Below are 56,322 nucleotides of genomic sequence, written 5' to 3'. Positions count from 1 at the left end.
AGCAGCGGCGCGGCGTCGGCCTCGCGCAGCGTGATGGCCTCGACGAACGCCCGCTCCCCCGCGTTCTGGACCCGCTCGGCCAGCCCGGCGGCGTCGACGCCGACCACCTCGGCCAGCGCGGTGGCGGACTCCGGCGCGAGCGCGGCGTCGACGCGGGTCTTGTCGATGCCGACCCGGTAGACCGGCCGCTCGGTGACGATGACCTCGCCGCCGGCGCCCAGGATGTCCGCCCGCTGCGCCTGTGTCCGCGACAGCCGCAGGGCGGCGCCGTCGGTGAGCTGCGGGTGCAGGAGCGACGGCGACCAGTCGACGGTCCAGCCGGCCTCGGTGTCCTCGGCGACTCGCATGGTCGCGGTGGTCTGGTAGGTCCAGTCCGGCGTGTCGGGCGTGCCGCTCGCGGCCGAGGTGGCCGACGCCGTGGGCGTGGCTGTGCCGGTGGCGGTCTCCGTGCCGGGCGCGGCCGCCGCGCCGGAGCCGTCGAGATCCCAGCCGACGTCGAGGGTGACCTCCCGGGTGTCCTCGTCATCGGTCTGCTCGATGTCGGCGACGGTGACCGTGCGGGTGGCCGCGCCCATGCCCTCGACCATCGCCTCGACGGCGGCCGTGGCGTCCTCGGCGCTGGTGCCGCCGAGCGGGACGCCGGCTAAGTCGCCGGAGGCCACCGCCTGAGCCAACTGCTCGGCGACGGGCGCCGCGTCGGGCGGGTCGTTGCTGCAGCCCGCCGCCGTCGCCATCAGTAAGCCCGCGGCCACCGCCGCGAGGGTCCGCCGCGGCGCGTTCTTCCTGATCATCGCTCCCCGTTCCTGCGCGTCGTTCCCGCACACCCTAGCGCCAATGCAGTACCGCGCCGTCAGCCGAGTCGCCGCGCCACCAGCCGCGCCACGTCGGCCAGCGCGGCGTCGACGCGTTCGGCGTCCCGTTCCGCACGGCGGCTCATGGCAACGATGACGATCGGCTCGCCGGCCGGGTTCCATGCGACGCCGGCGTCGTTGTTGGTGCCGTAGTCGCCGGCGCCGGTCTTGTCGGCCAGCCGCCAGCCGTCCGGCAGCCCGGCCCGGAACCGCGTCCCGGACGTCGTGTTGGCCAACATCCAGTTCAGCAGCCGGCGCCGGTCCGCCGGTCGCAGCAGGTCGCCGGTGAGCAGTCCGGCGAATGTCCGGGCCAGCGCCGCGGGCGTCGACGTGTCGCGCTCGTCGCCCGGCTCGGCGGAGTTCAGCTCGATCTCCCAGCGGTCCAGCCGGGTGGCGCCGTCGCCGATGGAGCGGGCGAACGCGGTCAGCCCGCGCGGCCCGCCGATCTCGCGCAGGAGCAGGTTCCCGGCGGCGTTGTCGCTGTACCGGATCGCGGCGTCGCACAGTTCGGCGACGGTCATGCCGGTGTCGAGGTGCTCGGCCGTCACCGCCGAGTTCAGCAGGATGTCGGCCGGAGGGTACCAGACCCGGTGGTCCAGGCGCGTCTCGTCGAGGTCGCGCAGCACGGCGGCCGCCGCGATGGACTTGAACACCGACAGGATCGGGAACCGGCCGCCGGCCCGGTGCGCGAGCCACGCCCCGGTCGCGAGGTTGCGCGCGCTGACGCCGAGCGTGACGTCGTGGGCGCGCTCCAGCTCGCGGACCGCCGGATCCAGGGCCCGGCTCGTGGCGCCTGCGGCGCCGCTGCCGAGCACGCCGGCCGACGCGGCCAGCGGGACGGCCAGGCCGAGGCGTAGCAGGGTGCGGCGGCTGGGCTGCGGACGGTCCATCGGGTTCCTCCTCGGGTCGCACGGACGAGCCCGCTCACCGTCGCAAGGCGGCCGCGCCGATGTCCAAGACGCAACCGCCACCGATCCATGCCGAATGGGTATCGTTACTGCCCGTGGACCTGCTGCGGCACCTCGAGGCGTTCGTCGCGGTGGCCGAGGCGCGCAGCTTCACCCGCGGCGCCGACCTCTGCGGCACGCCGCAGCCGGTGGTCAGCCGGCGCGTCGCGGCGCTGGAGCGCGACCTCGGCACCACGCTGCTGCGCCGCACGTCCCGGCAGGTCGAGCTCACCGACGCCGGCCGCACGCTGCTCCCCCACGCCGCCGACCTCGTCGCCCGGGCCGGGCACTTCCGCGAGCTGGCCGCCGCCGCGCGCGCCGCGGGCCTCAGTGCCGGCATCCCGGCCGGCCCGGACCCGCGCGCGTTGGTCGCGGCCCGCCGCGCGGCCGCCGCGGCCGGCATCACGCTGACCTTCGCCGAGCACCCGGCCGCCGAGCGGGCCGCCCTCGTCCGCCGCGGCCGGCTCGACGTCGCGCTGCTGCCCTGTCCACCGGACGAGGAGGAGGCCGGCGCGGAGCTCGGCGCGGCCACCACCACCGACGACCTGCGCGGCCGCCGGTTGCACCTGGACCAGTTGCGCCGCTCCGGCGGCGACGACGGCCGGCCGCGGGCACTGCACCTCGCCGCCGAGGACGACGTGCCCTGGGTCCGCGACCCGGTCCGCCGCGCGGCCCGGCTGGCCGGCCTGCTGGACGGCCAGCTGCGCGTCGGCACGTCCGACACCGAGGCGCTGACCTGCGCCCTCGAATACGGCGACGCGATCCTGTGCACGCCCGCGTGGGCGGCGGCGCACCGGCTGCGCTGGCGACCGTTCGGCGACGTCGCGCTGCGCCGCACGTACGCCGTCGCCGGCCGGCCGCGGGTCGCGCGCGAGCTGGTCGACGCTGTGCTGCCGGCGCTGGCCCGGGCGGCCGGGCTGGTCACCGACCCGGAGGAGCCGCGATGACCACGTCCGACGCGTTCGGCTTCTCCGGCGAGGCGGTGCGCACGGCGCACGACATCCGCTCCGACTGGGCCCGCACCGGGTTGCGGGGCGGGCTGTACGCCCGCAATGTCGACACCGGCGAGGACCTCGGCTTCGACGTGCACGTCCCGTACGCGCTGGCGTCGGTGAGCAAGCTGCCACTCGCGCTCGTCGTGCTCGACCTCATCGCCGCCGGTGAGCTGGACCCGGCACAGCCGGTCGCCCTCGTCCCCGGGACGACCACGCCAGGGCCGACCGGCGCCGCGCTGTTCCGGCACCCGAGCCGCATCGCGCTGGAGGACCTGCTGCTGCTCATGCTGTCCGTCAGCGACAACGCCGCCGCGGACGCCGTCTTCGCGCTGGTCCCGCCGGAGCGGGTGACGGCCACCCTGCAGGGCTGGGGGTGTGAGGGGATCGTCGTGCGGCACCCGATGCGCCTGCTCTACGAGGCCGCGGCGGCGGTCGCGCCGGACGACCCGGTGCTGGCGCTGGAACTGGCCGTGCGCGCCACCACCGACGGCGGCGGGCACGTGCTGCCGACGCTGGACGTCGCGGCGGCCACCAGTGGCACCGCCGCCGGCCTGGTGTCACTGGTCGAACGGATCTGGACCGACGACGTCAGCGTGCCGGCCGCGACGGCACGGCTACGCGAGCTGCTGGGCTACCAGGTCAACCGCAACCGGATGACGTCGGAGCTGGCCGCCGACTCCGTCGCCGTCAGCACCAAGACCGGCACGTTCCTCAATCTGCGCCACGAGGCCGGCATGGTGACGACGTCGACGGGCGACCGCATCGCCGTCGCGGCACTCACCGCGTCGACCGTCGCCGCCCGGTCGCAGCCGGAGGCCGACCGCGCGATCGGCCGGGCCGCCCGCGCCGCCGTCGACGTGCTGCGGCTCTAGCCCGGGCGGACGACGACGAGGCCGCCGCAGGAGCACCTCGCGTAGCCGACGAAGCCGTCACCGGTGCGGTGCCATGACGTCACGTGGTCCGGCCGCACGGCGGCACCGCACCGGCCGCAGGCCCGGACCACTTCGAGGAGTCGCTCGCTCATGACTCCACCGTGCTGTAATGGCATTGTGCATTTCAACCATTACAGCGACGAGGGCGCGCTACTGGCCGCGGCGGTGGTGAACGCCCGCATCGACTCCCCCGCCGACGTCGCCCGGCTGGCCGCCGAGCACGACGTGCTGCTGGAGCGGCCACCGACCGCGGAGGACGCGGCCGGGCTGCGGCGCTGGCGGACCGCGCTGGCCGGCGTGGTCGACGCGCCGACCGTCGGCGAGCGGATCGAGGCGCTGAACCGGCTGCTCGCCCGCGGCACGTCGCACCCGCGGATCAGCCTGCACAACGGCCCGCCGCACGTGCACTTCCGCCCCGACGACGTCCCACCGGAGCGGCAGTTCGCGGCGATCACGGCGTTCGGGCTGGCGTGGTTCCTCACCCAGCGCGGGCTGCACCGGCTGGCCCGCTGCGCCGCCGACGACTGCACGATCGCCTTCGCCGACGTCACCCGCAACGGGCGGCAGCGCTACTGCTCGACCCGGTGCGCCAACCGCCAGGCCGTCCGCCGCCACCGCGCCCGCCCGGGAAGCACCTCACCCGCCGGAGGACCGCACCTCCGCCCGGCACCGGCGGCATCCGGCACCGCTGGCGAGTGAGGAGCGACAAGCGCGCCGCGACCACGGTCAGCGGGACAGGCGGTCCGGGCGCAGGTTCAGCCGGCGCAGCAGCTGGGCGTTGGCCGCGACGATGATCGTCGACGCTGTCATCGCGACCGCCGCGGCCGCCGGCGGGAGGACGAACCCGATCGGCGCGAGCACGCCGGCCGCGAGCGGCACGGACAGCAGGTTGTACCCCGTCGCCCACACCAGGTTCTGCACCATCTTCCGGTAGCTGGCCGAGGACAGCCGCCGGGCCGAGACCACGCCGCGCGGGTCGTCGGAGGCCAGCACGACGCCGGCGGACTCGACCGCGACGTCGGTGCCGGCGCCGATCGCGACGCCGACGTCGGCGCGGGCCAGCGCGGGCGCGTCGTTGACGCCGTCGCCGACCATCGCGACCGACAGACCGCGCTCCTGCAGCGACGTGACCGCGGCGTCCTTGTCCTCCGGCAGCACCTCGGCGAAGACCTCGTCGATGCCGACCTTCGCTGCCACCGACTCGGCGACGTTGCGGGCGTCGCCGGTGATCATCACCGTGTGCACGTTCTGGGCCCGCAGCAGCCCGACCGCCTCGCGCGACTCCGGCCGGATCTCGTCGGCCAGCGAGAGCGCGCCCAGCACGGCGCCGTCGCGGACGACGTAGAGGACGGTCGAGCCGGCGCCGGCCCACTCGCCGACCGCCGACGCGATCTCCGCCGGCGCCTCCACGCCGAGGTCGCGCAGCAGGCCGGGCCCGCCGACCGCGACCTGGGCGCCGTCGACGACCGCGCGCACGCCCTTGCCGGTGAGCGAGCGGAACTCCGTCGCCGCCGGGACCGGCCCGCGCGACGACGCCGCAGCGACGACGGCCGTGGCCAGCGGGTGCTCGGAGTCGCGCTCGGCCGCCGCGGCCAGCGCCACCAGCTCGTCCTCGGTGAGCGACCCGGCCGGGGCGACGCCCGCCACCGCGGGCCGGCCCACGGTCAGCGTGCCGGTCTTGTCGAACAGGACGGCGTCGACCTGCCGCATGCGCTCCAGCGCCAGCCGGTCCTTGACCAGGATGCCGGCCCGCGCCGACATCGCCGTCGAGATCGCGATCACCAGCGGGATGGCCAGCCCGAGGGCGTGGGGGCAGGCGATGACCAGCACCGTCACGGTCCGTTCGACCGCCGCCGAGGCCTCGCCGAGCAGCACCCAGACCACGAACGTCAGCGCGCCGACGCCGAGCGCGAACCAGAACAGCCACGCGGCGGCGCGGTCGGCCAGCGCCTGCGCCCGTGAGCTGGACGCCTGTGCGTCGGCCACCAGCCGCTGGATGCCGGCCAGCGCGGTGTCCTCGCCGACGGCCGTGACCTCGATCCGGATCGCGGTGTCGGTGGCGACGGTGCCGGCGACCACGCGGTCGCCCGGCCCGCGGCTGACGGTCTTCGACTCACCGGTGACGGTGGACTCGTCGACCTCCGCGGTGCCCTCGGCGACGACGCCGTCGGCCGGGACCCGCCCGCCGGAGCGCACCAAGACGACATCGCCGACCGCCAGCTCGGCCAGCGGCACCTCGGTGACCGACCCGTCCGGGCCGACCCGTTCGGCGGTGTCCGGCAGCAGCTCGGCCAGCGCCTGCAGGGCGCCCGACGCCTGCCCGAGCGCCCGCATCTCCAGCCAGTGGCCGAGCAGCATGACGACGATCAGGAGCGCCAGCTCCCACCAGAAGTCCAGGTCCAGGCCGCCGATCTCGAGCGAGGTCAGCCCGCTCGCGACGAACGCCACGGTGATGGCCAGCGAGATCAGCGTCATCATGCCGGGCAGCCGGTCGGCCAGCTCCGCCTTCGCGCCGGCGAGGAACGGCCAGCCGCCGTAGAAGAACAGGAACGTGCCGACGACCGGCGGGATCCACGTCCCCCAGTCCGGCACCTCGTAGCCGATCAGGTCGGCGAACATCGTGCTGAACCCGACCACCGGGATTGCCAGGACCAGGCTCACCCAGAACTTGTCCCGGAACATGCTGCCGTCGCCGTGCCCGGCGTGCTTGTCGTGCCCGGCATGGGCCACCTCGTGTCCGGCAGCATGTCCCGGTCCGTGCGCCACGCCGTGCGCGGCGTGGTCAGCCGCCGCGTGCTGATGCTCCGTCGCGACGGCGTGATCGTGCTGGTCCATGGTCACTCACCTCTCGTCGGGTCAGACCATGCCAACACGATACCCCCTGGGGGTATTCCGTCAAGTCGTCGGGATCTCCGGGACTTCCGGACCCGACGGCGTCGGCGGTGCTTCGGGCGGCGCCGGCGTCTCCAGGTCCGCCGGCGACGGCGGCGCCTGCGGCGCGGGCGGCTCGACGGCGCCGGGCAGCGCGGTGCCCGCCGGCAGCAGCGCTTCGCACGCATCGAGGGCGGCCAGGTACTCGGCCGAGAACGGATCCACCCAGCCGGTGCCGTCGAGCCGCACCGTCCCATCCTCGGACAGGTACGCGTCGGGGAAGTCCTCCAGCCCACGCTCGCGCATGCACTGGCTGAACTCCGTCGCCGACTCGTCGGCCGAGCCGAACGCCGTCGCCGCGGCCGGTCCGGTCGGTAGGATCGCAGCCACAGCGGCGGCTGCGATGATCGATGTTCGTTTCATGTCGTCCTCCAGACGATCGTGGTGTGCACTGACGACACCAGCCTCGCGAGCGGACGGTTGCGGGAGCGGAACAGCCGCTGTCACCTCGCTGTAACCCCGTTCCGGGCACCCTGGACGCCGGAGCTGCCGATGCGTGTACTGATCGTCGAAGACCACCGAGATCTCGCCGAGACCGTCGCCACGGGACTGCGGCGGGAGGGCATGGCCGTCGACCTCGCCCTGGACGGCGACGAGGCGCTGTACCGCACGTCCGTCCACGGGTACGACGTCGTGGTGCTCGACCGCGATCTGCCCGGCGTTCGCGGCGACGAGGTGTGCCGGTCGCTGGCCGGGCGCGGCTACCCCGGCCGGGTCCTGATGTTGACGGCGGCCGGCTCAGTGGCCGACCGGGTCGCCGGGTTCGAGCACGGCGCCGACGACTACCTGCCCAAGCCGTTCGCGTTCGACGAGCTGGTGATGCGGATCCGGGCGCTGGCCCGGCGGCCGGCGACGGCGATCCCACCGGCCTTGGTGCACGGCGGGCTGCGACTGGACCCGGCCCGGCGCACCGCGTCGCGGGACGGGCGCCGGCTCGATCTCACACCCAAGGAGCTGGCCGTCCTGGAGATCCTGCTCGCCGCCGGCGGCACCGTCGTCTCGGCCGAACAGCTGCTGGAGCGCGCCTGGGACGAGGCGGCCGACCCGTTCACTCAGACGGTGAAGGTGACCATCAGCCGGCTGCGGCGGAAGCTGGGCGACCCGCCGCTGATCGAGACCGTGCCGCAGGCCGGCTACCGGATCGCGGCGCCGTCGTGACCGGGCGGCGACCGGCCTGGCGGCGGCCGACCGTCCGGCTGCGGCTGACACTGCTCTACGCCGGACTGTTCCTGGCGACTGGGGCGGCGCTGATCGGGCTCGTGTACGTGCTGGTCGCGCAAGGTCCGCTGCTCGGCTCGCCACCGGAGCCCGACCCACCGGCGGCCGATGGGCTCACGGGCGGGGCCGTCCCACCGCCGGAACTCGCCGGCGAGCTGCGCGAGCAGGCGGAGCGGCAGCGCGCCGCGGACCTGCGCCGGTTGCTCACGGCGTCATCGATCGCCCTGACGGCGCTGACCGGCGGCTCGCTGCTGCTCGGCTGGGTCGTCGCCGGCCGGGTGCTGCGTCCGCTGGGTGCCATGACCGCGAAGGTGCGCCGCATCTCCGCCGACGCGCTCGACCAGCGGCTGGCCGCCACGGGGCCGGACGACGAGCTCACCGAGCTGGCCGGCACGTTCGACGACCTGCTCGCCCGGCTGGAGTCGGCGTTCGCCGCCCAGCGCCGGTTCGTCGCGCACGCCTCACACGAGCTGCGCACTCCGCTCACGCTTCAGCGCGCCGTCGTGGACGTCACCCTGGCCGACCCGGATGCGTCCGCCACGACGCTGCGGGCCGCACTGGACCGGGTGCGGGCCGCCGGGCAGCGGCAGGAGCGCATCATCGACGCGCTGCTGACCCTCGCCCGCAGCCAGCCGGGGCTGCTCGACCAGCAGCCGCTCGACCTCGCGGTGCCGGTCCGCGCGGTCGTTCGCGAGCTGACGGCGGAGGCGGCGGCCCGCGGGGTGGAGATCGACGCCGCGCTCGACCCGGCGCCGGCCTCGGGCGACGCCGAACTGGCCGAACGCCTGGTCCGCAACCTCCTGGACAACGCCGTGCGGCACAACGTGCCCGGCGGCTGGGTCCGGGCGTCGACGGCGGCCTCCGCGGACGGCGCGACGCTGCGGGTGGTCAACAGCGGTCCGGTCGTCCGGGCCGACGCGGTGCCGGCGCTCTACGAACCGTTCCAGCGGCTCGGCGGCGACCGCGGTGCCGACGACGGCCTCGGCCTGGGGCTGTCCATCGCCGCGGCCGTGGTCGAGGCACACGGCGGCGAGCTCACCACGGTGGCGCGCGTGGAGGGCGGCCTGGACCTCACCGTGCGGCTGCCGCGTCCGTAGCCGCTCAGCCCAGGGTGACGGTGACCCCGTCGGCGGCGTCGTCCGGCTCGACGTCCAGAACGGCGACCCGGCCGGCCGCCCGCACGTCGTCCAACAGCACTCCGGCCGCCGCGGCGGCGTCCGGGCGAACCCGCGCGACCGCCCGCGCCACGTCGGTCCGCAGCGACAGCTGCGCCTCCGTCTTGGCCTTGCGCACCGCCCCGATCAGCGCCGACGCCGTCGCGAACAGCTCCGCCTCGGCCGCGGCCACGCCCTCCGCCCCCGGCCACGGCGCCAGGTGCACGGACCCGTCGCGCCACCAGGACCAGACCTCCTCGGTGACGAACGGCAGGAACGGCGCGAACAGCCGCAGCTGCACCGACAGCGCCCGCCTCAGCGCCGCCCGGGCCGACGCCGCGCCCGCGTCGTCGCCGGCGTCGCCGTAGGCGCGGGCCTTCACCAGTTCGACATAGTCGTCGCAGAAGTCCCAGAAGAACCGCTCGGCGACCTCGAGCGCGCGGGTGTGGTCGTAGTCGTCCAGCGCGCGGGTCGCGGCGGCGACGGTCTGGTCGAGCGCCGCCAGGACGGCGCGGTCGAGCGGCGCGGTGACCTCGGCGTCGTCGGCCACCGGCCCCGAACCCAGGACGAACCGGCTGACGTTGAGGATCTTCATCGCCAGCCGGCGGCCGATCTTCATCTGGCCGGGGTCGAACGCGGTGTCGGCGCCGGGCCGCCCGCTCGCGGCCCAGTAGCGGACGCCGTCGGACCCGTACTGCTCGAGCAGGTCCAGCGGCGTGACGACGTTGCCGGCCGACTTGGACATCTTCTTGCGGTCGGGGTCGAGGATCCAGCCGGAGATGGCCGCGTGCCGCCACGGCAGCACGCCGTGCTCCAAGTGCGCGCGGACGACGCTGGCGAACAGCCAGGTGCGGATGATCTCGTGCGCCTGCGGCCGCAGGTCCATCGGGAACACCCGCGCGAACAGGTCGTCGTCGCTCCCCCAGCCGCCGGCGATCTGCGGCGTGAGCGACGACGTCGCCCAGGTGTCCATGACGTCGGGGTCGCCGGCGAAGCCGCCGGGCGCGCCGCGCTGCGCCTCGTTGTATCCAGGCGGGGCCTCGGACGACGGGTCCACCGGCAGCGCGGCCTCGTCCGGGACGATCGGCGTGTCGTACACCGGCGCCCCGGCCTCGTCCAGCGGATACCAGAGCGGGATCGGCACGCCGAAGAACCGCTGGCGGCTGATCAGCCAGTCGCCGTTGAGCCCGCCGACCCAGTTCTCGTACCGGACCCGCATGTGCTCCGGATGCCACTGGAGCTCGCGGCCGCGCTCGAGCAGCGCCGCCCGCAGCTCCTCGTCGCGCCCGCCGTTGCGGACGTACCACTGCCGCGTGGTGACGATCTCGAGCGGGCGGTCGCCCTTCTCGTAGAACTTCACCGGGTGGGTGATGGGCCGCGGCTCGCCGGCCAGGTCGCCGGACTCGCGCAGCAGCTCGGTCACCCGCTGCCGGGCGGTGTGCACCGTCGCGCCGGCCAGCTGCCCGTACGCCGCCCGGCCCGCGGGGTCGTCCAGCCACGGCGGCACGTCGCGCAGCAGCCGGCCGTCGCGGCCGACCACCGGGCGGGTGGGCAGCGTCAGCTCGCGCCACCAGGTGACGTCTGTGGTATCGCCGAACGTGCAGATCATCGCCGCGCCGGTGCCCTTCTCGGGGTCGGCGAGGCAGTGCGCGACCACCGGGACGTCCACGCCGAACAGCGGCGTGCGGACGCTCGACCCGACGAGTGCGGCGTACCGCGGGTCGTCGGGGTGCACGACGACGGCGACGCAGGCCGGCAGCAGCTCCGGCCGGGTGGTCGAGATGAGCAGCGGTTCGCCGCCGTCGACCCGCGAGAACACCAGGTCGTGGTAGGCACCCGGCCGCTCGCGGTCCTCCAGCTCCGCCTGGGCGACCGCCGTCCGGAACGTGACGTCCCACAGCGTGGGCGCCTCGGCCAGATACGCCTCACCGCGGGCGAGGTTGCGCAGGAACGCCCGCTGCGACACCCGCCGGGCCGTCGTGTCGATGGTCTGGTAGCCGTGCGACCAGTCGACCGACAGGCCGAGCCGGCGCCACAGCTCCTCGAACGCGCGCTCGTCCTCGGCCGTCAGCCGCTCGCACAGCTCGATGAAGTTGCGCCGCGACACCGGCAGCTGGTCCTTGGCGGAGCGGCCGCCGGCCGGCGGCTCGAAGCTCGAGTCGTACGGCAGTGACGGGTCGCAGCGCACGCCGAAGTGGTTCTGCACCCGCCGCTCGGTGGGCAGGCCGTTGTCGTCCCAGCCCATCGGGTAGAAGACGGCCTTGCCGCGCATGCGCTGGTACCGCGCGACGACGTCGGTGTGCGTGTAGGAGAAGACGTGCCCGACGTGCAGCGAGCCGCTCACCGTCGGCGGCGGGGTGTCGATGGAGTACACCTCTGCGCGCGGGCGGGAGCGGTCGAACCGGTAGACACCGTCGCGCTCCCAGCGCGTCACCCATACCTCGTCCAGCCCGTCGACGGTGGGCCGGGCCGGGATCGCGGGATGGGTGCGGGAGGTGTCGGTCACCTCGCCGAGCCTAGCTTCGACACCCGGGCGCCATCCGTGGATTCTCCGCAGGGGTTCGGCGCGACACGCCCGGCATGGCGGCAATTCATGACATCCTTCTCCTGCCGGTCGAGTCGGCATACCGACCCGTCCGGCCCAAACCACGCCGCTGACCTGCCCGAACAGAGCGGCGATGGTGCGTGATCCGGCCCTGCGTGGCACTGATCGGCAGGGGCCTCCGGGGGTCGAGAACGCGTTAGACGCGATTCATACCCTGTTGGTTCCCGCAGGTCCGCGCCTCGTGTAGCATTCCCAGCATTTCGGGCCCTCCTGCGTCCACGGGCACGCGTGGTAGCGGGGGGCTCGATGCTGAACTGACATTCATGTGAATTGGAGACAGTGTGACTACCTTCCGCGCGCGCGTCCGCGCTGCGGGCGCGCTGGCCGTGGCCCTGGTAACGGGTGCCACGCTCATCAGCGCCGCCGGCACCGCAGCCGCGGCCGAGGAGATTCCGCAGGAGTCCCTCATCATCCAGAGCTCTCCGGCCGACTTCGAAACCAAGATCGTCGGCGGTGCGCCGGCCCCCGAGGGCGAGTACCCGTTCGTCACCTACCTCGTCATCGACGAGAAGTTCGCCTGTGGCGGCTCGCTGTACGCGCCCGACCTGATCCTCACCGCAGCCCACTGCGTCAACGGCACCGGCCCGACGGACGGCATCGTGGCGCACTTCGGGTCCGTCGACCTGAACAGCCCCGACCTTCAGACCTTCACCTCCGAGTACGTGTACTCGGGCAACATCTCCGGCATCCCGAACGACTGGGCGCTGGTCAAGCTGAGCGAGCCGGTTCCGGCCGAGGTCGCGACCCCGGTCGACGTCGTTACCGACGACTCGTTCGACGCGTCGGAGACCTTCCGGGTCATCGGCTGGGGCGCCACCGCCGAGGGCGGCGAGGCGAGCGACGTCCTGCTCGAGGTGGACGTGCCGGGCGTCAGCGACGAGGACTGCGTCGCCGCCTACGAGGCCATCGATATCCAGACCAGCCCCGACGTCGAGCTGTGCGCCGGCGACCTCGAGCAGGGTGGCGTCGACTCCTGCCAGGGCGACTCCGGCGGCCCGCTGCTCGTCGAGGAGAACGGCGAGTACCTCCAGGTCGGCGTCGTGAGCTGGGGCGAGGGCTGCGCCCGTCCGGGCATCCCGGGTGTCTACACCCAGCTGAGCGCCGTCAGCGACAGCATCGCGGCGGTCGCCTCCGGTGAGAACACGCCGGCCGAGGTCGCCGACGTCCAGATCGAGACCACCGCCGGCGAGCCGGTCGAGATCACGCTGACGGCCGACGACGCCGAGGGCGACGAGGTGTCGTTCAAGGTGAGCCAGCCCGAGGTCGGCACGCTGACCACCGACGACGAGACCCTCACCACGCTGGTCTACACCCCGGCCGAGGGCTTCACCGGTGAGGACACCTTCCTGTACCTCGCCAACGACGGCAGCACCGACGGCATCCCGGCCACCGTGACCATCACGGTCAACGAGGCCGAGGAGCCGACCCCGACCCCGACGCCGACCGAGGAGCCCACCTCGGAGCCGACCCCGACGCCCACCGAGGACCCGGGCGACGACGACGGCGACGGCGAGGAGCTGCCCGACACCGGTTCGAACACCACCACCATGATCGGCCTGGCCCTGCTGCTGGCCGCCGGTGGCGCCGGTGCGGCCTTCGCGGCGCGCCGCCGGGTGACCGGCTCGAACCTCTGAGCCGATATCTGAGTAAGTAGCACACGTTCCACCGTTCGGCGGTGGCGCATCTCACGGATGCGCCACCGCCGAACGTGTTTCGGGTCGTCAGCTGCGGGTAGAGGTCCGCAGAAGGCGCGCCGGCGGTACCGGTTCGCCGCGACCGGCAGCCAAAGGGTGGGTAGGCTCGAAACACATGTGCGGTCTCACCGGAGAATTCAGGTTCGACAACCGCCCCGCCGACCTCTCCTCGGTCGGCCTCATGTGCGACGCGATGGTGGCTCGGGGGCCTGACGACTCCGGTGCCTACGCGCACGGGTCGCTGGCGCTGGGCCACCGCCGGCTGTCCATCATCGACCTCTCACCACACGGCCACCAGCCGATGGTCGACGCCGAGCTGGGCCTGGCCGTCGTCTTCAACGGCTGCATCTACAACTACCGCGAGCTGCGCGACGAGCTCAGCGGGTACGGCTACCGGTTCTTCTCCACGTCCGACACCGAGGTCATCGCCAAGGGGTACCACCGCTGGGGCGAGGACTTCGTCGACCACCTCGTCGGCATGTTCGCGCTGGCGATCCACGAGCGCGACACCGGCCGGCTGGTGCTGGCCCGCGACCGCCTCGGCATCAAGCCGCTGTACCTCGCCGAGACGCCGGACCGGCTGCGGTTCGCCAGCACGCTGCCGGCGCTGGTCCGGGGCGGCGGCGTCGACACCTCCATCGACCCGGTCGCGCTGCACCACTACCTGACCTGGCACGCCGTCGTCCCTGCACCGCACACGATCCTCGCCGGCGTGCGCAAGCTGCCGCCGGCCACCGTCCGGGTCGTCGAGCCCGACGGCACCAGCCGCGAGCGCGTCTACTGGGACCCGTCGTTCACCCGCGACCCGGCGAAGGCCGGCTGGTCGGCCACCGACTGGGAGGAGGCGATCCTCGAGTCGCTGCGGGTGGCCGTGCGCCGGCGGCTGGTCGCCGACGTCCCGGTGGGCGTGCTGCTCTCCGGCGGCCTCGACTCCAGCCTGGTCGTCGGGCTGCTCGCCCAGGAGGGTCAGACCGGCCTCAACACGTTCAGCATCGGATTCGACGCGGTCGGCGGCGAGGAGGGCGACGAGTTCAAGTACTCCGACGTCATCGCCCGCGAGTTCGGCACCGACCACCACCGCATCCGGGTCGGCGCCGACCTGCTGCCGTCGCTGCGCGACGCCGTCGCCGCGATGAGCGAGCCGATGGTCAGTCACGACGCCGTCGGCTTCTACCTCCTCAGTAAGGAGGTCAGCCGGCACGTCAAGGTCGTGCAGTCCGGGCAGGGCGCCGACGAGGTGTTCGCCGGCTACCACTGGTACCCGCCGCTGGCCGGCGTCGGCCGCGCCGACGCCGTCGCCACCTACGCGAAGGCGTTCTTCGACCGCGACCACGCCGCGATGGCCGAGGTCGTCGCGCCTGCCCACCTGACCGACGGCGCCGTCAGCCTCGACTTCGTCCGCGACCACTTCACCAAGGACGGCGCCGAGACGGCGGTCGACGCGGCGCTGCGGCTGGACACCCAGATCATGCTGACCGACGACCCGGTCAAGCGGGTCGACAACATGACGATGGCGTGGGGACTGGAAGCGCGCGTGCCGTTCCTCGACCACAAGCTGGTCGAGCTGGCCGCCCAGTGCCCGCCGGAGCTGAAGCTGGCCCAGGAGGGCAAGGGCGTGCTCAAGGAGGCCGCCCGCCGGGTCATCCCGCACGAGGTGATCGACCGGCCGAAGGGCTATTTCCCGGTGCCGGCGCTGAAGTACCTGCAGGGCCCGTACCTCGAGCTGGTCGAGGACGCGCTGCACTCCGCCGCCGCGCGGGACCGCGGACTGTTCCGGCCCGAGTACGTCGACCGGCTGCGCTCGGATCCCAACGCCGACCTCACTCCCCTGCGCGGGAACCGGCTCTGGCAGCTCGGTCTGCTGGAGCTGTGGCTGCAGACGCAGCTGCCCGGAGAGGGCACGGTACGGTGAGCGACGCCCGCCGCGGCAGGGGTGGCGGCCAGTCGCTGTGGAGCCGGCCGTGGAAGGAGGCTCCGGAGCACCTCGTCCGGGACATGAAGCGCGACGTCGTCGTCGACCTCGCCTGGGGCCGGCTGGTGTTCGCGCAGACCTTCGACGAGCCGCGGCACGTCATCGACCTGCTACGGGCCGAGGAGGAGGGCCGCCGCGACATCGCCATGTACGTCGCCGACCCGCACGTGCTGGTGTCGCACGCGCCCGGCGAGCTGTTCATCGACCCGTCGCTGACCTACCGGCTGGAGCTGCACCGCTACCGGCCGCGACGCAACCCGGTCGCCGGCGTGTTCGTCCGCAAGGTGAGCGAGCTGGCCGACGCCGAGGAGATCAACCGGCTGTACGCGGCGCGCGGCATGGTCACCGGCGACACCGAGCTGATGTGGGCCAACCAGCGCACGCCGACGTTCACCTACCTGGTCGCGCAGGACGAGCGCTCCGGCGCGATCGTCGGCACCGTCACGGGCGTCGACCACGTCCGCGCGTTCGATGACCCCGACAACGGCGCCAGCCTGTGGAGCCTCGCCGTCGACCCGCAGTGCACCATCCCCGGCGTCGGCGAGGCGCTGGTCCGGATGCTGGCCGAGCGGTACATCGGCCGCGGCCGCGACCACCTCGACCTGTCCGTCCTGCACGACAACGACCCGGCGATCCGGCTGTACACCAAGCTCGGGTTCCAGCGGGTGCCGGTGTTCGCGGTGAAGCGGAAGAACCCGATCAACGAGCCGCTTTACGTCGCCGGCCCGGCGGAGTCCACCGAACTGAACCCGTACGCGAAGATCATCGCCGACGAGGCGCGGCGGCGCGGCATCCTGGTCGAGATCACCGACGCCGAGAGCGGCGAGCTGCGCCTGTCGCACGGCGGGCGGCGCATCGTCACCCGCGAGTCGCTGTCCGAGCTGACGACGGCGGTCGCGCTGAGCCGCTGCGACGACAAGCAGCACACCCGGCGGATCTTCCAGCGGGCCGGGCTGTCGGTGCCGCGCGGCGTGGCGGCTTCGACGCCGGAGGCCGACGCGGCGTTCCTGGGCGAGGTCGGCGAGGTGGTCGTCAAGCCGGTCCGCGGCGAGCAGGGGCGCGGCATCACCGTCGGGGTGTCGTCGCCGGAGGCGTTGGAGGCGGCGGTGACGCTGGCCCGCACGTTCTGCCCCGACGTCCTCATCGAGGAGTGCGTCGAGGGCGAGGACCTGCGCATCGTCGTCATCGGCCACGAGGTCGTCGCCGCTGCCGTCCGCCGCCCGGCCACGGTGTACGGCAACGGCCGGCAAACCGTCGCCGAGCTGATCGACGCGCACAGCCGCCGCCGCGCCGCCGCGACCGGGGGCGAGTCCCGGGTGCCGATGGACGACACCACGGTCGAGACCGTCCGGGCCGCCGGGTGGGAGATGGACGACGTGCTGCCCGACGGCGACGCGCTGCGGGTCCGGCGCACCGCCAACCTGCACACCGGCGGGACGATCCACGACGTGACGGCGTCGCTGCACCCGGCGCTCGCGGCGGCCGCGGTGACGGCCAGCGAGGCGATCGACATCCCGGTGACCGGGTTGGATCTGATCGTCCCGAGTCCGGCGGAGGAGCAGTACGTGCTGATCGAGGCGAACGAGCGCCCCGGGCTGGCCAACCACGAGCCGCAGCCCACCGCCGCGAGGTTCGTCGATCTGTTGTTCCCCGCGACCCGCACCACGCCGCAGGCCTGGCAGCCGCCGTCCGCGCCGCAGTGACCCCAAATGGGTCAGGCTGGTCGACCCGTTTCGGAGGCCATCACCAGGATTACCCGAGCCTCAACACGCCTGCGATCGTGTTGGTGCACCAGAAAACCTCATGATGGCCCCCGAAACGCCGCCAAATTTCACCAGGTGGACACCAGCGAACGGTGCACCCGGCGGGCTGTGCCCGCACTTCCCCGCAGCGCGTCGGCGTGGAACCGGCGCAGGTCGAACGCCGCGCCCGCCCGCGCCGACGCCGCCGAACGGGCCTCGCGCCACAGCCGTGCGCCCACCCGGAACGCCAGCGCCTGACCGGGCCAGCCGAGATAGCGATCGACCTCGAACGCGGCCGTCTGCGGGTCCACGCGCGCGACGTCGGCCAGCATCCGGGCGCCCAGCGCCGGCGTCCACCGGTCGGCGTCGACCAACCCATGCCCGTGCGGGATCGGCAGGTCCAGGTGCAGCCCGAGGTCGACGACGACGCGCACGGCGCGCCAGAGCTGCGCGAAGATCATCCCGAGCCGCTCCCCCGGCGTCCGGACCAGCCCCAGCTCGTCGGCCAGCTCCTCGGCGTAGTGCGCCCAGCCCTCGGCGTACCCGTGGACGTGGCACAGCGAGCGCTGCCACGGGTGCAGCCCCGTCAGCCCCAGCGTCACGGCGTGCTGCAGGTGGTGACCGGGCGCGCCCTCGTGGTGCAGAGTCGACACCTCCCGCCAGACGTGCGCGCGCGTGACGCCGTCGGGCAGTGTCCACCAGACCCGTCCCGGCCGGGTCAGCCCGGGATCGGCCGGCACGTAGTACATGACGCCAGACGCGGATGGCGTCACGCGGCACTCCACGCGGCGGGTGCGGTCGGGGACGTCGAAGTGGGTGCCGGCGACGGCCTCCACGGTTTCGTCGACCCGCCGCTGCAGCCACGCCTCCAGTGCCGGGACGCCGTCGATCGCGCCGGCCGCGTCGGCGTCCAGCGCCCGCACCGCGTCGTCGACGCCGCCGGACGGGACGATCTCCGCCGCGACCGCCCGCGCCCGCGCCATCAGCGCGGCCAGCTCGTCCCAGCCCCAGGCGTAGGTCTCCTCGACGTCGATGGGCGCGCCCAGGAACGCCGCCGACGTCACCTCGTACACCTCGCGGCCGACGCCGTCCCGCTCGCCCGCGCGCGGCAGCAACTCCTCGCGCAGGAAGGTCGCGAACGCCGCGGTCGCCTCTGCCGCCGCTCCGGCTAGACCGGCCAGCGACGGCGACCCGGCCGGCTCGACCAGCGCCGGGTAGAACCGGTCCGCCACCCAGCCGTCGCACTGGGCGGCGACGGCGAGCACCTGCCGCCGGGCGACCACCTGCCCGCGATCCGCCGACGCCGTCAGCGTCGCCGCGTACTCCCGCAGCGCCGCCGGCACCCGCGCCAGTTCCCGGCCGATGACCGCCCAATCATCCGCCGTCGCCGCCGGCAGGTCGTCGAACGTGCGCCGGACCCAATGCACCGGTGTGGCCAGCGGTGCCAGCAACGCCGTCGTGAAGCCGGCCTCGTACAGCGCGACGTCGCTGGCCAGCCGCTCGGACAGCGCGACGTACAGCACCCGGGCGCGGAACCCGGCCGGCTCCGGTCCGACCGCGGCCAGTCGCGCCGCCGCCCGCGCCGTCACCGCGTGCCGCCGCGCGAACGCGTCCGGCGACAGGTCTTGGATCAGCGCCGACGGCGTCCGGCCCAGGGCCTGCGCGGCGTCCGGATCGAGGTCCGCGAGGTCGCGGAGGTAGTCGTCGGCCACCTGGGTCACGTCGTTCGCGGGCACTCCGGCAGGCTACCGGCGCGGCATGTCAGGGTAGAGGCATGAAGAGCGTGCCGATCGACGAGGAGTACCTGCGTGACGTCCTGCTCGAGCTGCTGCGCACGCCGAGTCCGTCCGGCCGCACCGACGCCGTCATGCAGATCGTCGGCGACCGCCTGACCGAGCTGGGCGTACGGATCCGGCTGACCCGGCGCGGCGTTCTGCGGGCCACGCTCCCCGGCGAGGGGGCGCCCGGCGGGGCGAGCCGGGCGATCGTCGTGCACGCCGACACCATCGGCTGCATGGTGAAAAGGCTCAAGGAGAACGGCCGGCTCGAGGTCGTCCCGGTCGGCACGCACAGCGCCCGGTTCGCCGAGGGCGCGCACGTCACCGTCTTCACCGACGACCTCAGCCGGCTGCACACCGGCACCGTGCTGCCGCTGATGTCCAGCGGGCACAACTTCGGCGACGCCGTCGACACCCAGGGCGTCGGCTGGCACCAGGTCGAGGTGCGGCTGGACGAGCCGGTCGAGAGCCGGCAGGACCTCCTCGACCTCGGTATCTCGATCGGCGACTTCGTGGCGCTCGACGCCGCGCCGCAGATCACCCCGAACGGCTACGTGAAGTCGCGGCACCTGGACGACAAGGCCGGCGTCGCGGCCTGCCTGGCCGCCGTCAAGGCCCTGGTCGACGACGGCCGCAGCCGCCCGGTCACGACGCACCTGCTGGTGACCATCGGCGAGGAGGTCGGCGTCGGCGCCACCCACGGGCTGGACGAGTACGTGGCCGAGCTGGTCGCTGTCGACAACGCCGTCGTCAGCGAGGGGCAGGAGTCGCGGGAGGACACCGTCAACATCGGCATGCTCGACTCCACCGGCCCGTTCGACTACCACCTGACCCGGCGGCTCATCGGCCTGTGCGAGAGCAACGAACTGCCGTTCCGCCGCGACGTGTACCGCTTTTACCGGTCCGACGCCGCGCCCGCCGTGGAGTCCGGGCTGGAGTGCCGGACGGCGCTCATCGGCTTCGGCGTCGACTCCAGCCATGGGCACGAGCGGACCCACCTCGACGGCATCCGGCGCACGGCCGAACTGCTGACCGCGTACCTCTCCAGCCCGCTGACGTTCAGCGAGTGGGACGACCGCCCGACCGGCTCGCTCGAGGACTTCCCCAGCCACAGCGTGCAGCCGGCCGAGCCGGAGCCCGACCGCTACCCGGGCCGGCACTGACGGCCGTCAGCCGTCCTTGGGCTCGGCGGCCTTCGCCTTCACCGACGCCGCGTAGACGTCGACGTACTCCTGGCCGGACAGCTCCATGAGCGCGTACATGATCTCGTCGGTGACCGACCGCAGCACGTGGCGGTCGGTCTCCATGCCGTAGTAGCGGCTGAAGTCGAGCGGAGCGCCGAACCGGATGCCGGGCCGCATCAGCTTCGGGATGATCCGCCCGGCCGGCTGCATCTCCGCCGTGCCGATCATCGCTACCGGGACGACAGGGACGCGGGCCTCCAGCGCCATGCGGGCGACGCCGGTCTTGCCGCGGTAGAGCCGGCCGTCCGGCGAGCGCGTGCCCTCGGGGTAGATGCCGAGCAGATCGCCGGTCTCGAGGATCTGCACGGCCGTACGCAGCGCCGCCTCGCTGGCCCGGCCGCCGGAGCGGTCGACCGGCACATTGCCCGTCCCGCCGAAGAAGACGCGCTTCAACCAACCTTTGACACCACGCTGGGTGAAATAGTCGCTCTTGGCGAGGAAACTGACCTTACGGTCGAGAACGAGCGGCATGAAGAAGGAGTCGACGACGGTGAGGTGGTTGCCCGCGAGGATCGCGCCGCCCTTGGCGGGGACGTGCTCCACACCCTCGGCCCAGGGCCGATAGATCAACCGCAGGATCGGCCCGAGGAAGACGCTCTTCATCAGCCAATAGAACACGTCGGAACACTACCGCCAATGAGCGCCGCCGACGCAGCGGACGACGGGCCTCGCCCGCGCGGACGGATCGGGCGCATGCGACCATGCTGGTGCGAGTGCCGGCGCGGGAACGGGAGGGGACGCGATGCTCTCAGAGGGCGAGGCGGTCGACTCGATCGAACCGTACCGGTACGACGGCGGCCCCGTCGGGGTGCTGCTCTGCCACGGCTTCACCGGCTCGCCGGCCTCCTTGCGTCCCTGGGCCGAGCACCTGGCCGGCCGCGGGTACAGCGTCGAGCTGCCGCGACTGCCCGGGCACGGCACCACCTGGCAGGACCTCAACGTCACCGGCTGGCCCGACTGGTACCGCCGGGTCGAGCGGTCGCTGCTCGACCTCGCCGAGCGGTGCCAGCAGGTGGTCGTCGCCGGCCTCTCGATGGGCGGCTGCCTGGCGCTGCGGCTGGCCCAGGAGCACGGCCCGCTCGTACAGGGCCTGGTGCTCGTCAACCCGGTCGTCACCAGCGCCGACAAGCGGCTGCTGGCGCTTCCGGTGCTGCGGCTGCTGCGCCCGTCGGCGGCCGGGCTGTCCGGCGACATCGCGCTGCCCGGCCAGGACGAGCGCGCCTACGACCGCACCCCGCTGCGGGCGCTGTGGTCGCAGACCAAGTTGTGGCAGCTGGTCCGCCGCGACCTCGCCATGATCACTCAGCCGCTGCTGCTCTATCGCAGCGCGAGCGACCACGTCGTCGACGCGACCAGCGCACCGGTCATCCTCTCCGGCGTCTCCTCCCCTGACGCCGCTGAGGTCGTTCTGCGGCGCAGCTACCACGTCGCCACCCTCGACTACGACGCCCCGGAAATCTTCTCGGGCTCCACGGCGTTCGTCGAACGAGTCACCACGAAGAGGAACCGAGGCCTGCCGCGATGAGCCGAGACGACGACCAGACCTGGGCCGAGCTGATCGACTCGTTCCACGCCGCCCCCTCCGACGGCGACCAGCCCTGGCCCGCGGCCGAGGAGCTCGGGCCGGACGACGGCCTCGAGGAGGGCGTCCGTCCCGACGACTTCCGCGACGCCTCGGTGACGCTGGGGTCGCTGACGGAGCGCGGCGCCGCCCCCGACCCGCCTGTAGAGGCCCCCGCCTCCGGCGGCATCGACGACGCCGCCGCCGAGGAGGCCGCCAACCACTTCGTCCCGCCGGTCCCGGCCCCCATCCCCCGCGGCGACCGCATCCAGCGGCTGGCCTGGGCCGCCGTCATCGCTCCGCCGATCGCGCTGATCATCGTCGCGATCATGTCGTGGCGGCCGTCCGACGAGATCGTCTTGTTCGCCGTGGTCGCCTTCGTGGCCGGCTTCGTGACACTGGTCGCCCGCATGCGTGGCCACCACCCCAACGACCCCGACGACGGCGCGGTCATCTAGCGCCAGCGACCCTAGCGCGGGAGCGTCAGCTCCGCCACGACCGGGAAGTGGTCGCTGGCCGCTCGGACGTCCGGGGTGTCGACGACGCGGTAGGACGTGACCTCGGCGCCCCGGACGAAGACGCCGTCGACGCGCTGCCGCGGGTGGGCCACCGAGTACGTCGGCGTGGGGTCGGCGGCGCCGGCGTCGGCGTACTGCGAGGCCAGCCGGGTCCACGTCGGCGCCGTCGGCGGCTCGTTGAGGTCGCCGCCGAGCACCGTCGTCGCCACGCCGAGCCGGTTCACCAGGCCGGTGAGGTCTGTCAGGTGCCGGGCCCGCTCGCCGGCGTCCAGGCCCAGGTGCAGCGAGCCGGCCGCGAACGCGACGCCGTCCTTCTCCAGCCGGGCCAGTACCAGGCCGCGCCGGGTCAGCCCGGGCGTGCGCCGCAGCCGATGCTCCTGCGCCTCGCGCAGGTCGACCCGGACCGCCATGAACAGCGCCGTCCCGCCGGTCGTGCCGCCGCCGGCCGCGTACAGCAGGTCGGCGCGCCGGGCGAACGACGCCGCCCGGCCGCGCCACAGCAGGACCTTGGGCAGCTCTTGGACGAACACGACGTCCGGGTCGAGCTCGCGCAGCACCCGGGCGACGGCGGCGCCATCGTCGCGCAGCCCGTGGACGTTGTAGCTGACGACCCGGAGCGTGCCGGCCGGTTCCGAGGCCGTCACACCCGGGCGAGGTCGGCCGCGCCGATGACGCCGGCGTCGTTGCCGAGCGTCGCCACCCGCACCTCCGGCTCCGGCCGGTGGCCGGCGCCGGTGGTGTGCTTGCGCAGCGCCTCCTCGGCGGGACGCAGCAGCAGGTCGCCGGCCGCGGAGACGCCACCGCCGATGACGAACGCCGCCGGGTCGAACACCGCCGTGAACGAGCCCATCGCCTCGCCGAGCCAGCGCCCGACCTCCGCGATGAGCACGATGGCCAGCTCGTCGCCGGCGTTGGCGAGTTCGGTGACCATGGGGCCGGTGATGCGCTGCGCGTCGCCGCCGGCCAGCTCGAGCAGCCGCTCGGCCGACGGCAGGCTGGCCGCCTCGCGCGCCTCACGCACGAGGGCGGTGCCGCTGGCGTAGGCCTCGAGGCAGCCGCGCAGCCCGCAGCCGCACAGGTGCCCGTCCGGCACCACCCGCATGTGGCCGAGCTCGGCCGCCACGCCGTGCGCGCCCCGGTAGATCTGGCCGTCGAGCACCACGCCGCCGCCGACGCCGGTGCCGATGGTCAGCAGGATCATGTCGTCGACGTCCTCGGCGGCGCCGAACCGGAACTCGCCCCAGGCGGCGGCGTTGGCGTCGTTCTCGACGACGGTGGGCAGGCCGGTGGCCTCGGCGACCTGGTCGCGGACCGGGACGTCGCGCCAGGCGAGGTTCGGCGCGAACAGCACCCGCGAGCGGGCGGAGTCGATGAAGCCGGCCGAGCCGACGCCCACGGCCTCGACGTCGTGCCGGTCGGCCAGCTCCTTGGTGACCTCGATGATCGTCTCGACGATCGCCGCGGGATCGTGCGACGGCGTCTCGCGCCGCGCCCGCGCCCCGATAACGCCCTTCTCGTCCACGACGCCGGCCGCGATCTTGGTGCCGCCGACGTCGACCCCGATGGTGAGGCTCACTCGTCCACTCCGTCCTCGACGCGCTTCTTCAGCTCTTTCAGAGCCGTGTCGATGATGACCTTCTCCGCCTTGCGTTTCATCAGCCCGAGCATCGGGATCGCGACGTCGACCGTCAGCTGGTACGTCACCTCGGTGCTCGAGTCGTCGACCGCAGCCAGCGCGTAGGAGCCGTCGAGCTCCTTGATCAGCCCGCCCTCGACCAGGCTCCACCGGACCTCGTCGTCGCCGTCCCACTCGTAGGAGAGCGTGTAGCGGTCCTTGATCGGCCCGGCGTCGAGGACGAACTTCGCCTCGCCCGGCCGCCCGCTGTCCTCGTAGACCGTCAGCACCTCGACCTCGCGGACCGAGGCGGTCCACTCCGGGTACGCCTCGAGGTCGGCGATGACGGCCATGATGCGGTCAGGCGTCGCCGCGACGACGATGCTCGACGTGGTCTGCGCAGCCATGTGTGAAGTGTCCCATCTGCCCTTGGAGGGTTATGCAATACCGACGGGCGACGGGGGGCCGAAGGTCCCCCAGAGTCCTCGGTCCAGGCCGGAAAGTGGCAGGAGAGAGTTCGTGATCATTGCATAACCCGACTTCTGTAGTGGCTTGCGGCCCTCCGCACCGGCGGAGATCGCAGACTATCGAGCCGGCGGCAGGCGCGGCACGCCGGCCGGTCGTCCCTGCTCTAGGCGGTCCTTCAGCTCCTGGATGCGCGCCTTGAACGCGACGGTGTACCGGCGGGCCAGCCGGTCCGGCCGGGCCCGTGGCGACGCCGGGTCGGCGCGCAGGAACCAGTGGACGAGGACGCCGTCGCCCCACCGCTCCAGCCACAGCTCCGTGCTGCCGGTCAGCTCACCGGTGACGGTCCAGCGCATGCCCTCCAGGCCGCGGTCCTGGCGGACGGCGAGGGTCAGTTGCGGCCACCACTCCCGCCAGACCGCCGGGTCGCGGACGTACGCCGCCAGCTCGGCCCGATCAGCCACCACGAACGTGTCGTCCATGAGATCGATCGCCGACGCCATGCGGTCTCCCATTCCGTCGAGGGGCTCGCCGCATCCTGGAACCTCGCGGTCGGCGGCATCACCGCAGACTACGGACGTGATCGACGTCATGTCACAATCCCGGCCCCGCACAAGTCCTAGTGGTAGGAGCGAATCGCGAGGAGTGCGGCATGCCCGACCCGACGAAACACCCGATGGTCACCGCGGTGGTCGGCCTGGCCGACCGGCACGGCCCGATGACCCGGCGCCGGCTGCCGGTGCCGCAGCGGTGGACCGACCTGTTCGCCCCGCTGGCGATCATCAGCTTCCTGCTGGTGCTGGTGTCCGGCGTACTGCTGGCGTTCTGGTTCGAGCCGTCCATGCGGCAAGTCGTGTACGCCGGCGACTACGGCCCCCTGCGCGGCGTGACGATGTCCGAGGCCTACGCGTCGACGGTGCGCATCTCGCTGGAGGTGCCGGGCGGGCTGCTCGTCCGCCAGGTCCACCACTGGGCGTCGCTGGTGTTCATCGCCGCGCTGTCGGCGCACCTGCTGCGGGTGTTCCTCGCCGGCGCGTTCCGCGGGTACCGGCGGATCGGCTGGCTGATCCTGCTGGCGCTGCTGGTGCTGGGCATCGCCGAGGCGTACCTCGGCCACTCGCTGCCCGACGACATGCAGTCCGGGACCGGGCTGCGGGTCACCGAGGGCTACCTGCTGGCCACGCCGGTGATCGGGACCTGGCTGTCGTGGCTGGTGTTCGGCGACGAGTTCCCGGGCGACCAGATCATCGGCCGGCTGACCACGTTGCACGTGTGGATACTGCCGGCGCTGATCATCGGCCTGGCCGCCGTCTGGCTGGTGCTCGCCTACCGGCGGTGGCAGGCGGAGGAGGAGCCGGCCGGCGATCCGCTCCCGCGGTACGCCGCGCGGATGGGCGGACTGGCGCTGCTGATCTCGGGCGCTATCGTCGCGATGGCGGCGGCCGTCCAGGTCAACCCGGTCTGGCTGTGGGGGCCGTTCGACGCAGCGCAGGCGCCGGCCGGCAGCCGGCCGCCGTGGTACCTCGGGTTCCTCGACGGCGCCGTGCGGTTGATGCCACCGTGGGAGCTCGACGTGTTCGGCTACACGCTGACGCTGAGCGTCGTCGTCCCTGTCATGGTGCTGCCCGGCGTGCTCCTGGCGTCACTCGCGCTGTACCCGTGGTTCGAGCAGTGGGCCACTGGCGACCGCCGCGACCCTGACGTCCTCGACCGGCCCCGGGACATGCCGGTCCGCACCGCCCTGGTGGCCGCGTTCGTCGCGTTCTACCTGGTGCTGTGGATCGCCGGCGCCACCGACGTCGTCGCCACGCTGCTGCACGTCCCGCTCGAGCCGCTGGTCCGGTTCCTGCAGGCCGCCGTCGTCGTCGCACCGCCGCTGGTGTTCTGGGCGACGAAGCGGATCTGCCTGGGCCTGCGGATGCGCGACCTGGAGGAGCTGCGCCACGGGCACGCGACCGGGATCGTCGTCGTCAGTCCCGAGGGCGGGTTCAGCGAGCTGCACCGGCCGCTCACTCCACAGGAGGCGGAGCGGCGGGCGCCGCGCGCGGCGCTGGTGCCCGCCGGGGCCGGCGCACCGGCCGACGCGCAGGGCATCCCGAACCCGCACTACCGCGCCGACCGGCGGCGCGCTCTGGCGTCTCATTTCTACTTCGCCGATCTCCCCGGCAACCGACCCGTCTCCGGCGGCGTCCAAGTAAAGGAGCAATGAGGGGTTCTGCAACACCGACGGGTGATGGGGGCCCGAAGGTCCCCCTGAGTCCTCGGTCCAGTGCGTAAGTCGGCTGGAGAGCGTGAGAGGTCGTTGCATGACCCCGAGTTCTCAAGAAGGCTGAGCTGGACTGTCGTCCCGGAGGTGCGTCCATGTCCCTGCCCCGCGTGCTCACGGCGGTGCTCGCCGGTGCATTACTGGTCGCCGGCTGCGGCTCCGGCCCGGCCGGTGAGGACGACGGCAGCGGCGCGCCGGGCTCGGGCGCGGGCGAGGCCGCCACGTCGCCGACCGCCGAACCGGGGCCGGCGCCGCGCATCGACGTCGTCGCCGACCTCGCGCCGGCCGACGCCGGCACCGTTGGCGCATCCGTCAACCAGTTCGGCTTCGACCTGCTCGGCCGGCTCGCCGCCGGCGACGAGAACACCGTGACCTCGCCGGTCTCGGCCGCGGCCCTGCTGGCCATGGTGCTGGCCGGCGCCGGCGGAGACACCGCCGCGGCGATGGCCGGAACCCTGCACCTGGAGGACGCCCGCGACGTGCGGGTCGGGGCATTGCTGCGACAGCTCGCCGACACCGACGACGTCACGCTCGCGCCGGCCAACGCGCTGTGGGCGGACGAGGGCTTCGAGATCGAGGGCGACTACCTCACCTTCGTGCGCGACACCTTCGGGGCGACCGCCGAGAAGGCCGATCTCGGGTCGCCCGAGTCCGCCGACGCGATCGACGCGTGGGTCCGCGAGCACACCGAGGACCGCATCGACGGCATCGCCACCGACCTCGGCCTGCCCGACCCCGAAGCCGGCCTGGTCCTGCTCAACGCCGTCTACTTCCTCGGTACCTGGACCACCCAGTTCGACCCCGCCGACACCCGCGACGAGCCGTTCACCTTGGCCGACGGCGGCACCGCCGACGTGCCACTCATGCACCTGCGCGACCAGACGTTCCCGGTGACGCAGCGCGACGGATACCGGATGCTGCGGCTCCCCTACGGCGACGACGGCCGGTACGGCATGGAGATCATGCTTCCCGACACCGACTCGAGCCTGCCGCACCTGCTGTCGACGCTCGACGCGACCGAGTGGGCTGCCGCGGTCGCCGCCCTCACCCCCACCGAGCAGAGCACCGTCGCCGTCCCGAAGTTCGAACTGGAGTGGAAGGGCGAGCTGACCGACGCCCTGACGGCGCTCGGCATGGGCACGGCGTTCGCGGGCGGCGACTTCCGGCCGATGTCGCCGTCGAACCCGGTGCTCGACAGCGTCGTGCAGAAGACCTACATCCGCGTCGACGAGGCCGGCACCGAGGCCGCGGCGGTCACCGGCGGTGCCATGCGGTCGACGGCGGTGACCGGCGAGAGCTTCCGCGTCGACCGGCCGTTCGCGTTCACCATCTCCGACAGCCAGACGGGCACCATCGTCTTCCTCGGGGCGGTGACCGACCCGCGCGGCTGAGGCACACCCTTGGGGGCAGACATGTCGTACACCCGCTTGATCGCCGGCATCGTCGCCGGCGGGCTGATCGCCACGGCCTGCGGAACGGCCGAGTCGCCCGGCTCGGGGTCCGCTGGCAGCGCCGCGCCCTTGCAGCTGGTCGCCGACCTCGATCCGGCCGACGCCGGCGCTGTCGGCTCGTCGGTGAACGAGTTCGGCTTCGATCTGCTCGGCCAGTTGACCGACGGGACGCAGAACACCGTCACGTCGCCGGTCTCCGCGGCCGCGCTGCTGGCCATGGTGCTCGCCGGGGCCGGCGGCCAGACGGCGGACGAGATGGCCACCGTCCTGCACCTCGACGACTCGCGGGATGTCCGGGTCGGGGCGCTGCTGCGCGAGCTTGCCGACACCGACGACGTCACGCTGTCCGTCGCCAACGCGCTGTGGGCCCAGCAGGGCTACCCGTTCGAGGAGAACTACCTGGCCTTCGCCCGCGACTCCTTCGGCGCCACGATCGACAATGCCGATCTCGGGTCGCAGGAGACGGCCGACGAGATCGACGCCTGGGTCCGGGACCAGACGGAGGACCGCATCGACGGCATCGCAGCGGACCTTGGGCTGCCCAGCGGCGACGCCGTCCTGGTGCTGCTGAACGCGGTCTACTTCCTCGGCACGTGGACCACCCAGTTCGACCCCAACGAGACCAGGGACGAGCCGTTCCGGCTGGCCGACGACAGCACGGCCGACGTCCCGCTCATGCACCGCACCGAGGTCGACCTCCCGGTCGCCCAGCGCGACGGCTACCGCATGCTGCGGCTCCCGTACGGTGAGGACGAGCGGTACGCCATGGAGATCCTGCTCCCGGACGACGGCTCCGGAGTGCCGCAGCTGCTCGCATCGCTCGACGCCGCCGAGTGGGCGGCCGCCGTCGGCGAGCTGCAGGAGCAACACCTGAGGGAGCTGGCGCTGCCACGATTCGAGCTGGAGTGGAAGGCGGAGCTCACCAAGCCGCTCCGCAGCCTCGGCATGGACAGCGCGTTCGGCGGCGGCGACTTCACGCCGATGTCGCCGGAGAACCCGTTCCTGGCAACCGTCGTGCAGAAGACCTACATCCGGGTCGACGAGGCCGGCACCGAGGCGGCCGCCGTCACCGGCGGGGTCATGGCGGAGTCGGCCGGCGGCAACAGCTTCCGGGTGGATCGGCCGTTCGCGTTCACCATCTCCGACAGCCAGACCGGCACGATCCTGTTCCTCGGCACCGTGACCGATCCGCGCGGCTGACCCACTGTCGTCGAGGGGGCCGACATGTCCTACACCCGCCTGATCGCCGGCATCCTGGCCGGCGGGCTGCTGGTCGCGGCCTGTGGAACGAACGCGTCGCCCGAGAACCCGTCGGGTGACGGCGCAGCGGCCGCGGCCAGGATGGAGCTGGTGACCGACGTCGCGCCAGGCGACGCAGACGCCGTCGGGACGTCGGTCAACGAGTTCGGCTTCGAGCTGCTCGGTCAGCTGACCGACGGGACGGAGAACACCGTCACGTCGCCGGTGTCGGCGGCGGCGCTGCTGGCGATGGTGCTGGCCGGAGCCGGCGGGCAGACGGCCGACGAGATGGCCGCCGTGCTGCATCTCGAGGACTCCCGCGACGTCCGCGTCGGCGCCCTGTTACGCGAACTGGCCGACACCGACGACGTCACCCTCTCCACCGCCAACGCGCTGTGGGCCCAGCCGGGCGTGCCGTTCGAGGACGACTATCTCGCGTTCACGCGCGACTCCTTCGGCGCCACCGTCGCCGAGGCCGACCTCGGCGCGCAGGAGACGGCCGACGAGATCGACGCCTGGGTGCGGGACCAGACCGATGACCGCATCGACGGCATCGCCGAGGAACTCCGGCTCCCGGATCCGAGGGCCGTGCTGGTGCTGGCGAACGCCGTCTACTTCCTCGGCGCATGGACCACCCCGTTCGACCCGGGCGACACCCGCGACGGCGGCTTCCGGCTGACCGACGGCACCACGTCGACGGTGCCGATCATGCATCTCCCCACGACCTACCTGCCGCTCGCCCAGCGCGACGGCTACCAGATGCTGCGGCTCCCCTACGGCGAGGACGAGCGGTACGCCATGGAGATCCTGCTACCCGACGACGGCTTCGGGTTGCCGCAGCTGCTCGCGTCGCTCGACGCGACGGAATGGGCCGCCGCCGTCGCCGCGCTCGAGCCCACGAAGATCGACGAGTTGGCGCTGCCGCGGTTCGAGCTGGAGTGGGAGGCGGAGCTCAACGACGCGCTCATCGCCCTCGGCATGGACAGGGCGTTCGGCGGCGGCGACTTCACCCCGATGTCACCGGTGAACCCGTCTCTCAGCGTCGTCGCGCAGAAGACCTACATCCGTGTCGACGAGGCCGGCACCGAGGCCGCCGCCGTCACCGGCGGGATGATGGACGTCTCGGCGGGCTGGCCGTTCCGGGTGGATCGGCCGTTCGCGTTCACGATCTCCGACAGCGAGACCGGGACGATCCTCTTCCTCGGCACCGTCGCCGATCCTCGCGGCTGATCCCGCGATGTCCGTTTCGGCGGCGGAATGGCACCGCCCGAATCGGGCCTATAACGTACTTCCGGCCATCGCGCGACTCGAAGCGGAGACGGTGTCACAGCGTCACAGTCAGTTTCCGAGCCGTTACTGCGAGTAACGGCCGATTCTGTGGCCCAGATCATGTTTCCATGATCCAATTGGTGTCTCGAAGTACGGGCACATGCCGCGATTCGGAACTCGCGGATCGATGTTTTACGGCAAACTGCCGCCTGTGAGTGTGTGGGCACCCGATTCCGTCCAGCGTCATTGGCATGGCGTGGCCGTTGCGCGGCCCGGCATGCTCGCACTCGTCATCGCCCTGACCGGGTCGGCCCGCAGCGTCGTCACCGACTGGTGGTGGCTCGGGGCGCTGGCCCTCGTCGCGCTGGCGGCCGCCATCTCGGAGCGGATCCTCCCGCGCACCCGCGTCCGGGTGGCCGCGGAGATGGCGCTCGCGTCGATCATCGTCGGGCTCGGACTGCCCGAGGCCTACCTCGCACTCCCGTACCTGCTGGTGCCGGCGTTCGCCGCAGGCCTCGCCGGCAGCATCATGGGCACGGCCGTCACCACGCTCACCGGCGCGGTCGGCCTGGTCATCGGCAACATCCTCGCCGGTGGCAACCTGATCGAGCTGCCCACCTTCGGCAGCGTCTCGGTCTGGGTCGTCATCATCTTCGCCACCGGCGCCATCGGGGCGTGGGTGCTGCGCCTCGACAGCATCCAGATCGCAGACGGCGGACGCTACGCCGCCGCGTACCGGCTGCTGTCGGAGCTGCGGGTGGTGTCGCGCCGGCTCTCCGTCGGCCTCGACCCCGGCACGCTCGCGGAGGGCCTGCTCGACAACGTCGCCGGGCCGCTCGCCGTCCGCCGGGCCGCACTGCTGGTGCGGCGCGAAGGCGGCAACCTGTTCCCGCTGGCCCACCGCGGCGAGGACGACGGCTGGCTGCTCGGCGCCGAGCGCGACCCCGTCGTCCTCGAGGCGTGGAGCAGCGAGACACCCGCCTGGACCCCGAACGGGCGGCGCGGCTACCGCGTCGTGCTGCCGTTGCGGGTCGGGTCGCGCACCATGGGCGTCATCGTCGCCGACGTGCCCGACCAGGTGTCGTCCGAGGAGCTGCAACTGCTCGTCGGCTCCACCGACGAGGGCGCGCTGCGGCTGGAGACCGCACTGCTCTTCGACGAGGTCCGCGAACTGGCCACCCGCGAGGAGCGGCGCCGGCTGGCCCGCGAGATCCACGACGGCATCGCCCAGGAGCTGACCTCGCTGGGCTACCTCGTCGACGACCTCATCGCCCGCACCACCGACGCCGACGCCAAGTCGCTGTCGACCACACTCCGGCAGGAACTGACCCGCATCCTGTCGAACCTGCGGCACTCCATCTTCGACCTGCGCAGCGACCTCGACCACGACGGCGGCCTCGGCACGTCGCTGTCGGCCTACGCCCGCCAGGTGGGCGCGCAGGCCGGCCTCAAGGTGCATCTCGTGCACCAGGAGGAGCACGACCGCCTGCGCCCGGAGGTCGAGGCGGAGCTGCTGCGCATCGGCCAGGAGGCCATCACCAACGTGCGCAAGCACGCGAAGGCGAAGAACCTGTGGGTCACCGTCGCCGTCAGCCCGCCCAATGCGCAGATTCGCGTGGTGGATGACGGCATGGGCATGCGGGAGCAGCCACGGGGCCGCTACGGTCTGGAGATCATGGCCGAGCGTGCCCGGCGAGTGGGCGCCACACTCGTCATCAAAGACAGGGCCGAGAGCGGTACGGTCGTCGACGTATCCCTCGGCAACGTTCAGGGAGAGGGGTAACAACCGTGCCCATGTCGGTCATGCTCGTGGACGACCACGAGCTCATCCGCCAAGGCCTGCGCCGCGCCTTCGAGCGAGACGCGGGATTCACCGTGGTCGGCGAGGCCGCCACCGTCGCCGAGGCGCACAAGCTCGCCGAGGCGACCCAGCCCACGGTGGCGGTCATCGACATCCGGCTTCCCGACGGCAGCGGCCTGGAGCTGGCGCAAAGACTCCGGCAGAACCGCGGCGACATCGGCCTGGTCATCCTCACCATGTACGCCGGCGACGACCACCTGTTCGGCGCGCTGGACGCCGGCGCGTCGGCGTTCGTGCCGAAGAGCTCCCCCAGCGACGACGTCGTCGCCGCCGCCCGCCACGCCGCCGCCACCCCGTCCGCGTTCGTCGCCGACGGCCTGGCCGAGGCCATGCAGCGGCGCCTGCACCCCACCGGGCCGCAGCTCACGCGGCGCGAGCGCGAGGTGCTCGACCTGCTCGCCGACGGCCTCGGCGTGTCGAGCATCGCCCGCAAGCTGTACATCAGCGAGTCGACCACGAAGACGCACGTCTCGAAGCTCTACGACAAGCTGAACGCCTCCAACCGGGCCCAGGCGATCATGGCCGCGGTACGAGCCGGGCTGTTGAGCCATGGTGAAGAGGCGCAACCGGGGTAATGTGACACCAGGACGTGCTTCCGTGACATCGAGGCAGTTCCTGTGACACTGCGTGACGCGCCGTCACCGAATGTGACGGACGTCCTCCGTTCGGTCGATACGTAAGTAGACGCTCGCTCCATCGACCCCGAACTCATCTGACCTCATCCTTGGTGTAGGCCGGCATTTGACCTGCCGGTATGAGGTTGAGAAGTCCGGGGGTGATCGACCATGCGTGACGTACTACGGCAACGAAGTTCTCTGCGCATCGAGAGCGCTCTGATGCGGCTGGCCGTGTTCGCAGTGATCCTGGCCGGCACGTGGTTCATCAGCTGGCAGTTGGCACACGCCATCAGCGTCGGCTGACGTCGCACCGATCAGCGGTTGCACCGCGAGAGCAACCGGTGGAGCGAGCGCCCGTGACAACGGTGTCACGGGTGGCTCGTCCGGTACTTGTCACCGGAGGAATAGAAGGAGCCGGACGCCCGTGGGCGCCCGGCTCTCGTGCTGTCTGGGTGGGTCAGCCCGGCCGCGTGGCGCCCGAGAACGGCATGAGGTCGACGTCGTCGACGCTCACGACGTCACCCGGGTGGGTGGCGTGCACGATCTTGCCGTCGCCGATGTAGATGCCGACGTGGCTGATGGGGCTGTAGTAGAACACCAGGTCACCTGGCTCGAGTTGGCTCTTCGAGACGCGGGTGCCGACGCCGATCTGCGAGCCGGACGAGCGCGGCAGGCTCACCCCGGCCTCGGCCCAGGCGGCGGACGTGAGACCCGAGCAGTCCCAGCTGCCGGGCCCGTTGCCGCCCCAGGCGTAGGGTTCGCCGACCTGCGCCAACGCGAATTCCACGGCGACGCCCGCCCGTCCGGACACCGGCGGCGGGTCGACCGGGGTCTCCTCGTCCTCTTCGGCCTCGTCGTCCTCGCCGCGGTCGGGGGTCTCGGCGTTCTCCTCGCGGTCTTCCTCGAGCTGCTCCAGCTCTTCGGCCTCCAGCTGGTCGAGGATCTCCTGCGCGTCGGCGAGCAGCTGCTCGACCGTCGCCTTCTCCGTCTCGAGCGTGGCCTCGATGGCCTGCTGGCGGGTCAGCTCCTCGTCGGCCATCAGGCGCGCCTGTTCGTAGCTGCGGCTGATCTCGGCGGCACTGGCCAGGCTCTCGGCCTGCTGCCCCGCGAACGCGTTCATGACCGACGACTGCGCGAGGAAGTCCTCGGGGCTCTCGGCCAGCAGCGTCTGCAGCGTCGGGTCGACTGTGCCGCCGGACCGGTAGCTGGCCGCGGCGAAGGCGCCGATCTGCGCCCTGACGGCGTCGACCGCATCCTGTTGCCGCTCCACCGACGCCTGCGCCCGCTCGATGCGGCGCTTCACCTCGGCGAGCTCGTCGGTTGCGGCGTTGTACCGCTCCGTCGCCTGCTCTGCCTGGTGGTACAGGGAATCGACCTGCTCCCTGACCTCGGAAATGGTCGGCTGTGGGTCTGCGCTGCTCTGGGTGATGAGGGTCATTCCCCCGGTGACGCTGACTGCGGCAGTGCACAACGCGACAAGCGCGCGGCGCGGACGGCGGGGGTGACCACCTGGCTCAGGCACTCTGGTCCTTCCTTCGGGGCGGGATACAGGCACCTGGGCGGGGAGCCTAGCCAGCCTCACGTGCCTCCCGCAAATCCCCCGCGCGAGTTTCGGCCGATTTTCTCGCCACGGCGTCACCGTCTGTGACGACCAGACGCAGCGGCGGCACCAGGCCCGCCTCGGCGAGCACACCGAGCGCCTGCCGCTCCTCACCACCCAACTCGCTGTCGATGGGCCCCAGGAGCACCGAGACCACGCAGTCAGAACACGCCAGGCCGCGCATCTCGCAGCGATCGCAGTCGATGTGCATGACCATCCCTCCCTCTCACGCCTTCCGCGACGAGCTCTCCTCCCCGCTGATCAACGACGTTAAGGGCAGGGTCCGACAAGGTCTCCACGAGACAGGAGTCACCGCTGGTAACAGAGTGATTGGTGTGACGAACACCTAGCCCGACGGCCACCGCCGGACCGGCATGATCACGTCCACCACGAGAATTCGTGTCGCACTACGCCTGTAATCGTGTCGACGCTCCAGAGATCCTCGTGGGACTCCCCAGACTGGCCGTGGACGCTTACCGACCGACCAATCCGATCAACGCGACCGACTCCACGCTGCGCACTCCTGGGCGACGAACGCCTTCGGCGACCTCGCGGTCCGAGGACACCACGACCACCGGACGACCCTGGGGCTCGGCCCGCACCATGCGCCGGATGAGCTCGTCCGCCGTCTGCCCCGTCGGGCTGAACCGGACCCGGATGCCCGACCCCGGGACCGGCGGCGGCACCGTCACGTCGGCGCCGTCGAAGACCAGCGTGACCTCGGCACCTGTCCGGGCCGACACGGCCGCCAGCCCCTGCGCGAGCCGCGACCGCTGGGCGTCCAGCGGCATGGTCGGCCAGGCGGTCTTGGTGACGTTGTAGCCGTCGACGATCAGATGGACCCGGGGCAGTGACAGGAGCTCGTCCAGATACCCGGGCTCGTCGGCGGCGCGGGCGCGGCCGACCGCGCCGCCGTCCAGGGGGCCGCCCGGGACGGCCGCCTCGACGGTGTCGGCCGGAGAGAGGGTCGAGGCGGGTAGGGCCAGTTCGCGACGGAGCCCGGCGGCGGCGTCGCCGAGGGTGTCGAGCAGCAGCGCCAGCCGCGCCGTGCCGAGGCCGCGTTCGGCCCGGCCGCTGCGGCGGGCCGCCTCCAACGCGGCCTCCGCGTCCGCCAGCCGCGCCCGGAGACGGCGGGCCTCGGTCTCGGCGGCGCGCAGGGCGGCGCGGGCATCGGCGAGTTCGCGGCCGGCCTGCTCCTGCTCGTCCTCCTCCTGCTGCCGCGCCTCGCTCAGCCTCTCCCGCGTTTCCTGGACCCGCCGCCGCAGCATCGTGTTCTCGGCCTTGAGGCGGTCGATCTCCGCGCGCATCGTCGTGCGCATCTCCCGCGTGGAGGCACGGGCGGCCTCGAGCTGCTCGCGCAGCCGCTCGGCGGCGGCCGCTTCGCGGGTGAGCCGGGCCGCGTCGTCGCCGCGGCGGACGGAGGCGGCCGCGGTCTCGACCATGGTCTCCCACCCGTCCGGACGCAGGAGGTAGGCGACGACGGCGACGTCGACGGGGTCGGCGGCGGGCGGCGCCGTCCCCGACTCGAGCGCCTTCGCGAGCGCGGGATCGGCGGCGGACGCGGCGTCGAGGACGCGGCGCCGGAACCCCGGCTCGGTGTCGAGCGCCGACGCGATGGCACTGGCGCCGAGGCGGGCACGTTTGGCGGCCGCGAACTTCGCGATCGGCCGCAGGACGCCCGGGACGTCGTCCGCGGGCAGCGCGCCGAGCACGTCCGAGCCCAGGGCGACCAGCCGCGCCCGCACCGCCTCGGGCAGCGTGCTCACGCGGAGTCTGGCCGGGCGACGAGCTCCACCGTTCCCTCACCACCGCACCAGCGGCAGACCACCCGCTCGACGGACTCCGCCAGGACGTCCGTCTCCTCGACCTTCGGCTCGCCCGCGAGGTCGACGTGGACGAACTCGCGCACGCGGCTGGACCGCACGACGTCGAACCGGGTGAGGTTGCCGCACTGCGCGCAGCGCCACCGAGTGGTCTCGGACGGCTGGGGAACGGGCATGGGCTCCTCCTCGGCGTCGGTGCGTGGGACGTGTTCCCGCCCAGCGTAGGCCGTGGACGGCGTGGACGCCGACCGCGATGTCCAGCGCGGCCAGGAGTCCCACAAGGGAAGAGGGACGGCGGGTCGTGGCCGGAGATTGTCAGTGGCGGTCCCTACTGTGCGATCAGGTGGCCGAGTGACCGAGAGGGGTGGGACATGACGGCCGTGGCCATCCAGGGCACGCTCGACGAGATCGGCATGCCGCTGGTCTCCACCACGTTCGTCGTCGTCGACCTCGAGACCACCGGCGGGGCACCCGACGGCAACGAGATCACCGAGATCGGCGCGGTGAAGGTCCGCGGCGGCGAGGTCGTCGGCGAGTTCGACACACTGGTCCGCCCGGCGTCGGCCATCCCGCCGTTCATCGCGGTGCTGACAGGCATCACCGACCTCATGGTGGCCAGCGCGCCGCGCATCCAGTCGGTGCTGCCGGCGTTCCTCGAGTTCGCCCGCGGCAGCGTCATCGTCGCCCACAACGCGCCGTTCGACGTCGGGTTCCTGAAGGCCGCATGCGAGGTCACCGGCGCCCGCTGGCCGACGTTCCAGGTGCTCGACACCGCCCGGCTGGCCCGCCGCGTGCTCTCGCGCGACGAGGCCCGCGACTGCAAGCTGTCCACGCTGGCCCGGCTGTTCCGCGCCTCCACCACGCCCAACCACCGGGCGCTCGCCGACGCCCGGGCCACGGTCGACGTACTGCACGGGCTGTTCGAGCGGCTGGGCAACGTCGGCGTGCACACCGTCGAGGAACTCGCGCTCTGGCAGAGCAAGGTCACCGCGGCACAGCGGCAGAAGCGGCATCTGTCCGAGCAGCTGCCACACGCCCCTGGCGTGTACATGTTCACCGCGCCCGACGGCGAGACGCTCTACGTCGGCAAGAGCAAGGACATGCGCACCCGGGTGCGCACATATTTCACCGCGTCCGAGACCCGGCCGCGGATGACCGAGATGGTCTCCATCGCCACCGGCGTCACCGGCATCCAGTGCGCCACGCCGCTGGAGGCCGAGGTCCGCGAGCTGCGATTGATCGCCGAGCGCAAGCCCCGGTACAACCGGCGCTCGCGGTTCCCCGAGCGCGGCAGCTGGCTCAAGCTCACCGTCGAGGCGTTCCCGCGGCTGTCGCTCGTCCGGCAGGTCCGCGACGACGGCTCGGCCTACCTCGGGCCGTTCGGGTCGCGGCGCATCGCCGATGCGGCCATGACGGCCATCCACGAGGCGGTCCCGATCCGTCAGTGCACGCAGCGGCTGTCCGCGTCGCCGTCGGCGTCGGCGTGCATCCTGGCCGACATGGGCCGCTGCGGCGCGCCCTGCACCGGCGCGGAGTCAGCCACGGAGTACGCGGTCCACGTCGACCAGGTGCGGCGGGCGTTCACGAGCGACCCCGGCCCGCTGGTGCACCGGCTGCTGGAGCGCATCACGGCGCTGGCCGGCCAGGAGCGTTACGAGGAGGCGGCCGTCCGGCGCGACCGGCTGGCCACGCTCGTCCGGTCGCTGATCCGGTCGCAGCGCCTGGCGTCGCTGGCGTCGGTGCCGCAGCTGGTGGCGGCGCGGCGCCGTGAGGTGGGCGGGTGGGAGCTGCACGTCATCCGGCACGGCCGGCTGGCCGGCGCCGAGGTCACCCCGCCCGGCGTCGACCCACGCCCGGCCGTCGAGGCTCTCGTCGCGACGGCCGAGACCGTGCGCCCGGCGCCGGAGCCGCTGCCGGCCGCCACCGCCGAAGAGACCGAGTGCGTGCTGCGCTGGCTCGAGACCCCCGGCACCCGGCTGGTCCGCGTCGACGGCGTCTGGACGCTCCCGTGGCCCAGCGCGGCCGGCTACACCGCCGTCGCCGACGCCCGCGACGACGACCAGCGTGCGGCCCGCCCGTTCGCCGACCGCCGTCCCCTGCGGCCGCTGCACTAGTCCCCTTTTACCTTCTGGGACTCACCGCCGTATGGGACCTCGCGGTCGGCCCCGGCTCAGCCGGGTAATGTCGGCGCCGAACCGGTACACCCCGAGGAGACATCACGTGATCACTGCGATCGTGTTCATCCAGGCCGACGTCGCTCGCATTCCGGAGGTCGCGACGGAGATCGCCGCCCTCGACGGCGTGAGCGAGGTCTACTCGGTCACCGGCGACATCGACCTCGTCGCGATGGTCCGGGTCCGGACGCACGACGCGATCGCCGAGGTCGTCGCCGACCGCCTCAACAAGGTCGACGGCGTGCTCAACACCGAGACGCACATCGCGTTCCGTGCGTACTCCAAACACGACCTCGAGGCCGCGTTCGCCCTCGGCGCCGAGGACTGAGCCGCCCAGGCGGCAGGGGCCGTCAGGCGGAGACGGCCGCCACCCAGCGCTCCAGCACCTGCTCGGCCGCGCCGGAGTCAACGGCGGCGGTCGCCTTCTCCAGGCCGGCGGCCAGCCGGTCGGCCAGCGGCGCCTCGAGGGCGTCGTACGCGGCCAGGCCTGCCGCGGCGTTGAGCAGCACCGCGTCGCGCACCGGGCCCTTCTCGCCGCCGACGAACCGCCGGGCCACTCCGACGTTGTACGCGACGTCGCCGCCACGCAGCGCCTCGGCCGGCACCGGCGCGATGCCGAGCGACGCGGGGTCGAACCGCTCCTCCCTCACCTCGCCGTCGCGCACGACCCAGACCCGCGACGTCGTCGTGGTGGTGAGCTCGTCGAGGCCGTCGTCGCCGCGGAAGACCAGGGCGGACGTGCCGCGTCCGGCCAGCACGCCGGCGATCAGCGCCGCCACCCGCGCGTCGGCGACGCCGACGGCCTGGGCGCTGGGCCGGGCCGGGTTGGCCATCGGGCCGAGCATGTTGAACGTCGTCTGGATGCCCAGCTCGCTGCGCGCCGTCGACGCGTGCCGCAACGACGGGTGGAACGCCGGGGCGAAGCAGAACGTGATGCCGGCCTCGACGGCGATCTCGGCCACCCGCGCGGCCGGGAGGTCCAGGCGGATGCCGAGCCCTTCGAGCAGGTCGGCCGACCCGCACAGCGACGACGCCGCGCGGTTGCCGTGCTTGACGACCCGGGCGCCCGCCCCTGCCGCGGCGATGGCCGCCATGGTGGAGATGTTGACGGTGTGCGCGCGGTCGCCGCCGGTGCCGACGATGTCAAGCGCGGGGCCGGGGTCGGGGAACGGCGTGGCGACGTCGTACATGGCCTGGACCAGGCCCTCGAGCTCGGTGACCGTCTCACCCTTGGCACGCAGCGCGACCGCGAAGCCGGCGATCTGCACCGGCGTCGCCTCGCCGCGCATGATCTCGCCCATCGCCCAGGCGGCCGCCTCGGTGGTGAGGTCCTCGCCGTTGACGAGTGCCGTCAGGACGGGGGGCCAGGTCTGCTGCGTCTCGCTCATGACGTGGCGGCGACGCCGGCGGACCGGCGCCGCATGAGGTCGGCCACGGCCGACGCGACGGCGATGGGGTCGAGCGGGTGCGACACGACCGACTCGGCGCGCGACCACGTCGCCAGCCAGGCGTCCTGCGGCCGGCCGATCAGCACCAGCACCGGCGGAGCGTTGTAGATCTCCTCCTTGATGGTGCGGGCCAGGCCCATCCCGCCGGACGGGACCGCCTCGCCGTCGAGCACGGCGACGTCGATGCCACCGGCGTCGAGCCGGCGGATGACGGCCGCGTGCGTGGCGACCTCGACGAACTCCACCTTCGGCAGGTCCGCCGCGGGACGCCGGCCGACGGCCAGCCGCACCTGCTCGCGCGTGGTGCGGTCGTCGCTGTAGACGAGGATCGTCATGGTCGGCTCGGTGCTGCTCATCCTGCGCGTCCTCGCTGGGATCTCTCGGGCTGGCTGGCTGGTCGAGACGATGGTACCGGTGCGCGCCCGGAGACCGGCGACGACCGTCTCGCCGCCCAACTACTGAGGTAAGCCTTGCTTTACTTTGAGCGGCCGCGCAGTATTGGCTGGAACGGCGGCGCGGTCCCACGGCGGGGCCCTGCCGGGAACGATGAGGACACGCCGGGACGTCTCTACCCCGGGGCCCTGTCGTGCTCGCGAAGTGCGACCGACATAATGACGGGCGTGGCTTCTGCAACCGCCGTCGACGCTGCCCACACGCGGCAACCCGAGCGACCGAATCTCGTCGCCGTCGGGGTGATCGTGTGGCTGTCCAGTGAGCTGATGTTCTTCGCGGCGCTGTTCGCGATCTACTTCACGCTCCGGTCCAACGCCCCCGCCCTCTGGGAACAGCAGTCCGAGCTGCTCAACGTTCCCTTCTCGCTGCTGAACACCACCGTTCTGGTGCTGTCTTCGGTCACCTGCCAGCTGGGCGTGCTGCGGGCCGAGCGCGGCCAGGTGGGCCGCCTGGGCAGCCTGCTGCAGGTCGGCAAGTGGGGCATGCGCGAGTGGTTCGTGCTGACGTTCGTCATGGGCGCCTTCTTCATCGGCGGCCAGGTGTTCGAGTACGCCGAGCTGGCGACGCACGAGGGCCTGACACTGTCCAGCGACCCGTACGGCTCGATCTTCTACCTGGCCACCGGATTCCACGGCCTGCACGTCACTCTCGGCCTCATCGCGTTCCTGTTCCTGCTGGGCCGCACCTTCATGACGCGCCGGTTCACCCACGAGCAGGCCACCAGCACGATCGTCGTGTCCTACTACTGGCACTTCGTCGACGTCGTCTGGATCGCCCTGTTCCTCACCATCTACGTCGTCAAGTGACGAGGAGAGACGTGCCCAGATCGTTGCCCGGCCGGTCCCGCGGCTCGCGGATCGGACAGTTGTTCTCGGGCCTCAACGGCGGCGCCTCCATCGGGCGCTTGCTCTCGACCCGGCGGCGACACCCGCTCGCGGCCATCGCCGTGCTCGTGGCCGTCCTGTTCACCGCCGGCGGCGCGTACGCCGCGCTGGCGCCGTCGACGTCGCAGAACGTCCAGGCCGCCTCCTCCACGCAGATCGACGAGGGCCGGCAGCTGTTCGCCATCGGCTGCTCCTCCTGCCACGGGCTGAACGGCGAGGGCCAGGTCAACGACAACGGCGACGTCCTCGGCCCGTCGCTCATCGGCGTCGGCGCCGCCGCGGTCGACTTCCAGGTCGGCACCGGCCGCATGCCCCTGGCCGCCCCGTCGGCGCAGGCCGAGCGGAAGCCGGTGTCGTACAACCAGGAGCAGATCGACGCCATGGCGGCGTTCGTCGCCTCGCTGGCCCCCGGGCCCGAGGTGCCTGACGAGCAGTACCTCGACACCGCGGAGGGCAACGTCGCCCGCGGCGGCGAGCTGTTCCGCACCAACTGCTCGCAGTGCCACAACACGACCGGGCAGGGCGGTGCGCTGACGATGGGCCAGTTCGCGCCGAACCTCACCGGCGTCGAGCCGCGGCACATCTACGAGGCCATGATCACCGGCCCGCAGGCGATGCCGGTGTTCAGCGACCAGACCGTCACCCCTGAGGACAAGCGCGACATCATCGCGTTCCTCGAGAGCGTGCAGAACGAGCCCGACCCCGGTGGCCTCGCCATCGGCCGCGCGGGCCCGGTCGCCGAGGGTCTCTGGGCGTGGCTGGTCGGTATCGGCCTGCTGATCGGCATGGCCACCTGGATCGTGACGAGGTCGTCGAAGGCATGAGCACCCACAACGTGAACCCCAACGGTGACGAGCACGCCGTCGTCCCCCACGGCGAACACGCCGTGGTCCCGGCCGACCCGATCGCCGACCCCGGACTGCATTACTACGACGAACGGCTCACCGACGTCGACAAGAAGGCCGAGCGGCGCGCCGAGCGGCAGGTCGCCGGCATGTTCGCGCTGGCCTCGCTGCTCACCGTCGCGTTCATCGTCTTCTACGTGATCGTCGGCATCCACCCGGACGATCCCGAAGACGGCGTGAACATCGGCGACGTGCAGGTGTCGAACCTGACGCTCGGCCTCACGCTGGGTCTGGCACTGTTCCTCGTCGGCGCCGGCGCGGTCCAGTGGGCGCGGTCGCTGATGTCCTCCCCCGAGGTCGTGCACGAGCGCCACCCGCTGCGCAGCGACGACGAGACCCGCGCCGCCGCACTGGCCGACTTCGAGACGGGCACCGAGGAGACCGGCTTCGGCCGGCGCAAGCTGATCCGCAACTCGCTGCTCGGTGCGCTGGCGCTGCTGCCGCTGCCCGCGGTGATCCTGCTGCGCGACCTCGGCCCCAACACCGGCGAGTCGCCCGGCGAACGCAAGCAGCACACCATCTGGGCCGAGGGCGTCCGCGTCCTCACCGACGTCACGTTCATGCCCATCAGGGCCGCCGACCTCGAGATCGGCCAGTTGGTCAACGCCATGCCCGCGACGTTCGAGGACCTGCCCGAACACGGGCCGGAGCGCATCAACGAGCGGGCCAAGTCGCCGGTCATGCTGGTGCGCATGCTGCCCGAGGACGTCCACGTCGCGCCGGGCCGCGAGAACTGGGGCGTCGACGGCATCCTCGCGTACTCCAAGATCTGCACGCACGTCGGCTGCCCGATCAGCCTCTACGAGCAGACCACGCACCACATGCTCTGCCCGTGCCACCAGTCCACGTTCGACCTCTCGGACAACGGCAAGGTGATCTTCGGCCCGGCGACGCGGAGCCTCCCGCAGCTGCCGATCGCCGTAGACTCGGAGGGCTACCTGATCGCGCAGAGCGACTTCACCGAGCCCGTGGGGCCGAGCTACTGGGAGCGCACGCGATGAGCGCCATCGTCAACGGTGCAGGCAAGGTCGTCGACTTCGTCGACCAGCGGATCACCGCGTCCAACTGGCTGAAGCGCAACATCCGCAAGGTCTTCCCCGACCACTGGTCGTTCCTGCTGGGGGAGATCGCGCTGTTCAGCTTCATCATGATCCTGCTGTCCGGCGTGTTCCTGACGCTCTGGTTCAAGCCGACGATGGCACACATCATGTACGAGGGCGCCTACGTCCCGATGCGCGACGTCGGCATGTCCGAGGCGTACGCGTCGACGCTCGAGATCTCCTTCGAGGTGCGCGGCGGCCTGTTGATGCGCCAGGTCCACCACTGGGGCGCCCTGATCTTCCTGGCCGCGATGTCGGCGCACATGCTGCGGATCTTCTTCACCGGCGCGTTCCGGAAGCCGCGCGAGATCAACTGGCTGATCGGCGTCATCCTGCTGGTCCTGGGCGTGGCGGCCGGCTTCACCGGCTATTCGCTGCCCGACGACCTGCTGTCGGGCACCGGCCTGCGGATCATCGAGGGCGGCATGCTCGCCATCCCGATCGTCGGCACCTACCTGTCGTCGTTCCTGTTCGGCGGCGAGTACCCCGGCGACGACATCATCGCCCGGCTCTACCCCATGCACATCCTGCTGATCCCGGGGCTCATCCTGGCGCTGGTCGCCGCGCACCTGATGATCCTCTGGTACCAGAAGCACACCCACTGGGGCGGCCCGGGCAAGACCAACACCAACGTCGCGGGCGCGCCGTTCTTCCCGATCTACGTGGCCAAGGCCGGCGGCTTCCAGTTCATCGTCATGGGCGTCATCGTCCTGCTGGCCGCCACTATCCAGATCAACCCGGTCTGGCTGTGGGGACCATACGACCCGTCCGTGGTGTCGGCCGGTACCCAGCCCGACTGGTACGTCGGCTTCCTCGACGGTGCTCTGCGCGTGATGCCGGCGTGGGAGTTCTACGTCTTCGATCACCCCATCACGATGAGCGTGCTGATCCCGGCGATCCTGCTGCCCGGCATCATCCTGACGCCGCTGGCGCTGTACCCGTGGATCGAGCAGAGGGCGACCGGCGACACCCGGGAGCACCACCTGCTCGACCGGCCGCGCAACGTGCCAGTGCGGACCGGCATCGGTGTGGCGTTCATCGTGTTCTACGTCCTGCTGTGGATCGCCGGTGGTAACGACTTCTTCGCCACGATCCTCGAGATCCCGGTCAACTGGATCACCTGGTTCATCCGCATCGGCATCTTCGTGTTGCCACCGCTGGCGTTCTTCGTCACGAAGCGGATCTGCCTGGGCCTGCAGCGCCGCGACCGCGACAAGGTCATGCACGGCCGCGAGACCGGCATCGTCATGGTGAGCCCCGACGGCGAGTTCTCGGAGCTGCACGCTCCGCTGACCCGGTCCCAGGCGTACGAGCTCACCTGGCACGAGCGGCAGCTGCCCTCCGACCCCGGCCCGGCGACGGACGCCAACGGCATCCCGAACCCGAACTACCGCAGCAAGCGGGCGCAGGCGCGGCTCTCCCGCTTCTACTTCGGCGACGTCGTGCAGAAGCCGACCCGTGAGGAGCTCGAGTCCGCCCACCACGACGGCCACGGCGCCGAGGCCGCTCAACGCGACGAGCTGACCAGCGGTCAGCAGTAGTTCTCCCGCTTCACCGGCGCGCCCGGGTCGTCCACCGTGGACGGCCCGGGCGCACTGCGTTGATCGCGCACGTCCGATCCGGCGAGGACGCGCCGGAGTCCTCGTTCACCGTGGCGCATGACGGCGCGGTGGCCGTACCGGAAGAGCGGACCGAGCACCGGCCCGGCGGCGTTCATCCAGGCCCGGGTCGTGGTGACCCGCAGCTCGATGTCCAGTCGGGTCCCCTCAGGCTCGGCGGCGAACAGCACGGTGCTGGTGCCGGTCAGGTCGCCGTCGGCGGCCAGGACGACCAGGCGGCTCGGCTCGACCTCGGTCAGGGTGAGCCCGAACGTCAGGCGGTACCCGGCCGGGCTGCGCCAGGTGCACCGGGCCGCGCTCCCCACGAGTTCGGCCGTCCGCCGGACGTCGGCGGTCTCGAGACTGGGCCACCAGTCCACCCAGCGCTGCCCCGGCGAGGTCAGGAACGTCCACGTCTCGTCGAGCGGCGCGGCCACCCGCCACCTGGAGCCGAACACGTAGCGCCGTGGTCCCACGGTCCCGACCCTATCGGCGCACCTCGGCCCGTGTCGATCATGGAGAAATCCCCCTCTCGGAGCACTCGGAAGGGGAGGTTCTCCATGATCATCGGCTATCGCCAGGCGGCCGCAGCGACGTCGCGCAGTAGTCCACGGACTTGGGCGACACACCTAGGCGGCCCCAGCCGCGCTCACCTCCTTCCGTGCCCGCTCCGCGGCGCGGACGGCCTCACGGGTCAGCGCGGTGATGTGCCCGGGGCTCACCTGACCGTCGAGGCAGTCGCGCAGCAGCACGGCCATGGTGTGCCGGGGGTCGATGGACAGGACGCGGTCGAGCGCGACGTTCGCGACAGCGCCGTCGCCCTGCTGGTAGGCGACCCATGCCACGACACTGCAGATGGCCGCCGCCCGGGCGTCGGGCGTGCGCCGGGCCAGCGCGGTCAGCAGGCCCAGCCAGGCCGCCGGATCGGCGCCGTCGAACGCGATGAAACGGTCGCGCACCAGCAGGTCCGCCGCACCGAGGCTCAGCCGCGCGACGTCGTCGTCGGACAGCTCCAGCCGGCCCTCGGCGGACCGGGCCAGCAACAGCCGCGCGAGCGCCAGGGTGCGGCCCCGCAGGACCTCGACGCCGTCGGTGAGCGCCTCGGCCGCCAGCTCGCGGTCGACCCGTTCGAAGACGCCGGCCATTGCCTTCTCGTCCGCGCCGGACGGACCGCGCAGGCTGTCCTCGAGCTCCCGCCGCGACGACAGCGTCCGGCGACCGGCCAACGCCGCCCGTGCCGCCACGTCGGCCGCGGCGCCTAGGCCGGGTTCGGGGAGCGGCACGCCCTCAGCAGGGCAGCAGCCCGGGTGGTCGCAGTCGTATGTCCACCACCGCCCGCCGTCGACGTACGCCGTCCCCAGCACCGCGACCGGGCCGTCGGTCAGCTCGCCGAGGACGAGCTCGATGAGCGCCTGATGCGGCAGCTCGCCCCGCGCCACGCCGGGCGTGGCGGCCGTACCGGCCGCCTGTGGCCCGCCGGGTACAGCGTCGGGCGGATGGCTCGGTTCCGCCGCCAGAGCGCCCGGCGGCGGTCCGCCTCCGCCCGGCGGCGCCCCGTCGTCCCCGTAACAGACGAGGATGACGCCGTCGGGTTGCCCGTACTCGATGCGCGTGGCGAGCTGCGCAGCGTAGCTCTCGTAGTCGTCGGCGGCGGGCAGATCGAGCCGCAGCAGCGTGCCGGTGCGCCGCTCCTCGAGGTCGACGTGCACGACCACGACGCTGGACTGGGGATGAAAGCCCATGAGGTGCGGTATCGCAGCCAGGAGATCGCCTGGGTCGGCTGCCGTCGCCGTGCCGTTGAGGTGTTCGCGTATCTTCATGGAGGCGACACTCCCCCGCGCGGCCGTCCGGCTCAACCGCCGATCGCCGAAATGTGGACGACTGCCGCCGCCAGTTTTCGCTGTGGACGACGCGTCCGGTGGGGCGCCCGATGGTCGAGGAGGCCGGTGTGTCCCGTCGAGGGTGGATGCTCTTCGTGGCGCTGGGGATCATCTGGGGCATCCCCTACATGCTCATCAAGGTCGCCGTCGAGGAACTGTCGCCCGCCTCGATCGTGCTGGCCCGGACGGCCATCGGCGCGGCGCTGCTGCTGCCCCTGGCGGCTCGGCGCGGCTACCTGCGCCCGCTGCTCCCCCACTGGCGGCCGCTGCTGGCCTTCACCCTCGTCGAGGTCTGCATCCCGTGGTACCTGCTCGGGTACGCCGAGCAGGAGCTGTCCAGCTCGTTGACCGGTCTGCTCGTCGCCGCCGTGCCGCTGGTCGGGGCCGTGCTGGTGTGGGTGATGGGCACCGAGCGGCCGGGCGGACGGCGGCTTGTGGGGCTGCTGGTCGGGTTCGCCGGCGTCGCCGCTCTGGTCGGCTTCGACGTCGAGGCGAGCAGCCCGGCGCCGGTCGTCGCGGTCGCGGGAACGGCCGTCTGCTACGCCGTCGGGCCGATCATCCTGGCGCGCTGGCTGTCGCACCTGCCTGGCCTCGGCGTGATGGCAGCGTCGCTGACGGCGTCGGCCGTGCTGTACCTGCCCGTCGGACTGACGCAGTGGCCGGGCGAGCCGCTGTCGGGTGAGGTCTGGCTCAGCGTGACCGGTCTCGGCGTCGTGTGCACGGTGGCGGCGTTCCTGGTGTTCTTCGCGCTGGTGGCGGAGGTCGGGCCGAGCCGGGCCACCGTCATCACGTACGTGAACCCGGCCGTGGCGCTGCTGCTCGGCGTGGCGGTGCTGGACGAGCGGGTCACCGTGTTCACCGGGATCGGGTTCGGCCTCATCCTCCTCGGCTCGGTTCTCGCCACGTCGAAGGACAAGGAGCGCGGGCCGGCCGCGGTACCGACGGTCCCGGCGACGGAACGGGTGAGGGGCGACGGAGCTCAACAGCGCGAGGCGCTGGATGTCACGTGTGACGACATCGCGCGGCCGGTCGCGGAGCCCTGACTCGGCGGCCGGCCGGCACCGCCGAGGAGGCCAAGGGCAACGGGGACCGGCGGCGGGGCGGACCCGGCCAACAGGGGACGGAGGTCAGCGGCGGCGGTTGGCGGTGGTGGCGAGCTCCGACTCGCCGTCGCGGGTCTTCATGAGGACGAGGCGTTCGTCGAGCCAGTGGTCGATGGACTCGGTGGCCCGGAGGACGTCGGCCGGGTCGTCGAGGTGGCCGCGCCGCTCCACCAGCGTGCGCAGGTTGTCGTCCACGCGGCGGATCTTCGCCGTCAGAGGTTGAGTCAACATCATCACGACCTCCTCCGAGGGGATGTCGAGAACCTACACCATCAGAGGTAACCCGGCACGGCCACAGCGAAACCTGATCGGCGCGACCGGAGGCCACGAAAAACAGCGCCGCCCGCGGTGCACATGACCCGCGGACGGCGCCTGAAAGACCCGGCCTCAGTGGGCGTACTCGCCCCGGTAGTACTCGAACACCCAGCCGACGGCGGCCATGGCGGCCAGCGCGGCGCCGATGATGAAGATGAACCAGGCGAACACCAGCCCGATGAAGACCACCGCCACCGCGCTGGCGGCGGCCAGCGGCCACCACGAGTGCGGGCTGTAGAAGCCGTACTCGCCGGCCAGCTCCTCGACCTCGCCGTCGCGGTCCTCGGGACGGGGGGCGATGCGCCGCGACAGCAGCAGGAAGTAGAACGCCACCATCGCGCCGAGGCCGAACGTCAGCACCAGCGCCGTCGTGCCGGTGGGGTCCTCGGACATGAACCAGTACACCGGGGTGACCACCGCGAAGAAGACCGTCACGATGGCGAAGATCATGCCTTCGATCTTCACTTGCTGTCCTCCTGCACGTCCGGCGGGCCGAGTATCTCAGTGAGCGGTCCGGCGTGCGCCGGTTTCTTCTCCGTCATACCCGCGAGCTCGGGGTACTTGAGATCGAACGCGGGCCGCTCGCTGCGCACCCGCGGCAGCGACGTGAAGTTGTGCCGCGGCGGCGGGCAGGACGTGGCCCACTCGAGCGAGTTGCCGAAGCCCCACGGGTCGTCGGCCTGGACCTTGGGCGCCAGCCGGCTCTGCCAGACGTTCCACAGGAACGGCAGCGTCGACGCGGCCAGCACGAAGGCGAACACCGACGAGAACTGGTTGAGGAAGGTGAACCCGTCGGCGGCGTCGTAGTCGGAGTAGCGACGCGGGAAGCCCTCGACGCCCAGCCAGTGCTGGACCATGAAGGTGCCGTGGAAGCCGATGAACAGCAGCCAGAAGTGCACCTTCCCCAGGCGTTCGTCGAGCATCCGGCCGGTGAACTTGGGCCACCAGAAGTAGAACCCGGAGAACATCGCGAACACGACCGTGCCGAAGACGACGTAGTGGAAGTGCGCCACCACGAAGTAGGTGTCGGACACGTGGAAGTCCAGCGGCGGCGAGGCCAGGATGATGCCGGTCAGGCCGCCGAACAGGAACGTCACGAGGAAGCCGATGGCGAACAGCATCGGTGTCTCGAACGTGATCGATCCGCGCCACATGGTGCCGATCCAGGCGAAGAACTTCAGGCCCGTCGGGATGGCGATGAGCATGGTCATGGCCGCGAAGAACGGCAGGTTGACGGCTCCGGTGACGAACATGTGGTGCGCCCACACCGCGACGGACAGGCCCGCGATGGACAGCGTCGCGAACACCAGGCCCTTGTAGCCGAACAGCGGTTTGCGGCTGAACACCGGTATGACTTCAGTGATGATGCCGAAGAACGGCAACGCGATGATGTAGACCTCGGGATGGCCGAAGAACCAGAACAGGTGTTGCCACAGGACGGCGCCACCAGCGGTGGGGTCGTAGATGTGGCTGCCGAGGTTCCGGTCGGCGAACATCGCGAACAGCGCGGCGGCCAGCAGCGGGAACGCGATCAGCACCAGGATGCTGGTGATGAGGATGTTCCACGTGAAGATCGGCATCCGAAACATCGTGATGCCGGGCGCCCGCATGCACACGGTCGTCGTGATGAAGTTGACGGCGCCGAAGATGGTGCCGAAACCGCTCATCGCCAGGCCGGCGACCCAGAGGTCACCACCGACGTTCGGGCTGTAGACGGTGTTGTGCAGCGGCGCGTAGGCGAACCAGCCGAAGTCGGCCGCGCCGCCCGGTGTGATGAAGCCGGCGCAGACGATCAGCCCGCCGAACACGAACAGGTAGAAGCTGAACATGTTCAGCCGCGGGAACGCGACGTCGGGCGCGCCGATCTGCAGCGGCACGATGATGTTGCCGAAGCCGATGAACAGCGGCGTCGCGAACAGCAGCAGCATGATGGTGCCGTGCATGGTGAACAGCTGGTTGTACATCTCGTCGCTGACCACCTGGCGGCCGGGAGAGAACAGCTCGGCCCGGATGAACAGCGCCAGCACGCCGCCGAACAGGAAGAACCCGAACGACGCGATCAGGTACATGTACCCGATGATCTTGTGGTCGGTGGACGTGATCCACCGGACGACCACGTTGCCCTTCCGCTTGGGCCGGACGATGGCGCCGGCGGCGGCGGTCCGCTCCAGATACGTCGTCACTCGTGGTCACCCCCCGTGTTCTCCTCGCTCAGCACCTCGTCGTCGTAGGCACCCCGGATCGGCGGCTCGATGATGCCCTCCTGGCCGGCCTCGCGCAGGCCGTCGACGTGGTCCTGGTACTCCTGCTCGGAGACGACCTCGACATTGAACAGCATGGATTGGTGGTAGGCGCCGCACAGCTCGGCACAGCGGCCGGCGTAGCTGCCCTCGCGGTCGGGCGTCACCTGGAAGGAGTTCGGGTGGCCCGGGATGACGTCCATCTTCATGTAGAACGCCGGGACCCAGAACGAGTGGATGACGTCGGGCGACTCGAGCTCGAAGCGCACGGTCTGGCCGACCGGCAGGTACAGCGTCGGCCGGTCGTTGATGGTGCCGATCTCGTGGACCTCCTCGTCGAGGTAGTTGAACGTCCACGACCACTGCTGGCCGATGACGCCGACGACGAGGTCGGGCTCCTGCGACGTGTCGGTGAGCTGCTCCTGGTGGTCGGCCGTGAAGTAGAAGAGCGGGACCAGCACGAACAGCGGCGCGACCGTGTACAGGAACTCGATCGGGATGTTGAACCGCGTCTGCTTCGGCAGCTCGTCGCCACGGCGGCGGTAGGCGATGACCGCCCAGATGATCAGGCCCCACACCAGCACGCCGACCGCGAACGCGGCGATCCAGGCGCCGATCCACAGGTTGCCGATCAGCGGCGTCTCCTCCGTGGCCGGCTCGGGAAGCGCCAGGCGCGACCACTCGTCGCGCTGCTCTGCCGAGCAACCACCCAGCACGAGCACCGTGCCGAGGAGGAGAACGGCGGCGGTCGCGGCCCGGCGACGCGCCGGTCGGACCCTGCCAGACTGACTCACGAGGCGCCCTTCTCTTTCGACCCGCTCGCCAGGCCGGGCGGATTGGCAACCGGCACCGTGGCGAGAGCAAACTTCTCCTGTCGCGCCCAACCCTAGCGGTTGCCCTTCGCCGTCATTCCGGGAGGTACTCGATGAGCACGCGCGGCGTGTCGGCGCCGTCGGACGCACCTGTGTCGCCCCCGCTCGGGGCCGCGCCACCGGGCTACTTCGACGCGGCGTCGACCGAGCCTCTGCACCCCGCCGCCCGCGACGTCCTGCTGGCCGCGGCGGACGAGGGCTGGGCCGATCCGGCCCGCCTGTACGGCTCGGCGCGGCGGGCCCGGATGCTGCTCGACAACGCGCGCGAGATCGTCGCCGCGGTGGTCGGTGCGCGGCCGGACGAGGTGACATTCACGGCCAGCGGGACGCAGGCGATCCAGCTGGGCATGCTGGGGACGGTCGCGGCCCGGCGGCGTCAGGGTGCCGGCCCACGGAGTGTCGCCGTCTCCGCCGTCGAGCACTCCGCCGTGCTGCAGTCCGCCGCCCACCTGGCCAGGCACGAGGGCACCACCACGACCGAGGTGGGCGTCGGCCGCGACGGCAGGGTCGACGCGGCCGAGTTCGCGGCCGCGGTGGGCGACGACACCGCGCTGGCCTGCCTGCAGGCAGCCAACCACGAGGTGGGCACCGTCCAGCCGGTCGACGAGGTGGCCGGGCACTGCGCGGCGCGCGGCGTCCCGCTGCTGGTCGACGCCGCTCAGGCGGCCGGACGGGTGCCGCTGCCGGCCGGTTGGTCGGTGCTGACGGCCAGCGCGCACAAGTGGGGCGGCCCGGCCGGCGTGGGCGTGCTGGCGATCCGCCGCGACGTGCGCTGGCGCTCCCCGCTGCCCGACGACGAGCGCGGCGGCGGCCGGGTGCCGGGGTTCGAGAACGTGCCCGGCGCGCTCGCGGCCGCGGCGGCGCTGCGGGCCCGTTGGGAGGAGGCCGACGCCGTCGCCGCCCGGCAGCGCGAGCTGGTCGACCACATCCGCGCCCGGGTCCCCGAGCTGCTGGACGACGTCGACGTCGTCGGTCACCCGACTCTGCGGCTGCCGCACCTGGTGACGTTCTCGTGCCTCTACCTCGACGGCGAGGCCCTGGTGACGGAGTTGGACCGGGCCGGGTTCGCCATCTCCAGCGGCTCGTCCTGCACGTCCAGTACGCTGCGGCCCAGCCACGTGCTCGCGGCGATGGGGGCGCTGACGCACGGCAACGTGCGGGTCTCGCTGACCCGCGACGCCACCCGCGCCGACGTCGACCGCTTCCTCGCCGCGGTGGTCGACGTCGTCACCCGGCTGCGGGCCGGACTGGAGGAGCTGTGACGGACTCCGCACTCGTGCTCGACTGCCGCGGGATGCGCTGCCCGCTGCCGATCATCGAGCTGGCCAGGCGCATCGGCGACGTCGCCGTGGGCGAGGTGGTGACGGTGCTCGCCGACGACCCCGCGGCGGCGTCGGACGTGCCGGCGTGGTGCCGCATGCGCGGCCACGAGTACGCCGGCACCGGCGAGGATGTCGGAGGCGCGCCGTCGTACCTCGTCCGCCGCCGCCACTGACGACCCCGAGCCGGGTGTGGCCCGCCATGATGGGCACATGACGGGCTGGGTGCTGCACGTCGACATGGACCAGTTCCTCGCGGCGGTCGAGGTCCTGCGCCGTCCCGAGCTCGCGGGACGGCCCGTGATCGTCGGCGGACGCGGCGACCCGGCCGAGCGTGCCGTGGTCTCGACGGCGTCGTACGAGGCGCGGGAGTTCGGGGTCCGGTCCGGGATGCCGCTGAAGACCGCCGCGCGACGGTGCCCGGACGCCGTCTTCCTGCCCGTCGACTTCCCGCACTACGAGGCCGTATCCGCACAGGTGATGGAGACGCTCCGGGCGTTCCCCGGCGCGGTGGTCGAGGTCCTGGGCTGGGACGAGGCGTTCGTCGGCATCGACACCGACGACCCCGAGGCGACCGCGCGGGCGCTGCAGGCCGCCGTCCTCGAGTCCACCCGGCTGCACTGCTCCATCGGCGTCGGCGACACGAAGGTCAGGGCCAAGACCGCCACCGCGTTCGGCAAACCACGCGGCGTCTTCCGACTGACCCGGCACACGTGGATGGACGTCATGGGCGACCGCCCGACGACGGCGTTGTGGGGCGTCGGCAACCGCATCGGAGCCCGGCTGGCAGCGCTCGGCATCACCACGGTGCGTGAACTCGCCGAGACGCCGGACGAGCCGCTCGTCGAGGAGTTCGGGCCCACGACCGGTCCGTACATCGGGCGGCTCGGCCGTGGAGTCAGTGCCTCCATCGTCGACGACACCCCGTGGATCGCCCGAGCTCATGGCCGGGAGACGACCTACCAGCGCGACCTCACCACGCCGGAGGAGGTCGCGGTCGCGCTGCGCACCCTCGCCGATCAGGTGGTGGCAGACATCGGCAGGGAGGGCCGGGCGTGCGCCCGGGTCCACCTCAAGGTGCGGTTCGCGCCGTTCTTCACGTTCACGCGGGTCCGCAAACTGCCGGATCCGACCGTCGACCCGACGGTCATCGCCCAGACCGCGCTCGACCTCCTGCACGGTCTCGACGACGACCGGCCGATCCGGCTGCTCGGCGTGCGGGCCGAGATGATCCCGCCGGAAGGCGGCTACGACCCTCCGCGCACCCACGGTCGCCGCGGCACGCCCTGAGCCTCCCGCACACCTCCGGGCGCCCCGGAACCGCCGCTCAGCCCGTACCGGTGAGCACGGCCGGCCGCCCCAGGAAGTCGCCGTACCGGGCGGCTGCGTCGGTCAGCGCCTGGCGTTCCGCGGCCGACAGCGGGCGGTGCGGCGTCAGGTCGAAGCGTACCGACGACGGGGTGACGGTGCGCTTCATCCCGGCCACCAACTGGCCGTCCACCAGCGCGATGCCGATCGTCGCCTCCCGCGCACGCGGGACGGCTCCCTCGGCGTCGAGGACCCAGCGTGAGTCTTGGTAGCCGCGGTAGATCTCGTCGAGCAGCTGCAGGAGATGACCGTCCGGCCGGCCCGGCCCGGTGGGTGCGTCCCCCGGCGCGTGCCAGAACGTGCGCCCGTCGTGCTCGAAGGACTCCAGCTCGTCGCCGACCGCGGCCAGCCCGCGGCGGACGTCGGTGACCGTGAGGGTGGCCCAGTACGCCAGGTCCTTGACGGTCGCCGGACCATGACCGGTGAAGTAGCGCCGGGCGAGCCGGGCCAGCGCCTCGTCCCGGTCGAACGCCGCCGGGTCCTCACGTGAACCGACGCGGTCTCGGTACAGCGCGTACGTGTGGTCCCCGTCTCGCGATCGGCCACTACAGACCAGGCGATCGAGCTCGAGGTGCGCCAGGACCAGCATCATCAGCCGGCCGGTCACGCGCTCGGCCAGCGCCGGCACGCGGTCACGTACGGCGGTGGCCAGCTCGTCGCGGGTACGGTCCGGCGTCGTCGTGAGCGTGTCCAGCAGCGCCGTGGTGAGCCGGTCCAGGTCCGGAACCGTGAGCTCGAGATCACCGTGGAGCTGGGTGGCGGTGACTTTGGCGACGCGAGGCCCGGTCAGCGCCAGCAGCCAGTCGATGTCGTTGCGCGCGACGTAGTGCCATGTCGGACGGAGGACGTGAGTACGGATGACCTCGCCGGACTCGAGCAGGGCGGCCAGATCGCTCCCGTCCGGTGCGGCGGTCCGGGCGGCCACCGCCCATGCGGACTGGGCCGGGTTCTCCGCCTGCACGGCCAGGAGCGTGTCGATCACCTCCGCCGCGGTGCGGGCAGGTGGCTCGGTGAGACGTTGGTTGCGCATTCGCCATCGCGCGATAGAGACATCCACGCCCGCCAGTATCGGCCCACCCCGGTGGAGGGGGTGGGCCGACCACCGCGGGGACCGCCGCTGAAACGCCGACGGGGTGCCGGCTGTCGGGCCGGCACCCCGTCGCGGGAGCGCTGAGAGCTCAGTGGAAGGAGTCGCCGCAGGCGCAGGACCCGCTGGCGTTGGGGTTGTCGATGGTGAAGCCCTGCTTCTCGATGCTGTCGACGAAGTCGATCGTGGCGCCGCCGAGGTACGGAGCGCTCATGCGGTCGACGACGACATTGACGCCGCCGAAGTCCTTCACGACGTCGCCGTCGAGGGACCGCTCGTCGAAGAACAGCTGGTAGCGCAGCCCCGAGCAGCCGCCGGGCTGAACGGCGATGCGCAGAGCCAGGTCGTCGCGGCCCTCCTGATCGAGCAGCGCCTTGACCTTGGATGCCGCGCCTTCCGTCAGCACGACACCGTCGGTGACCTGTTCCTGAACCGTCATCTCGTTCTCCTGCTCCGAGGTCGGACTACATCTCAACGCTACAACGCGTCTCAGTGAAAGGACATTCCTTACCTGGAGAGCAGTATCAGCGACTCCAGGTCTTGGCCACCCGCTCGGCGACCGCGGCCAGGCTCTCCCGCGGCCGGCCGAACGACTCCTCGGTGCCGACCACGTCGACCATGGCATACGCGGCTTCGATGCCGTTGGCGCGCAGCTCACGGTTGCCGACCTGCACCGCGCCGGCGAACGCGATGCACGGGCGCAGCGCCGGCCCGGCCAGCGCGGCCAGCCCGGACACCACCTTGCCGCTCATCGACTGCCAGTCGAGCTTCCCCTCCCCCGTGATGACGAGGTCGACGCCGGCGACGAGGCCGGGCAGGCCGACGGCGTGCGCGACGGTGTCGAAGCCGGGCTCGCGGACTCCGCCGAGCAGCAGCACCCCGTACCCGAGCCCGCCCGCCGCGCCCGCGCCCCGGTGGTCGGCGACCCGCCGGTCGGCCAGCTCGGCGAACGTCGTCAACGCGGCGTCGGCGGCGAGCTTGGCGCCGTCGTCGACGAGGCCCTTCTGCGCCCCGAACACGTTGGTGGCGCCGCGCAGCCCGAGCAGCGGGTTGTCGACGTCGGACGCGGCGACCAGCTCGACGCCGGTGAGCCGGGCCTTCGCCGGCGCGAGGTCCAGCGCGGTCAGTCCGGCCAGGGCGTCGGGCCCACCGGTCAGCGCGCCGTCCGGCTTCGCCACCGCGCCGAGCGCCGCGAGCAGGCCGGCGCCGCCATCGTTCGTCCCCGACC

The 56,322-nt window shown here is 72.3% G+C and carries 55 protein-coding genes (1 of these 55 only partly in view); 28 read left to right on the top strand and 27 right to left on the bottom strand.

Translation table 11 applies throughout. The features are described 5' to 3' along the window. Both E1262_RS21435 and bla read right to left on the bottom strand, forming a co-directional pair. Positions 1–791, bottom strand: the 5' end (the start) of a protein-coding gene (locus E1262_RS21435) for a penicillin-binding transpeptidase domain-containing protein (protein ID WP_132105356.1). Its footprint begins 1,249 nt before the window's first position; the window shows 791 of its 2,040 coding nt (coding positions 1–791); its start codon is at positions 789–791; its stop codon lies off the left edge, out of view. A 59-nt stretch (positions 792–850) separates the two neighbouring features. Then, entirely contained in the window at positions 851–1,741 is an 891-nt protein-coding gene (gene bla, locus E1262_RS21430; RefSeq protein ID WP_132105354.1) for a class A beta-lactamase, read from the bottom strand. A gap of 113 nt (positions 1,742–1,854) precedes the next feature. On the opposite strand from bla, the gene E1262_RS21425 reads away from it, so the two are divergent. Beyond that, positions 1,855–2,745 (top strand): LysR family transcriptional regulator, encoded by an 891-nt coding sequence (locus E1262_RS21425; protein ID WP_162606018.1) that lies wholly within the window; start codon positions 1,855–1,857, stop codon positions 2,743–2,745. Beyond that, positions 2,742–3,665 carry a serine hydrolase gene (locus E1262_RS21420; RefSeq protein WP_132105351.1) on the top strand — a complete coding sequence of 308 codons (924 nt, stop codon included), beginning with the start codon at positions 2,742–2,744 and terminating at the stop codon, positions 3,663–3,665. The genes E1262_RS21425 and E1262_RS21420 overlap by 4 nt, the downstream gene beginning before the upstream one ends. On the opposite strand, the gene E1262_RS30985 is transcribed toward E1262_RS21420, so the two are convergent. After that, entirely contained in the window at positions 3,662–3,817 is a 156-nt protein-coding gene (locus E1262_RS30985; RefSeq protein WP_203454139.1) for a hypothetical protein, read from the bottom strand. The genes E1262_RS21420 and E1262_RS30985 overlap by 4 nt on opposite strands. A 25-nt stretch (positions 3,818–3,842) precedes the next feature. Here E1262_RS30985 and E1262_RS21415 point away from each other — a divergent pair, with 25 nt between their 5' ends. Next, on the top strand, positions 3,843–4,424 hold the full coding sequence (locus E1262_RS21415; protein WP_203454138.1) for a CGNR zinc finger domain-containing protein: 582 nt from the start codon (positions 3,843–3,845) through the stop codon (positions 4,422–4,424). Between the two features lie 27 nt (positions 4,425–4,451). Here the strand turns inward: E1262_RS21415 and E1262_RS21410 are convergent, their stop codons facing one another. Continuing rightward, entirely contained in the window at positions 4,452–6,560 is a 2,109-nt protein-coding gene (locus E1262_RS21410; protein ID WP_132105347.1) for a heavy metal translocating P-type ATPase, read from the bottom strand. 60 nt (positions 6,561–6,620) lie between these two features. Next, positions 6,621–7,019 (bottom strand): hypothetical protein, encoded by a 399-nt coding sequence (locus tag E1262_RS21405; protein ID WP_132105345.1) that lies wholly within the window; start codon positions 7,017–7,019, stop codon positions 6,621–6,623. A 129-nt stretch (positions 7,020–7,148) separates the two neighbouring features. On the opposite strand from E1262_RS21405, the gene E1262_RS21400 reads away from it, so the two are divergent. After that, positions 7,149–7,814 carry a response regulator transcription factor gene (locus tag E1262_RS21400; RefSeq protein WP_132105343.1) on the top strand — a complete coding sequence of 222 codons (666 nt, stop codon included), beginning with the start codon at positions 7,149–7,151 and terminating at the stop codon, positions 7,812–7,814. After that, positions 7,811–8,971, top strand: a complete 1,161-nt coding sequence (locus E1262_RS21395) for a sensor histidine kinase (protein WP_132105341.1) — start codon at positions 7,811–7,813, stop codon at positions 8,969–8,971. The genes E1262_RS21400 and E1262_RS21395 overlap by 4 nt, the downstream gene beginning before the upstream one ends. 4 nt (positions 8,972–8,975) lie before the next feature. Here the strand turns inward: E1262_RS21395 and valS are convergent, their stop codons facing one another. Continuing rightward, positions 8,976–11,534: a valine--tRNA ligase gene (gene valS / locus E1262_RS21390; protein ID WP_132105339.1), complete on the bottom strand. Its 2,559-nt coding sequence runs from the start codon at positions 11,532–11,534 to the stop codon at positions 8,976–8,978. A gap of 380 nt (positions 11,535–11,914) precedes the next feature. On the opposite strand from valS, the gene E1262_RS21385 reads away from it, so the two are divergent. The 3 genes from E1262_RS21385 to ngg all read left to right on the top strand — a co-directional run bounded on the left by E1262_RS21385 (position 11,915) and on the right by ngg (position 17,002). Further along, entirely contained in the window at positions 11,915–13,267 is a 1,353-nt protein-coding gene (locus tag E1262_RS21385) for a trypsin-like serine protease (protein ID WP_132105370.1), read from the top strand. Positions 13,268–13,442: 175 nt separating this feature from the next. Continuing rightward, complete coding sequence (locus tag E1262_RS21380) at positions 13,443–15,239, top strand: N-acetylglutaminylglutamine amidotransferase (RefSeq protein ID WP_132105337.1); 1,797 nt, start codon at positions 13,443–13,445, stop codon at positions 15,237–15,239. Between the two features lie 35 nt (positions 15,240–15,274). Beyond that, positions 15,275–17,002 (top strand): N-acetylglutaminylglutamine synthetase, encoded by a 1,728-nt coding sequence (gene ngg / locus E1262_RS21375; RefSeq protein WP_420810553.1) that lies wholly within the window; start codon positions 15,275–15,277, stop codon positions 17,000–17,002. A gap of 128 nt (positions 17,003–17,130) precedes the next feature. On the opposite strand, the gene E1262_RS21370 is transcribed toward ngg, so the two are convergent. After that, entirely contained in the window at positions 17,131–18,777 is a 1,647-nt protein-coding gene (locus tag E1262_RS21370) for a DUF885 domain-containing protein (RefSeq protein ID WP_203454136.1), read from the bottom strand. A 38-nt stretch (positions 18,778–18,815) separates the two neighbouring features. Between E1262_RS21370 and E1262_RS21365 the strand changes: the two genes are divergently transcribed. Beyond that, the gene (locus E1262_RS21365) at positions 18,816–19,982 is read left to right on the top strand and encodes an osmoprotectant NAGGN system M42 family peptidase (RefSeq protein WP_132105335.1); all 1,167 of its coding nucleotides are present in this window, start codon (positions 18,816–18,818) and stop codon (positions 19,980–19,982) included. Positions 19,983–19,988: 6 nt separating this feature from the next. Here the strand turns inward: E1262_RS21365 and E1262_RS21360 are convergent, their stop codons facing one another. Beyond that, positions 19,989–20,681 (bottom strand): lysophospholipid acyltransferase family protein, encoded by a 693-nt coding sequence (locus tag E1262_RS21360; RefSeq protein WP_132105333.1) that lies wholly within the window; start codon positions 20,679–20,681, stop codon positions 19,989–19,991. 124 nt (positions 20,682–20,805) lie between these two features. Between E1262_RS21360 and E1262_RS21355 the strand changes: the two genes are divergently transcribed. Continuing rightward, positions 20,806–21,588, top strand: coding sequence for an alpha/beta hydrolase (locus E1262_RS21355; protein WP_132105331.1), 783 nt, complete (start codon positions 20,806–20,808; stop codon positions 21,586–21,588). After that, positions 21,585–22,082 (top strand): hypothetical protein, encoded by a 498-nt coding sequence (locus E1262_RS21350; RefSeq protein WP_132105329.1) that lies wholly within the window; start codon positions 21,585–21,587, stop codon positions 22,080–22,082. Before E1262_RS21355 ends, E1262_RS21350 begins: the two co-directional genes overlap by 4 nt. Positions 22,083–22,093: 11 nt before the next feature. Here E1262_RS21350 and E1262_RS21345 read toward each other — a convergent pair whose 3' ends face one another. The 4 genes from E1262_RS21345 to E1262_RS21330 form a co-directional block, all read right to left on the bottom strand. After that, the gene (locus E1262_RS21345) at positions 22,094–22,786 is read right to left on the bottom strand and encodes an endonuclease/exonuclease/phosphatase family protein (RefSeq protein ID WP_132105327.1); all 693 of its coding nucleotides are present in this window, start codon (positions 22,784–22,786) and stop codon (positions 22,094–22,096) included. Continuing rightward, positions 22,783–23,718 carry an ROK family glucokinase gene (locus E1262_RS21340; protein ID WP_132105325.1) on the bottom strand — a complete coding sequence of 312 codons (936 nt, stop codon included), beginning with the start codon at positions 23,716–23,718 and terminating at the stop codon, positions 22,783–22,785. Before E1262_RS21340 ends, E1262_RS21345 begins: the two co-directional genes overlap by 4 nt. Beyond that, positions 23,715–24,164, bottom strand: a complete 450-nt coding sequence (locus E1262_RS21335; RefSeq protein WP_132105323.1) for an SRPBCC family protein — start codon at positions 24,162–24,164, stop codon at positions 23,715–23,717. Before E1262_RS21335 ends, E1262_RS21340 begins: the two co-directional genes overlap by 4 nt. A gap of 177 nt (positions 24,165–24,341) precedes the next feature. Next, the gene (locus E1262_RS21330) at positions 24,342–24,725 is read right to left on the bottom strand and encodes a polyketide cyclase / dehydrase and lipid transport (protein ID WP_132105321.1); all 384 of its coding nucleotides are present in this window, start codon (positions 24,723–24,725) and stop codon (positions 24,342–24,344) included. 149 nt (positions 24,726–24,874) lie between these two features. Here E1262_RS21330 and qcrB (E1262_RS21325) point away from each other — a divergent pair, with 149 nt between their 5' ends. From qcrB (E1262_RS21325) to E1262_RS31790, 7 genes are all read left to right on the top strand, one after another. Beyond that, positions 24,875–26,431, top strand: a complete 1,557-nt coding sequence (gene qcrB, locus E1262_RS21325) for a cytochrome bc1 complex cytochrome b subunit (RefSeq protein WP_132105319.1) — start codon at positions 24,875–24,877, stop codon at positions 26,429–26,431. Between the two features lie 152 nt (positions 26,432–26,583). Continuing rightward, positions 26,584–27,879: a serpin family protein gene (locus E1262_RS21320; protein ID WP_132105318.1), complete on the top strand. Its 1,296-nt coding sequence runs from the start codon at positions 26,584–26,586 to the stop codon at positions 27,877–27,879. Positions 27,880–27,900: 21 nt separating this feature from the next. Next, complete coding sequence (locus tag E1262_RS21315; protein ID WP_132105316.1) at positions 27,901–29,139, top strand: serpin family protein; 1,239 nt, start codon at positions 27,901–27,903, stop codon at positions 29,137–29,139. A 24-nt stretch (positions 29,140–29,163) separates the two neighbouring features. Further along, entirely contained in the window at positions 29,164–30,408 is a 1,245-nt protein-coding gene (locus E1262_RS21310) for a serpin family protein (protein ID WP_132105314.1), read from the top strand. Between the two features lie 316 nt (positions 30,409–30,724). Next, entirely contained in the window at positions 30,725–32,230 is a 1,506-nt protein-coding gene (locus E1262_RS21305) for a GAF domain-containing sensor histidine kinase (protein WP_203454135.1), read from the top strand. An 11-nt stretch (positions 32,231–32,241) separates the two neighbouring features. Continuing rightward, positions 32,242–32,883, top strand: coding sequence for a response regulator transcription factor (locus E1262_RS21300; RefSeq protein ID WP_132105310.1), 642 nt, complete (start codon positions 32,242–32,244; stop codon positions 32,881–32,883). A gap of 210 nt (positions 32,884–33,093) precedes the next feature. Beyond that, positions 33,094–33,228: a hypothetical protein gene (locus E1262_RS31790; protein ID WP_275261797.1), complete on the top strand. Its 135-nt coding sequence runs from the start codon at positions 33,094–33,096 to the stop codon at positions 33,226–33,228. Positions 33,229–33,382: 154 nt separating this feature from the next. Here the strand turns inward: E1262_RS31790 and E1262_RS21295 are convergent, their stop codons facing one another. From E1262_RS21295 to E1262_RS21280, 4 genes are all read right to left on the bottom strand, one after another. Further along, positions 33,383–34,363 carry a C40 family peptidase gene (locus E1262_RS21295; RefSeq protein WP_132105308.1) on the bottom strand — a complete coding sequence of 327 codons (981 nt, stop codon included), beginning with the start codon at positions 34,361–34,363 and terminating at the stop codon, positions 33,383–33,385. Positions 34,364–34,493: 130 nt separating this feature from the next. Continuing rightward, a complete protein-coding gene (locus tag E1262_RS21290; RefSeq protein ID WP_132105306.1) occupies positions 34,494–34,736 on the bottom strand; it encodes a hypothetical protein in 243 nt (80 codons plus the stop codon). A 262-nt stretch (positions 34,737–34,998) separates the two neighbouring features. Continuing rightward, a complete protein-coding gene (locus E1262_RS21285; RefSeq protein WP_132105304.1) occupies positions 34,999–36,291 on the bottom strand; it encodes an NYN domain-containing protein in 1,293 nt (430 codons plus the stop codon). Beyond that, positions 36,288–36,524, bottom strand: coding sequence for a hypothetical protein (locus E1262_RS21280; protein ID WP_116950503.1), 237 nt, complete (start codon positions 36,522–36,524; stop codon positions 36,288–36,290). The genes E1262_RS21285 and E1262_RS21280 overlap by 4 nt, the downstream gene beginning before the upstream one ends. 195 nt (positions 36,525–36,719) lie before the next feature. On the opposite strand from E1262_RS21280, the gene E1262_RS21275 reads away from it, so the two are divergent. Then, on the top strand, positions 36,720–38,462 hold the full coding sequence (locus E1262_RS21275; protein ID WP_132105302.1) for a DEDD exonuclease domain-containing protein: 1,743 nt from the start codon (positions 36,720–36,722) through the stop codon (positions 38,460–38,462). Between the two features lie 106 nt (positions 38,463–38,568). Beyond that, on the top strand, positions 38,569–38,850 hold the full coding sequence (locus tag E1262_RS21270; RefSeq protein WP_132105300.1) for an Lrp/AsnC family transcriptional regulator: 282 nt from the start codon (positions 38,569–38,571) through the stop codon (positions 38,848–38,850). 22 nt (positions 38,851–38,872) lie between these two features. Here E1262_RS21270 and trpD read toward each other — a convergent pair whose 3' ends face one another. Both trpD and E1262_RS21260 read right to left on the bottom strand, forming a co-directional pair. Continuing rightward, complete coding sequence (trpD, locus tag E1262_RS21265) at positions 38,873–39,910, bottom strand: anthranilate phosphoribosyltransferase (RefSeq protein ID WP_132105298.1); 1,038 nt, start codon at positions 39,908–39,910, stop codon at positions 38,873–38,875. Further along, positions 39,907–40,326 (bottom strand): response regulator, encoded by a 420-nt coding sequence (locus tag E1262_RS21260; RefSeq protein WP_132105296.1) that lies wholly within the window; start codon positions 40,324–40,326, stop codon positions 39,907–39,909. Before E1262_RS21260 ends, trpD begins: the two co-directional genes overlap by 4 nt. Positions 40,327–40,581: 255 nt before the next feature. Here E1262_RS21260 and ctaE point away from each other — a divergent pair, with 255 nt between their 5' ends. The 4 genes from ctaE to qcrB (E1262_RS21240) all read left to right on the top strand — a co-directional run bounded on the left by ctaE (position 40,582) and on the right by qcrB (E1262_RS21240) (position 44,853). Beyond that, positions 40,582–41,229 carry an aa3-type cytochrome oxidase subunit III gene (gene ctaE, locus E1262_RS21255; protein WP_132105294.1) on the top strand — a complete coding sequence of 216 codons (648 nt, stop codon included), beginning with the start codon at positions 40,582–40,584 and terminating at the stop codon, positions 41,227–41,229. Positions 41,230–41,327: 98 nt separating this feature from the next. Then, positions 41,328–42,131 carry a cytochrome bc1 complex diheme cytochrome c subunit gene (qcrC, locus tag E1262_RS21250; protein WP_420810552.1) on the top strand — a complete coding sequence of 268 codons (804 nt, stop codon included), beginning with the start codon at positions 41,328–41,330 and terminating at the stop codon, positions 42,129–42,131. Beyond that, positions 42,128–43,213: a cytochrome bc1 complex Rieske iron-sulfur subunit gene (qcrA, locus tag E1262_RS21245; RefSeq protein WP_132105292.1), complete on the top strand. Its 1,086-nt coding sequence runs from the start codon at positions 42,128–42,130 to the stop codon at positions 43,211–43,213. Before qcrC ends, qcrA begins: the two co-directional genes overlap by 4 nt. Continuing rightward, entirely contained in the window at positions 43,210–44,853 is a 1,644-nt protein-coding gene (gene qcrB / locus E1262_RS21240; protein WP_132105290.1) for a cytochrome bc1 complex cytochrome b subunit, read from the top strand. The genes qcrA and qcrB (E1262_RS21240) overlap by 4 nt, the downstream gene beginning before the upstream one ends. Here the strand turns inward: qcrB (E1262_RS21240) and E1262_RS21235 are convergent. After that, entirely contained in the window at positions 44,844–45,386 is a 543-nt protein-coding gene (locus tag E1262_RS21235) for an SRPBCC family protein (RefSeq protein WP_132105288.1), read from the bottom strand. The genes qcrB (E1262_RS21240) and E1262_RS21235 overlap by 10 nt on opposite strands. 153 nt (positions 45,387–45,539) lie before the next feature. Beyond that, positions 45,540–46,730, bottom strand: coding sequence for a DUF4192 domain-containing protein (locus E1262_RS21230; RefSeq protein ID WP_132105286.1), 1,191 nt, complete (start codon positions 46,728–46,730; stop codon positions 45,540–45,542). 128 nt (positions 46,731–46,858) lie between these two features. Between E1262_RS21230 and E1262_RS21225 the strand changes: the two genes are divergently transcribed. Beyond that, entirely contained in the window at positions 46,859–47,833 is a 975-nt protein-coding gene (locus E1262_RS21225; protein ID WP_203454134.1) for a DMT family transporter, read from the top strand. A gap of 84 nt (positions 47,834–47,917) precedes the next feature. Here the strand turns inward: E1262_RS21225 and E1262_RS21220 are convergent, their stop codons facing one another. The 4 genes from E1262_RS21220 to ctaC form a co-directional block, all read right to left on the bottom strand. Then, positions 47,918–48,127: a hypothetical protein gene (locus E1262_RS21220; protein WP_132105284.1), complete on the bottom strand. Its 210-nt coding sequence runs from the start codon at positions 48,125–48,127 to the stop codon at positions 47,918–47,920. A gap of 153 nt (positions 48,128–48,280) precedes the next feature. Beyond that, a complete protein-coding gene (locus E1262_RS21215; RefSeq protein ID WP_132105282.1) occupies positions 48,281–48,673 on the bottom strand; it encodes a cytochrome c oxidase subunit 4 in 393 nt (130 codons plus the stop codon). After that, positions 48,670–50,391, bottom strand: coding sequence for an aa3-type cytochrome oxidase subunit I (gene ctaD, locus E1262_RS21210; protein WP_132105280.1), 1,722 nt, complete (start codon positions 50,389–50,391; stop codon positions 48,670–48,672). Before ctaD ends, E1262_RS21215 begins: the two co-directional genes overlap by 4 nt. After that, complete coding sequence (gene ctaC, locus E1262_RS21205) at positions 50,388–51,242, bottom strand: aa3-type cytochrome oxidase subunit II (RefSeq protein WP_132105278.1); 855 nt, start codon at positions 51,240–51,242, stop codon at positions 50,388–50,390. Before ctaC ends, ctaD begins: the two co-directional genes overlap by 4 nt. A 131-nt stretch (positions 51,243–51,373) precedes the next feature. Between ctaC and E1262_RS21200 the strand changes: the two genes are divergently transcribed. The 3 genes from E1262_RS21200 to E1262_RS21190 are packed head-to-tail and all read left to right on the top strand — an operon-like array spanning position 51,374 to position 53,929. Further along, a complete protein-coding gene (locus E1262_RS21200) occupies positions 51,374–52,582 on the top strand; it encodes a cysteine desulfurase family protein (RefSeq protein WP_132105276.1) in 1,209 nt (402 codons plus the stop codon). Positions 52,583–52,614: 32 nt separating this feature from the next. Further along, positions 52,615–52,815, top strand: a complete 201-nt coding sequence (locus E1262_RS21195) for a sulfurtransferase TusA family protein (protein WP_132105360.1) — start codon at positions 52,615–52,617, stop codon at positions 52,813–52,815. Between the two features lie 37 nt (positions 52,816–52,852). Beyond that, positions 52,853–53,929, top strand: coding sequence for a DNA polymerase IV (locus E1262_RS21190; protein WP_203454131.1), 1,077 nt, complete (start codon positions 52,853–52,855; stop codon positions 53,927–53,929). Positions 53,930–53,966: 37 nt separating this feature from the next. Here E1262_RS21190 and E1262_RS21185 read toward each other — a convergent pair whose 3' ends face one another. The 3 genes from E1262_RS21185 to E1262_RS21175 all read right to left on the bottom strand — a co-directional run. After that, the gene (locus tag E1262_RS21185) at positions 53,967–54,989 is read right to left on the bottom strand and encodes a winged helix DNA-binding domain-containing protein (protein ID WP_162606017.1); all 1,023 of its coding nucleotides are present in this window, start codon (positions 54,987–54,989) and stop codon (positions 53,967–53,969) included. A 196-nt stretch (positions 54,990–55,185) separates the two neighbouring features. Beyond that, positions 55,186–55,533, bottom strand: a complete 348-nt coding sequence (locus tag E1262_RS21180; protein ID WP_132105272.1) for a HesB/IscA family protein — start codon at positions 55,531–55,533, stop codon at positions 55,186–55,188. An 85-nt stretch (positions 55,534–55,618) separates the two neighbouring features. Then, a partial coding sequence (locus tag E1262_RS21175) for a glycerate kinase (RefSeq protein WP_162606016.1) occupies positions 55,619–56,322 on the bottom strand: 704 nt, incomplete at its 5' end.

Source organism: Jiangella aurantiaca (genome assembly GCF_004349105.1).
GTDB classification, from domain to species: domain Bacteria; phylum Actinomycetota; class Actinomycetes; order Jiangellales; family Jiangellaceae; genus Jiangella; species Jiangella aurantiaca.
This window is presented reverse-complemented; position numbering and strand designations above follow the sequence as displayed.

What these genes read in the sequence shown, in the direction of transcription:
- bla (WP_132105354.1), bottom strand. Translation starts at nt 1,741, where the DNA reads ATGGACCGTCCGCAGCCCAGCCGCCGCACCCTGCTACGCCTCGGCCTG.
- E1262_RS21420 (WP_132105351.1), top strand. Translation starts at nt 2,742, where the DNA reads ATGACCACGTCCGACGCGTTCGGCTTCTCCGGCGAGGCGGTGCGCACG.
- E1262_RS30985 (WP_203454139.1), bottom strand. Translation starts at nt 3,817, where the DNA reads ATGAGCGAGCGACTCCTCGAAGTGGTCCGGGCCTGCGGCCGGTGCGGT.
- E1262_RS21410 (WP_132105347.1), bottom strand. Translation starts at nt 6,560, where the DNA reads ATGGACCAGCACGATCACGCCGTCGCGACGGAGCATCAGCACGCGGCG.
- E1262_RS21405 (WP_132105345.1), bottom strand. Translation starts at nt 7,019, where the DNA reads ATGAAACGAACATCGATCATCGCAGCCGCCGCTGTGGCTGCGATCCTA.
- E1262_RS21400 (WP_132105343.1), top strand. Translation starts at nt 7,149, where the DNA reads ATGCGTGTACTGATCGTCGAAGACCACCGAGATCTCGCCGAGACCGTC.
- E1262_RS21380 (WP_132105337.1), top strand. Translation starts at nt 13,443, where the DNA reads ATGTGCGGTCTCACCGGAGAATTCAGGTTCGACAACCGCCCCGCCGAC.
- E1262_RS21365 (WP_132105335.1), top strand. Translation starts at nt 18,816, where the DNA reads ATGAAGAGCGTGCCGATCGACGAGGAGTACCTGCGTGACGTCCTGCTC.
- E1262_RS21355 (WP_132105331.1), top strand. Translation starts at nt 20,806, where the DNA reads ATGCTCTCAGAGGGCGAGGCGGTCGACTCGATCGAACCGTACCGGTAC.
- E1262_RS21350 (WP_132105329.1), top strand. Translation starts at nt 21,585, where the DNA reads ATGAGCCGAGACGACGACCAGACCTGGGCCGAGCTGATCGACTCGTTC.
- E1262_RS21335 (WP_132105323.1), bottom strand. Translation starts at nt 24,164, where the DNA reads ATGGCTGCGCAGACCACGTCGAGCATCGTCGTCGCGGCGACGCCTGAC.
- E1262_RS21330 (WP_132105321.1), bottom strand. Translation starts at nt 24,725, where the DNA reads ATGGCGTCGGCGATCGATCTCATGGACGACACGTTCGTGGTGGCTGAT.
- qcrB (WP_132105319.1), top strand. Translation starts at nt 24,875, where the DNA reads ATGCCCGACCCGACGAAACACCCGATGGTCACCGCGGTGGTCGGCCTG.
- E1262_RS21320 (WP_132105318.1), top strand. Translation starts at nt 26,584, where the DNA reads ATGTCCCTGCCCCGCGTGCTCACGGCGGTGCTCGCCGGTGCATTACTG.
- E1262_RS21315 (WP_132105316.1), top strand. Translation starts at nt 27,901, where the DNA reads ATGTCGTACACCCGCTTGATCGCCGGCATCGTCGCCGGCGGGCTGATC.
- E1262_RS21310 (WP_132105314.1), top strand. Translation starts at nt 29,164, where the DNA reads ATGTCCTACACCCGCCTGATCGCCGGCATCCTGGCCGGCGGGCTGCTG.
- E1262_RS21305 (WP_203454135.1), top strand. Translation starts at nt 30,725, where the DNA reads ATGCTCGCACTCGTCATCGCCCTGACCGGGTCGGCCCGCAGCGTCGTC.
- E1262_RS21300 (WP_132105310.1), top strand. Translation starts at nt 32,242, where the DNA reads ATGTCGGTCATGCTCGTGGACGACCACGAGCTCATCCGCCAAGGCCTG.
- E1262_RS31790 (WP_275261797.1), top strand. Translation starts at nt 33,094, where the DNA reads ATGCGTGACGTACTACGGCAACGAAGTTCTCTGCGCATCGAGAGCGCT.
- E1262_RS21295 (WP_132105308.1), bottom strand. Translation starts at nt 34,363, where the DNA reads ATGACCCTCATCACCCAGAGCAGCGCAGACCCACAGCCGACCATTTCC.
- E1262_RS21290 (WP_132105306.1), bottom strand. Translation starts at nt 34,736, where the DNA reads ATGCACATCGACTGCGATCGCTGCGAGATGCGCGGCCTGGCGTGTTCT.
- E1262_RS21280 (WP_116950503.1), bottom strand. Translation starts at nt 36,524, where the DNA reads ATGCCCGTTCCCCAGCCGTCCGAGACCACTCGGTGGCGCTGCGCGCAG.
- E1262_RS21275 (WP_132105302.1), top strand. Translation starts at nt 36,720, where the DNA reads ATGACGGCCGTGGCCATCCAGGGCACGCTCGACGAGATCGGCATGCCG.
- trpD (WP_132105298.1), bottom strand. Translation starts at nt 39,910, where the DNA reads ATGAGCGAGACGCAGCAGACCTGGCCCCCCGTCCTGACGGCACTCGTC.
- E1262_RS21260 (WP_132105296.1), bottom strand. Translation starts at nt 40,326, where the DNA reads ATGAGCAGCACCGAGCCGACCATGACGATCCTCGTCTACAGCGACGAC.
- ctaE (WP_132105294.1), top strand. Translation starts at nt 40,582, where the DNA reads ATGACGGGCGTGGCTTCTGCAACCGCCGTCGACGCTGCCCACACGCGG.
- qcrA (WP_132105292.1), top strand. Translation starts at nt 42,128, where the DNA reads ATGAGCACCCACAACGTGAACCCCAACGGTGACGAGCACGCCGTCGTC.
- qcrB (WP_132105290.1), top strand. Translation starts at nt 43,210, where the DNA reads ATGAGCGCCATCGTCAACGGTGCAGGCAAGGTCGTCGACTTCGTCGAC.
- E1262_RS21230 (WP_132105286.1), bottom strand. Translation starts at nt 46,730, where the DNA reads ATGAAGATACGCGAACACCTCAACGGCACGGCGACGGCAGCCGACCCA.
- E1262_RS21220 (WP_132105284.1), bottom strand. Translation starts at nt 48,127, where the DNA reads ATGATGTTGACTCAACCTCTGACGGCGAAGATCCGCCGCGTGGACGAC.
- E1262_RS21200 (WP_132105276.1), top strand. Translation starts at nt 51,374, where the DNA reads ATGAGCACGCGCGGCGTGTCGGCGCCGTCGGACGCACCTGTGTCGCCC.
- E1262_RS21195 (WP_132105360.1), top strand. Translation starts at nt 52,615, where the DNA reads ATGCGCTGCCCGCTGCCGATCATCGAGCTGGCCAGGCGCATCGGCGAC.
- E1262_RS21190 (WP_203454131.1), top strand. Translation starts at nt 52,853, where the DNA reads ATGACGGGCTGGGTGCTGCACGTCGACATGGACCAGTTCCTCGCGGCG.
- E1262_RS21180 (WP_132105272.1), bottom strand. Translation starts at nt 55,533, where the DNA reads ATGACGGTTCAGGAACAGGTCACCGACGGTGTCGTGCTGACGGAAGGC.